Here is a 55,839-nt window from a genome sequence, read left to right on the forward strand (position 1 = left end):
GTGGAAGGGCTGCCCGACGCATCAGGCCTGCCCCTGGCCGCGCCCGAGGGGCCCGGCGTCGTCCCGGCCGGTCCGGGCCGGCCGGTCTTCGACCGGCCGCCGCGCGTGCTGACCCGCCTGGACCCGTACTATCCCGCGTCCGCCCGGCGGACCGGCACCCAGGGCCACGTCCTGGTCCGGGTCCTGGTGGACGAGTACGGCCGGGTGCGGGAGGCCGAGGTGGTCGAGTCGGAACCGGCGGGCGTGTTCGACGACGAAGCCCTCAAGTCCGTGCGCGGCTGGACCTTCTCGCCCGCCACCAGGCTGGGCCGCCCGGTGGCCGTGCGCATCGACATCCCCATACGCTTCAGGCTGGACCGATGACCGGGCGGCAACTTCAGACAATGCGGCCCGGCCCGCTTTCCGCCTTGATCTGCCTCCTGCTGGCGGCTCTGGCGGTCAGTTTCCCCGTTCCCTGCCACGCGGCCCGCGACAGGGACGAGCGGCTCACCCCGGCGCAGTACGCCGCCGTGACCGAGGCCCGCGCGCTCCTGGACAAGGGCGACCCGGCCGGGGCCGTGAAGCGGCTCCTGCCCGTGGCCGACGAGTCGCACCCGCCCCTGGCGGTCCTCGACCACCTGGCCTGGGCCCAGGAGCGGACCGGGGCCCACGGCGCGGCCCTGGCCACCTACCGGAGGACGGCCGCCCTGTACCCGGACGACCCCGGCACCCTGCGCAACCTGGGCATCCTGCAGTTCAACGAAAAACACCTGGCGGAGGCGGCCCGAACCCTGGAGCGGGCCTACGGCCTGCAACCCGAGGGAGCGCGGGAACCGGCCCTGCTGGCCATGGCCGGGGCCGCACGGGCCCGCCTGAACCATTTCCAGGAGGCGCTGCGCCTGCTGGACCGCGCCGAGCATGCGGACGGCGACGCACCCGTGGCCTGGTCCTCCATGGCCGTGTACTGCTGCCAGCGGCTGAACCGGCCCGAGGACGCCCTGGCCCGCAGCCGCGCCTGCGCCCGCAGCCACCCCGGCGACCCGGCTGCCTGGACCCTGCTCGGCCGCGTGCTCGCCCGGCAGGGCGACCCCCTGGCCGCCGCATCCGCCTTGGAGACCGCTAGGGCACTGCGGCCCGACGGCAACTCGCCCGGCGAATCGACCGGCGAATCGGAGGAGCTGGCAGCCCTGTACGCTTTGGGCCACGCCCATGCCGAGGCGGCCCGCTGCCTGGCCGCGACCGACCGGCCGGACGCGGCCCTGCGCCGGGCTGAACTGCTCCGGCTGGCCGGACGGGGCCGGGACGCTCTGGACGCCCTGGACAAGTTCGACAGGGAGACGGAAAAGACGCCCGCCGCCGTGGAGCAGGCCCTGCGCGCCGCCCTGCTGCGCGGGCGCATTCTCCGGGACGCGGGCAAAGGGGAAGCCGCCGTGAACGGCCTGCTCGACGCGGTAAAGGACATCCGGCCCCCGGCGTCGAACCGGACCGCGCAACGGCTCCGGGGCGCGCTCCTGCTCCTGGCCGGGGAGATCCGCTGGTCCGAGCGGGACTGGACCGGCGCGGCGCGCATCTTCGACGGCCTGGCCGAGGTGCCGGGCTGGGGCGGTACCGGCGCGTCCCTGGCCACGGGCATGCGGGCCATGGTCCGCGAGGCCGCCCTGGCCCCGGTGCCGTAAAAAATGAAGCCGGGCAGCAGGCCCGGAACATGACGGATTGCCGGGATTTTCATCAAGACGGCGGGATTGACGCCGGTCCGTTTTTCCCCTAACCATCCGCACAGGAAATCGCGGACCGATCGAGCGGTGCCACGGTTTCCTCATGGTTATGCCAGGCCAAAGGCCATCCCGACCACATCGGGATGGCCTTTTTTTGTGTCCAACGACCAACAGGGGGAATTCATGCTGGGCAAACTGCTCGTCCTCGTCACCTACATCGTCGCCATGCTCGGTCTCGGGCTGTACATCCGGGGCCGGGTCCAGGACTCGCCCACGGAGTATTTCCTGGCCGGGCGCAGGCTCCGGCTGTTCGTCCTGCTCGGCTCCATGGCGGCCACCAACTTCAGCGCCTTCACCGTGTTCGGGGCCTCGGGCGCGGGCTACCTGCACGGGCTGGCCTTCTTCCCGGTCATGGGATTCGGCACCGGATTCATGGCCCTGACCTTCCGGCTCATCGGCGAGCGCGTCAACCGGCTGGGCAGGCTGCACGAGCTGATCACGCCCTCGGAACTGGTCCAGCACCGGTACGGCAGCCGCCCCCTGTCCGGCCTGTTCGCCCTGGTCATGGTCGTCTTCACCATCCCCTACCTGGCCCTGCAGCCCATGGCGGGCGGGTACGTGCTCAACCAGCTGATCGGACTGCCCCAGGCGGCGGGCGCGGGCATCGTCACCCTGGTCATCCTGGCCTACACCCTGCGCGGCGGGCTGCGCTCCGTGGCATGGACCGACACCCTCCAGGGGCTGATCATGGTCGTCATGCTGGCCGCCGCCCTGGTCATGGCCGCCGCCCACCACGGCGGGTTCGCCCAGGCCATGGGCCAGGCGCTCCAGGCCGACCCCGAGCTGTTCTCTCGGCCCGGCGGACTGGGCCGGTTCGGACCGGGCATCTGGCTGTCCTACATCCTGCTGTGGTTCTTCTGCGACCCCATGTTCCCGCAGCTCTTCCAGCGGTTCTACACGGCCAGGGACGAGAAGGCGCTGCAGCGGACCATGCTCCTCTACCCGCTCATCTGCACCGTGGTCTTCGCCATGCCCGTGCTCCTCGGCGTGCTCGGACGGCTCGACTTCCCGGGGTTGCACGGCAAGGAGGCGGACGCCATCGTCCCCCTGCTGATGACCTCGGTGGGCGGCGACTTCATGGGCGCGCTGGTCCTGACTGCCGGGCTGGCCGCGCTCATGTCGACCATGGACTCACAGCTGCTGACCCTGTCCTCCATCTTCACCCGCGACGTGTACCCCTTCTTCACCGGCGGCAAACCCGGCTCGTCCACGGTGGGGCGCATCTTCGTCTGCTGCCTGGCGGCGGCCGGATACGCCCTGGCGATCAACCCGCCCGGCAGCATCCTCAGGATTGCCACCCAGACCTTCACCGGACTGGCCGTGCTCTTCCCGACCATCGTCTGCGGCCTGTACCTGAATCGCCCCCGCGCCCTGCCCGCCATCGCCTCCATCCTGTCGGGCGAGGCGGCCATGATCTGGTTCGCCCTGGCCGGTCCCGGCGACATGTCCGTCCTGCCCGCCATCCCGGTCATGGGCGTGGCCTTCGGGGCGTACATTCTGGTCCACCTGTTCAGCGGGGCCGGATTCTCCTGGCAATGGTCCGGCTCGTCCCGGAAATGGACGGCGGCCTTCGGACTGCTCCTGCTGGCGGCCTGCGACTACTGGCAATGGACCGACCGCACGCCCCTGTTCCTCGGCCTGCCCGGCTGGGTCTGGTATTTCGTGGGCTTGAGCGGTCTGCAGACGCTGCTCATGTGGCGGATGTGCCGGGAGGAGGGCGGATCGTAACTCGTTGAAGAAAATAGCTTTCAAGGGATGCCGAACGGACCGGAACAGATGATCGCAAGAGCAAAGCCCGAGCGGATGGAGCCAGACCGGCCGTCCGCTATCGGTTCTTTCGGTACGCGCCGGGCCGACGCCGAATTCCTGCTTGAACCTTCGGGAAAAGGACGCCGCCGAGGCCAGGGACCCGATGGTCCAGCCCGCCCCGGGGTCGCGGAGGATGGCCTGCAACGCCTTGGACACGTTGTTGTCCTTGAGGGCGACAACCGATGCCACATCGCCGTGCTGAGCGAAGTCCTGGCCGAACCCGGTGCCGTGTTCAGGGACGGCGGTTAACGGCGGCCGACTTCCGGCGGAACGCGACGCGGCCCATGCCCGGTCAGGATTTCAGCCTCAGGAAATCGCCGTCGATGATGAGCAGCTTGACCCCGGTCTCGGTTACCGACCGATGGGAACTCAGCTCGTCGGAGACGATGTAGGACATGCCCGGCTTCAGGGTCGAACTGGGCGCGCCTTGCCGTTCATTGACGACCTCGCCCTCCAGGCAATGGACGATGTGCCCCTTCTCGCACCAGTGGTCCGCCTTGTATCCCTTGGAATACTCGACGATCCGGACCCGCAGGCCGTCGAATTGCAGCGTCTGCCAGTAGGCGACGCCCGTTTCCCCCTTGTGTTCCGTGCGGGGGACCGTGGACCAGTCGATGGATTGGAACGGAATATTCTTGTCGCTCATCGCTTCTCCTTGCGGATATTTGTCGTGCGTTCACAAGACGATACTCAAACCGCCGGATTGCGCAAGCCTTGCAGGTCCCGCCGCCTCGTCGCCCGGATACGTGCGGCAGCCCCCGCCCACCGGTAAAATCACCCTTTTGACTTGGCGGAAACTCTCAGGTACGGGGGATTTCCCCTTGCTGTCGACCAGGGCCTTCCCGGCCTTCGGCGCGTGGGGGGGTCGCATCAAGCGAGGGATGACAATGCAACGAAGCACCACCTGCAACGGCCCGGAATTCCTGGCCGACTATAATTTCTCCAACTGCCTGGTCTGCGGCACCTGCGCCAACGTCTGCCCGACCACCGGCGCGCCGGGGCTGGACGGACTGGACGCGCGCAAGGTCATGCGCATGCTGGCCAACGGGCTGATCGAGGAGGTCGTGGCCTCGGATTTCCCGTGGCTGTGCACGGGTTGCGGCCGGTGCACCGGGGCCTGCCCCGGCGGCATCGACATCACCTCGCTCATGGGCAGGCTCAAGGGGCTGCGGCCCCGCGACCAGGTCCCGGGCTCCCTGCACAAGGGCATGCTCAACAACCTGGAGACCGGCAACAACCTGGCCATCCCGCAGCAGGAATACTTCGAGTCCATGGCCGACCTGGGCAACGAGCTGGCCGAGGAGGAATGCCCCGGCTTCTACGTGCCCATCGACAAACAGGGCGCGGACACCCTGTTCTTCCCCAATTCCAAGGAAGTGTACGGCGACTTCGAGGACCAGTTCTGGTGGTGGAAGATCTTCTACGCGGCCAAAGAGAACTGGACCGTGCCCGGCAAGAACTGGGAGGCCGTGGACTGGGCCCTGTTCACCGGCAACGAGGAAGGCAACAAGGAGCTGGCCCGGCGCAAGATCGAGTACATGAAGGAGCACGAGATTGGGCGGATGATCATGCCCGACTGCGGCGGCGGCTCCTACGGGGCGCGCAAGGGCATGGCCAGGCTGGCCGAGGAGAATCCCGAGAACCGCGTCGACTTCATCTACCTCTACGACTACCTCATGGAGGTCATCCGGGACGGCCGCATCAAGCTCGACAAGTCGGTCCACGCGGGCCGCAAGTTCACCTTCCACGACTCCTGCAAGCACGGCCGCGAACTGCAGCGTTCCTTCGGCAAGGGGTACTTCGAGGAGCCGCGCTGGATCATGCAGCAGTGCGTGGACGACTTCGTGGAGCTGACCCCCAACCGGGAGAAGAATTACTGCTGCGGCGCGGGCGGCGGCCTGTGGCCCCTGCCCTATGAGAAGCAGTCGGCCTGGCACGCCCGGATCAAGCAGCAGCAGATCGAGGACAGCGGGGCCGACGTGGTCGTCGTGGGCTGCTCCAACTGCCGCGACCAGCTCATGCGCCGCATCCCCAAGTTCTATGAGGACCGCAAGTTCGAGGTCAAATACCTCTGGCAACTGGTGGCCGAGGCCTTGGTCATCGAGCCGTGGGACAGGGAGCGCATCGAGCGGGCCGAAGCCGAGGCCGCCGCCCAGTGGAAAGCCCTGGGCGTGGAGCTCGACTGATCCCGTTTTACGCTTCCATCACGAAATCACGCCCCGTTCCGCTCGACGGACCGGGGCTTTTTCTTGCGATCGGGCGGAGCGCGGTGCTACCCTGCCCCATCGTCCGGCCATCAACGCCATGACCATCCATACCAGGGAGATCCCATGCAGTTCACCTTTGCCACGGCCTCGAAAATCCTCTTTGCAACCGGCGCGGCCCAGCGCATCCCGGAACTGGCCGGGACCCTGGGCAGCCGCCCCTGCCTGGTCACGGGCGGCAGCCCCGAGCGCGCCCGCTGGCTCATCGACGGGCTCACGCAGGCCCTGTGCGCCCCCCTGGTCATTCCCGTGTCCGGCGAACCCGACACCGTGGGCGCGGCCAAGGCGGCCGAGGCGGCCCGCGAGGCGGGCTGCGACGTGGTCATCGGCCTAGGCGGCGGCTCGGTCATGGACACGGCCAAGGTCGTGGCCGCGCTGATCACCAACACCGGCGATATCTACGACTATCTGGAAGTGGTCGGCAAAGGGAACCCGCTGACCGAGCGGCCCGTGCCGCTGATCACCGCGCCGACCACCTCGGGCACGGGCTCCGAGGTCACGGCCAACGGCGTGCTCCTCAGCCCGGAACACGGGGTCAAGGTCAGCCTGCGCTCCACCGGGATGATCGCGGACCTGGCCGTGATCGACCCGCAGCTCGCGGCCAGCATGCCGCCAAAGGTCACGGCGGCCACGGGCATGGACGCCCTGACCCAGCTCCTGGAGGCCTTTGTCTCCCGCAAGAGTACGCCCATGACCGACGCCCTGTGCCGGGAGGGGCTCATGCGCGCGGCCACGGCCCTGCCCCTGGCCTATGAGGACGGCGAGGACATGTCGGCCCGCGAGGACATGGCCCTGGCCGCCCTGCTGTCCGGCATCTGCCTGGCCAACGCGGGGCTCGGCGCGGTGCACGGATTCGCCGCGCCCATCGGCGGCAGGAGCCACGCGCCCCACGGCGCGGTCTGCGCCGCCCTGCTGCCCCACGTCATGGAGGCCAACCTGTGCGCCCTGCGCGAGCGCGACCCGGACTCCCCGTCCCTGCACGCCTACCGCGAGGTAGCGGTCATGCTGACGGCGGACGTTACCTGCGACGCCGAGGACGGCGCGGCCTGGGTGGGCGAACTGTGCGCGGACCTGTCCATCCCCACCCTCGGGGAGCTGGGGATTACGCGCGCGGACTTCGGCCTGCTGGCCGATCAGGCGGCCAAGGCGAGCAGCATGCAGGGCAACCCGGTCGAGTTGACCCGCGACGAACTGATCGGGATTCTGGAAAAGGCCTGGTAGGACCGGGTTACGAGACCAGGCGCGGCAGCAGCGGCCCCGAGGCCCTGGGCTTGCCCACCAGCTGCGGCAGATAGCGCTTGAGCAGCCAGATGGCGGGCAGGCAGGCCGCGAGCGAAAGCACCGTGAACCCGAAGGTCACGGCGGTCACGGCCGCCCAGTGGTCCGGGAAGGTGGCCACGTACCAGTCCGCGAACGGGCCGTTGAAGAAGTGATAGAAGATCCCGTTCAGGCAGAACAGGACGAGCACGTTCTCCCCCAGGAACATCAGGAACCGATTGGCCCCGACGCTGCGGGCCAGGAGCAGCAGGAACAAGCTGCCGATCAGGGCGGTCAGGGGAAAGAGCAGGACGTTGCCGTGCCCCGAGACCAGGACGACCACGGCCTGGAAGATGCGGAACGGCCCCTGGTTGAGGTCAAACGTCAGGACTACGCCGAGCAGGCACAGCCCGGCCCCGGCCAGGAACCGCCAGCGGGGCTGCCCGCCGATGAACACGGACTCCCGCCGCATGAGCACTCCCACCAGATAGAAGGCATAGGACACCGGGGCCTCCGGGATGAGCCAGTAGGTCGGGCCGGGCAGGAGCATGACGTGCAGGGTCAGGTAGTACCCGCCCAGGTAGCAGGCCACGGCCGTCGCGATGATCCTCGGGGTGGTGTCCAGGAACCGGCCGACCGCGAAGTGGATGAGCTCCACCGCGACCAGGGCGGCCAGGAACCACAGGGGCACGTTGAACAGGGGGAAGCCCAGGAGCGTGTACCACAGCCCCTTGAGGTATTCCTCCCCCTTGGTCAGGTCGAGCAGCGGGAAATGCCCGGCGAAGAGCAGGCTCAACCCCAGCAGCAGGGCCGAGAAGGCCGCATAGGGCACCAGCCGGGAGGCGGCCAGCCGCTTGAGGAAGCGGCCCACCGGCAGCCGCGCCTTTTCCGGGGCCAGGGTGAACCCGGCCAGCAGGAAGAAGAACGGCATGTGAAAGGAGTAGATGAACTTGTACTGGGCCGTGGCCACCGGGCTCTGGAGGTACATGATCCGCTCCACGGCGTGGCCGTAGTAGACCAGGAACATGCCCAGGAACCGGGCCACGTCCAGCATGGGGATGCGCCCGCCCGATCTCGCTTCGCTCGCCATATCGCCTTCCTTTGTCGGCTTACTCCACCCAGCCCAGGGTCCTTTCCACGGCCTTCTTCCACCCGGCGTATTTCTCGGCGCGGACCTTCTCGTCCATGTTCGGCTGCCAGGTCTTGTCCTCTTCCCAGTTGTTGTAGAGCTCTTCGCGCCCGGACCAGAAGCCCGAGGCGATGCCCGCGGCATAGGCCGCGCCCAGGCAGGTGGTCTCGGCCACCTTGGGGCGGACCACCGGCACGTTGAGGATGTCGGACTGGAACTGCATGAGCAGCTCGTTGTAGACCATGCCGCCGTCCGCCTTGAGGGACTTGAGCTCCACGCCCGAGTCGCGGTTCATGGCCTCGACGATGTCCTTGGTCTGGTAGGCCGTGGCCTCGAGCACGGCCCGGGCGATGTGGTTGCGGTTGATGTACCGGGTCAGCCCGACCATGACGCCGCGCGCGTCGGGCCTCCAGTACGGGGCGTACAGGCCGGAGAAGGCGGGCACGATGTACGAGCCGCCGGTGTCCTCGACCTTGGCGGCCAGGGCCTCGACCTCGGGCGCGGACTCGAACATCTTCAAGTTGTCGCGCAGCCACTGGACCAGGGCCCCGGCGATGGCGATGGACCCTTCCAGGCAGTAGGACGGCTTGCGGTTGGAGAACTGGTAGGCCAGGGTGGTGATCAGCCCGTGCCTGGACTGGATGGGCTCGTGCCCGGTGTGCATGAGCAGGAAACAGCCGGTGCCGTAGGTGTTCTTGGCCTGGCCGGGCGCGAAGCAGGTCTGCCCCACCAGGGCGGCCTGCTGGTCGCCCACCGCGCCGCAGACCGGCACGCGCGCGCCGAGCGGGCCGCTCTCCGAGGTCGGGCCCCAGGTCCCTTCGTCGGACGAGGGCACGATGCGGGCCAGCCCGCTCATGGGCACGCCCATGATCTTCATGATCTCCTCGTCCCAGGAAAGCGTCTTCAGATCCATGAGCATGGTCCGGCTGGCGTTGGTCACGTCGGTCACGTGCGCCCCGCCCTTGGGCCCGCCGGTCAGCCACCAGATGATCCAGGTCTCGATGGTCCCGAACAGGGCGTCGCCCCGGTCGGCGGCCGCCTTGGCCTCGGGCACGTTGTCGAGAATCCAGCGGATCTTGGGGCCGGAAAAATAGGTCGCCACGGGCAGGCCGGTGGCCTCGCGGAAGCGGTCCTGTCCGCCCTCCTCGGTCAGTCCCTTGCAGATGTCGTGGGTCCGGGTGCACTGCCAGACGATGGCGTTGTAAAAGGGTTTGCCCGTCGCGCGGTCCCAGACCACGGTGGTCTCGCGCTGGTTGGTGATGCCGATGGCCGCCAGGTCGCCGCCCTTGAGTCCGGACTTGGTCAGCGCGCCCCGGATGACCTCCCCGGTGTTGCGCCATATCTCCATGGGGTCGTGCTCCACCCAGCCGGGCTTGGGGTAGATCTGGCGGTGCTCCTTCTGGTCCTGGCCGACGATGCGGCCCCGCTCGTCAAAGATGATGAACCGGCTGCTGGTGGTACCCGAGTCGACGGCTCCGACGTATCTGGCCATGTTTCCTGCTCCTTGTGCTCACGGTATGGGGAGTCCCCCGCATATCACGAAACGTCTTTGGACAAAACCGGTTTGGGCGGACGGATGCGGTTGCGGCCCAGGCCCAACTGCTCCTCGCCGAGCCCCAGCGCCTTGCCGACCAGCTGGCTGACGAGCACGGCCGGGACCATGGCCCGCCAGGGACTTCTGAACGGATGGCGGTCCCGCTCCACGTCGAACTGCAACTGGCAGTAGGTGCAGGCCGTGGCCAGGACATGGGCCCCGGCGTCGTCCGCGCTCTCCAGCTTGCGGCGCATGAGCGATTCGCTGATGACCTCGTCGCGGCCGCGCAGGGGATGGCCGCAGCACTCCACCCGCAGGGCCCAGTCGACCGTCTCGGCCCCCAGTGCGGCGACCACGCGCTCGAATACGGTGGGGGCCAGGGGATCGTCGAACCCGGTGACCTTGCCCGGCCGCAGCGCATGGCAACCATAGTGGCAGGCCACCTTGAGGTCATACAGGGGCAGAGTCGCCCGCTCGGCAAGGGTTGCGGCTCCCACGTCGCGGTCCAGCACGGTGAGCAGGTGGCGTACATCCATGCGGCTTGGCAGGGCCAGCCCCTCGCGGGCCAACAGCCGCTCCACCTCGCCGGCCAGGACCGGGTTCTCGTGCAGGCGCGATGCCGCGTACCGGAGGTTGCCGAAGCAACACTTGCACGGGGTCATGATCCCCAGCCCGGCCCGTTCGGCCAGGGCGAAGTTGCGCGCCGCCGAGAACACGGAGGCCAGCTCGCTCTCGTGGCGCACGGGGTAGCCGCAGCAGTTGAATTCGAGATCAACCAGCTCCACGTCCAGGGCCCGGCAGACCGCCCGGACCGAGGTCCCGTACTGGGGCAGATGGTGGGGAATCTTGCACCCCGGGAAATAGGCGTAGCGCATCAGCCCTCCTCGCCCCCGGCCTGGCGCAGCCGCGCGGCGGTCGTGTTGCGCAGTTCATAGAGCACGTCGGCCACGCGGATGTCCTGCGGGCAATGCTCCTGGCACTTGTAGCAGGTGGTGCAGCTCCAGACCATGCGCGCCCCGAGGGTCTCGTCCTTGAGCCCCATGCGCAGCAGGTTCATGACCTGCTGGGGCAGGAGGTCCAGATCGCGCGACGGGTCGTCGCTGACGGCCACAACCGGGCAGACGCTGGTGCAGGTGGTGCACTGCACGCAGGCCCAGAACGACTCGCGGTTGTCGGCCAGTCCCTCGGGCTCGATGCGGCAGCAGATAGCGCTGCGGGCCTGGACGGTCATGGCCCGGACCGCCTGGTTCGGGTCCGGCACCGACGCTGTCGCCTCGATCTTGGAGGCGAGCCACAAATCCTGGAGGTTGATGCCCGCCGAGCAGATGTCAGTGCAGCGCAGGCACTCGGTGCAGATGCGGCTGCCCTCGGCGAACCGCTCCAGCCCCAGGCCCGACAGTTCGCCGTCCCGGAACGCCTTGAGGAAGGCGAGCTTTTCCGAGGGCAGGATGTCCCGGTTGCCCAGCACGGCGAAGGACGGGGCCACGCTGCAATGCAGGGAGCACTCGCCGCAGCGGGTGCAGGCGTCCAGGCCGAGGCCACGGGCCGCGACGCCGCCGGGACGGTCGTGGTCGCGCCGCCCGGCGCGCACGGCCAGGTTGGCCGGGGTGGCCAGGGGGTGCAGGAACTTGCCGTAGGGCAGGGCCGCCAGCCCGATCAGGCAGAAAAGGATGTGCACGTACCAGAAGACGCGGTCCGCCCGGCTGCGGTTCATGGCCGGGGCCAGGGGCGTCAGGGCCGCGGCCAGGGGCTTGGCGATGAAGGCCGAGGCCGTGTCGCTGTGGCAGGCCGAACAGCTCTCGTCGTTGACCTCCAGCCCCTGCCTGACCCGCTCCGGCGAGACCAGACGGTCCGAGGGAAAGACCACGCCGAAGCGGTCGGCCCAGGCGGCCTGGAGCGCGGTGGTCTCGGGGCCGCCCTGGTACACGCCATATTCGGCGACCATGGCGTCGAACATGGCCGGGGATATGATCTTGGAGGCCTCGAGCAGAATCCCGGAGCCGACGATGGAGCCGACCACGAAGAGCAGGGCCCAGTCCTGGAACCGGGTCAGGGCCCGGAGCCGCCGGTCGCGCATGCGGCGCACGACCATGAGGGCCAGCCCGATGAGAACCAGCCCGCCCAGCAGGTCGCGCAGGAACTGCCAGGGGTTGAGCGTGGGCTCGTAGCCGGAAAAGAGATTGGCGGTGACCAGGCCGCCCATGGCATGAAACAGGAGCAGCCCCATGAAGCCGTAGAAGACCAGGCAGTGGGCCAGCCAGCGCACCGGGCCGGTGCGGGCCGTGCGCCGGAGCAGGAGGACGTCCAGGACAACGTACTTGATTCCGGCCGCCAGCGCCCTGGCCGTCCACGGCCTGCGGAAGGGGTGTTCCGCGCCCGGACCGGACCGCCAGCGGGCCACCCTGCGGGCCAGGAAGGCGACGCAGACCACGGAGGCGACAATCAAACCGATGTCCAAGAAATCCATACTGTTATCCTTGAGACGTTTTAATCAGCTCCCTGCACCAGCCCCTGTACCGCGCGCCAGGCCGAGGTGATGGCCAGCCCGGCCCCGCACTTCATGCGCATCCAGTCCTGATGGGCCAGGATGGCCCCGGCCGCGAACAGCCGTTCGTGCGCGGGGCCACCGTCCGGGCCGAGCGGCCGGAACAGGTCGTCGACCTCGATCCCGGCGGCGTTGGCCCCATGGCCTTCGGTGTTGAAGAATTCCCGGTTGTGCCACTGCTCCCGGGTTTCGGGCTGGACCACAGGCAGGTCGAAGACCGCCTCGCGGATGGCGTGGCGGTCCGCCGCAAGCCCCTTGCCGAAGAAGCGACCCGTGGCCAGGATGGCCGCCTTCGCGCGGACCTCGGTCCGCCCACCGCCACGGCCGACCACGAAACGGAAGCCGTCCTCGATCATCTCGGCCTCGGTCACCGTGGCCTGGGACAGGGTGCGCACGCCGAGTCCGGGCAGCCCCCGGTCGAAGGCCCCGCGCAGCCTCGGGCCCGCGATGGACGGCGGGATGGTCGGAATCTCGAAGACCTGCCTGCCGGTCAGCTCCTCCAGGTGGGCGACGACCCGGCCCGGATCGACCAGCCCGAGCACGGCCGGGAAGCCCAGGTACTCGGCGTCCCCCAGGTGCGGGGCCACGGCCTCGGCCAGCTTCACCCGGTACTTGGGATCGGCCAGGGCCCAGGCCATGTGCTCGGGATAGAGCTCGCCGCTGCCCCGGGGGAAGGTCACGCGCACGGCGCGCAGGCCGGGCCAGATGGCCTTGCGCATCTCGACCAGCTGGCGGCCGCTGAACCCTTTCAGCCCGTGAAAATCCGCGATGAGCGTGGGCGCGCCGCTCTCCAGGGCGAGCACGCCCTTCCAGGCGGTGCGCGGCACGCGCCAGGTGCGTTTGACCGTGCCCACGGGCGTCAGCGCGCGGCAGTTGCGGTCCGCGTGCCCGGTGTACTCGAGCCCCTGGGCGGCCAGGAAATCCGTGAATCCGTCGATGGCCGCTTCCATGTCCGGCCGGTTCATGCGGGCGTAGGGATGCTTCGCGCAGTCCCTGGACACGGCCTCGACCGCCGCCCACGGGTCGTCCCAGCGGACGCCCTCGGCCACCGGGTGCACCCCCATGAGGTCGATGAAGCCGGTGCTGAAGTCGATGCCGCCGGTCACGCCGGACTGGGCCACGGAGAGCCCGGCCCTGGCCGCGAACAGGGCGGCGGCCATGCCCGCGAAGCCCGCGCCGATGACCATGACGTCATGGGTGTCCATACTCACAGGTCACCTCCGTCGTCGCGCACGTCCGCTTCCAGCTCCAGGTCCAGGTCCAGGGCCCCGCAGTACAGGGCCTCCTGGAGGTCGGCCTGGACCAGGGGCAGCCCCCAGAGCACCGGCCGGAGCCCGCGCCAGCGCCTGCGGGTGAAGGCGTGCATCTCGTGCACGCCCCGGCGCTCGGACACGTACCCCTCGTCATAGAGGTGGCCGGTGACGCGCAGGCCGCAGAACCCGCCCTGGCACGGCCCCTTGCCCACGCGGCTGCGCAGCCCGATGCTGTTCAGCAGGGAGGAGCCGTACTGTCCGTCCATGCCGTCGATGATCTGGTTGACCGCCTTGCGCGAGACCATCTCGCACTCGCACAGGATGATGTCGTCCCCATCGCGCTCGCCGATCCAGCGCCGGGGCCCGAGGCCCGGCTCGGTCCACTCGCCCTTGGTCGAGGCGGGCAGCGGCACGGTGCGGGTGGCGCAGGGCGCGTCCACGCCGAGCTTGGCGCAGACCAGGTCCCCGGTCCGCTCGGCCATGAGCCGGTAGGTGGTCAGCTTGCCGCCGGTGATGGTCACGAAGTTGTCCACATGGTCCCTTTCGTGGTCGATGAGGGAAAAATTGCGGCTCACGCTGCGCGCGTCCCCGGCCCCGGCCACCATCACCAGGGGGCGCACCCCGGCATAGGCCCGGATGTAGCGGGTGGTCTCCAGCACCGGGATCATGGCCCGGGCGTCGTCGATGATGGCGTCGGCCTCGGCCACGGTCGGGCGGCACAGGTCGGGCGAATCGATGGTCACCGAGGTGGTCCCCAGCACCGAGACCGTGCCGCCGGGCACCAGGATGTCCGAGTCGGCGGCCTTGCGCAGCCGGTTGACCACGCGGGTGGTCAACCGGTCCTGGGTGACCAGCAGGCTGCCCGAGGAATAGAGGATGTCGATGTGCGCCCCGGCCAGGGCGGCGACCATGCCCGCCCAGGCGCCCGTGGCGTTGACCACGATCTCGGCCTCGACCGCGAACCGCTCGCCGGTCGTCTGGTTCAGGAAGACGGAGCGCCGAATACGCCCGCCGTCCACCTCGAACTCCACCAGCTTGGCGTTGCGCAGATAGCGCGCTCCCCGGTCCACGGCCTGGGCGAGGTTGTCGAGCGAGAGCATGAACGGGTCCACGGAGGCGTCCTCGGTCGCGTAGGCCGCGATCAGCCGGCCCGACAGCGTAGGCTCCAGGTGGCGGGCCTCGGCGAGGTCCAGGGGACGCGTGGGCACGGTGCTGGCCGCGCACATGGACTCGAAATTCGCGATGTAGTTTTCGTCGTCGCCCTCAACGGCCACGAACAGCCCGCCCGTGTCCTCGATGCATTGGGGGGCGAGACGCTTGAGCAGCTCGCCCTCCTCGCGGCACTCGATGGCCGCGGCCGCGTCCGAGGCCACGTAGCGCGCCCCGCTGTGCAGCAGCCCGTGGTTGCCGCCCGAGGCCCCCGCGTTGATGTCGCGGCGCTCGGCCAGCAGGCAGTCCACGCCCCGCAGGGCCAGGTCGCGGGCCAGACCGGTCCCGGTCGCCCCGCCGCCGAGTATGAGTACCCGGGTTTCCATGATCTCCATCGTCCTTCCGACCTCTTTCTTCACCGAATCACGCAGTGCAGAGTTTCATTTTCTCTTGTAGCAAAAAAACGAACATGATATGAACAAAAATCATCTTTCCAAATCAAAATTACGGATGATCTTATCCCAAAACCAGGGATTGGTCACTATCAATTTTCACTTTCCAACACAATAGCGGGCGGTTTTCCGTTCACAATCGAACAAAGCGAACACCTCATGAAACAGAACATGACATCACCGGCCCCCGCCGGGACCGGAGAGAAGAGCGGTCGGCACGCCTCGGTCCGGGGCCGCCGCGACAGGATCGTGACCCTGGTCAGGGAACAGGGGTTCATGGCCATCGGCACCCTGGCCGAAACCTTCGACGTCACCCCCCAGACCATCCGCCGCGACATCAACGCCCTGACCGACCAGGGGCTGCTCCAGCGCCACCATGGCGGGGCGGGCCCCATGCTCAGCACCGAGAACGTGGACTACACCAATCGCAAGATACTGTGCCTGCGGGAAAAGCAGATCATCGCCCAGCTGGTGGCCCAGCACATTCCGCCCCGCTCCTCCCTGTTCATCAACATGGGCACCACCAACGAGGAAGTGGCCAAGGCCCTGACCCGGCACGACCGGTTGCGGGTCATCACCAACAACCTCAACGTGGCGAAAACATTGAGCAGCAACGACGGACTGGAGGTCATCGTGGCCGGCGGCGTGGTCCGCCACAAGGACGGCGGCATCGTCGGCGAATCGACCATCGAATTCATCCGCCAGTTCAAGGTGGACTACGGGATCATCGGCATCAGCGGCGTGGACATGGACGGCACCCTGCTCGACTTCGACTACCGCGAGGTCACGGCGGCCCGCTCGATCATGGATAACTCGCGCAAGGTCTTCCTGGTCACCGACCACAGCAAGTTCGGCCGCAACGCCATGGTCCGGCTCGGCAACATCAAGGAGGTGGACGCCATGTTCACCGACGAGACGCCGCCCGCCGAACTGGTGGAGGTCATGAAACAGAACGGCGTGGCGCTGCACGTGGCCAAGTAACGATCCATCCATCCCTATTCATGGGGCCGGGAGGTGCACTTTTCCTGATTTTCGCTTGCGAACATTTTGTGACGATGTTACGCTATAATGTGACTAATCAGAACAGTTTTGACCGCAATCGATCACCCGGAGACCTAAAATGGGGCTTAAACTCAACGGCATCGGCAAGACGGTTGGAAGAGAGATTCACCTCAAGGGCATAGACCTCGAGTTCGAATCGGGCTCCCGCTACGTCGTGCTGGGGCGCACCCTGGCGGGCAAGACCTCGCTGCTGCGCATCATGGCGGGGCTGGACCGGCCCACCACCGGCACGGTGGAGGCGAACGGCGTGGACGTGACCGGCGTGTCCGTGCGCAAACGCAGCGTCGCCATGGTCTACCAGCAGTTCATCAACTACCCTTCCCAGACAATCTACGAAAACATCGCCTCCCCGCTGGCCATCCACGGGATGCCCAAGCAGGAGATCCGCACGCGGGTCATGCAGGCGGCCTCCATGCTGCACATCGAAAACATGCTCGACCGGCTGCCCGCCGAGCTGTCCGGCGGCCAGCAGCAGCGCACGGCCATCGCCCGCGCCCTGGTCAAGGACGTGGACCTGCTGCTCCTGGACGAGCCCCTGGTCAACCTCGACTACAAGCTGCGCGAGGAGCTGCGCGACGAACTGCGCAAGATCTTCAAGGCCCGCGACTCGGTGGTCGTCTACACCACCACCGAGCCCACCGAGGCGCTCATGCTCGGCGGCAACGTCATCGTCATGCACGAGGGGGAGGTCCTCCAGGTGGGCCCCACGGCCGAGGTCTTCCTGCACCCGGTCAACACCAGGGTGGCCGAGGTCTTCAACGACCCGCCCATCAACTTCATCAGCGGTTCGGTGGACGACGGCAAGGTCAACATCGGCCACGCCCTGTCCCTGCCCGTTCCCTCGACCATGTCCGGCCTGTCCCCCGGGGAGTACACCTTCGGCATCCGCGCCAGCCAGCTCAGCCTCAAGTGCGGAAGCGAGGGGTGCGCGCACATCCAGGGCCGGATCGGACTGGCCGAAATCAACGGCTCCGAGACCTTCGTACACTTCAACTACGGCGACGATTCCCTGGTAGTCCAGGAGAACGGCGTCCACGCCTTCGAGGTGGGCAACCAGGTGTCGGTCTACGTCCGGCCCGAGGCCTTCTACGTCTTCAACGCCACGGGCGATCTCGTTGTCGCGCCGGCCAACCAATAGCAGGGATCCCATGGCACGCATCGAACTGAACGAAATCAAGCACAGCTACCTGCCCAACCCCGCCGGGGAGCAGGACTTCGCGCTCAAGCGCATCCATACCGTCTGGGAGGACGGCGGGGCCTACGCCCTGCTCGGCCCTTCCGGCTGCGGCAAGACCACCATGCTGAACATCATCTCCGGGCTGCTCAAGCCGTCCCACGGCTCCATCCTGTACGACGGGAAGGACGTCTCGGCCATGCAGCCGGAGAAGCGGAACATCGCCCAGGTCTTCCAGTTCCCGGTGCTCTACGACACCATGACCGTGTACGACAACCTGGCCTTCCCCCTGCGCAACCGGGGCGTGGACAAGCAGAGCATCCGCGAACGGGTCCAAGAGATCGCCGAGGCCCTGGACCTCACCCCGGACCTGAACAAGCGGGCCGCCAACCTGTCGGCCGACGCCAAGCAGAAGATATCCCTGGGGCGCGGGCTGGTGCGCAGCGACGTGGCCGCCATCCTGTTCGACGAGCCCCTGACGGTCATCGACCCGCACCTGAAGTGGAACCTCCGCCGCAAGCTCAAGGAAATCCACACCAAATTCAACATGACCATGATCTACGTGACCCACGACCAGGTGGAGGCCATGACCTTCGCGGACCAGATCGTGGTCATGTACGAGGGCGAGATCGTCCAGATGGGCACGCCCCAGGAGCTGTTCGAGAACCCGGAACACACCTTCGTGGGCTACTTCATCGGCAGCCCGGGCATGAACTTCCTGCACTGCACCCTGGACGGACACATCGCCCGGGTCGGGAGCATCGACGTCCCGCTGCTGCCCTCCCTGGCCAACATGTGCACCGGCCAGAACCTCAAGATCGGCATCCGGCCCATGTACGTGGGCGTCCATGAAAGCCCCGTGGAGCACGGCGTCGAGGGCATGGTCACCGGAATCGAGGACCAGGGGTTCTGCAAGATCGTGACCGCCACCTTCAACGGCAGCGAGATCAAGGCCCGGGTCAACGAGAGCGGGGCCGTGCCGGAGGGCAAATGCTGGCTCTCCCTCCCGCCGGAGAAGATCAAACTCTACTGTGACGAGCGGCTGGTCCGACAGGGGGATTCCCAATGAACAAATGGCATGACAACAAGGCGTGGTTCCTGGTCCTCCCGGTCTTCGCGATCGTGGCCTTCTCGGCCATCATCCCGCTGATGACCGTGGTCAACTACTCGGTCCAGGACATCTTCGGACCGGGCCAGCGCTTCTTCGTGGGCGTGGAATGGTTTAGGGACGTGCTCCTGGACGAACGGCTGCACGACGCACTGTTCAAGCAGCTGGCCTTCTCCTTCATGGTCCTGCTGACCGAGATACCGCTCGGCATCGTCATCGCCCTGATGATGCCCAAGAAGGGCTGGACCGCCTCGGCCTGCCTGGTCATCCTGGCCCTGCCCCTGCTCATTCCCTGGAACGTCATCGGGACCATCTGGATCATCTTCACCCGGCCGGACATCGGCCTGTTCGGGGCCATCGTCAACAACGCGGGCATCGCGTTCGACCACACGGCCTCGCCCGTGGACGCCTGGATCACCCTGATGCTCATGGAGATATGGCACTGGACGCCGCTGGTGGCCCTGCTGGCCTATGCCGGACTGCGGGCCATCCCCGAGGCCTACTACCAGGCGGCCAAGATCGACGGAGCGTCCAGCTGGGCGGTGTTCCGCTACATCCAGCTGCCCAAAATGCGCGGGGTCCTGACCATCGCGCTGCTCCTGCGCTTCATGGACAGCTTCCTGATCTACGCCGAACCGTTCGTCCTCACCGGCGGCGGCCCCGGCAACACGACCACCTTCCTGTCCATCTATCTGGTCAAGATCGCCGTGGGCCAATTCGACCTCGGTCCGGCCGCGGCCTTTTCGCTCATCTACTTCCTCATCATCCTGCTGTTCTGCTGGCTGTTCTACCAGGCCCTGCAGGCGGTGGGCACGGGAGACAAGGCATGAGACTGCAAAAACGACACATCGGGCTGATCTTCTACCTGATCATCCTCTTCCTGCCCATCTACTGGATGCTGAACATGTCTTTTCGGACCAACGCGGACATCATGCGGTCGTTCTCGCTCATCCCGACCCATCCCACGCTGGTCAACTACATGAAGATATTCACGGATCCCTCCTGGTACTCCGGGTACATAAACTCCATCATCTACGTGACCATCAACACCGTGATCTCGCTGACCACCGCCCTGCCCGCGGCCTACGCGTTCTCGCGCTACCAGTTCATCGGCGACAAACACGTCTTCTTCTGGCTGCTGACCAACCGCATGGCCCCGCCCGCGGTCTTCCTGCTGCCCTTCTTCCAGCTCTACTCCACCTTCAACCTGATCGACACCCACATCGCCGTGGCCCTGTCCCACTGCCTGTTCAACGTGCCCCTGGCCGTCTGGATCCTGGAAGGGTTCATGTCCGGCGTGCCCAGGGAGATCGACGAGACCGCCTTCATCGACGGCTACTCCTTCCCGCGCTTCTTCATCCGGGTGTTCATCCCGCTGATCCGCGCGGGCATCGGCGTGACCGCGTTCTTCTGCTTCATGTTCAGCTGGGTCGAGTTGCTGCTGGCCCGCACCCTGACGACCACGGCGGCGAAACCCATCGCCGCGACCATGACCAGGACCGTCAGCGCCACCGGGCTGGACTGGGGGCTGCTCGCCGCGGCGGGCATCCTGACCATCGTGCCCGGCGCGCTGGTCATCTGGTTCGTCCGCAACCACCTGGCCAAGGGCTTCGCCCTGGGCAGGGTCTAGGAGGAGGCAATCATGAATCTCGAATGGATGGCATGGACGCCGGTCACCGCCGGATTCTTCCTGACCATTGCGCTCATCCTCGTGGGCATGACCATCTGGGAAATCGTCTCCCCGTGCGTGGCGCGGCGCGGCTTCCTGCCGCTGACCACCACCCGGGGCGACCGCCTGTTCATCGGGCTGCTGGGGAGCGCGTACATCCACCTCGCGTGGATCGGATTGACCGCCTTACCTGTCTGGATCGCTACGGCTATATCCGTTTGTTTCCTGATCATCATCATGCGGTGGGGATAGCGAGACCGCATGGGAACCGCGACGGGAAACGGGAGAAACGGAATATTGGGTATTACGGCAGAGGTCTTTTCTTAATCAGCATACGGAGGTACGTATGAAGTTGCGGCGTTTATTGATCACGGGAATGCTGACCCTGGCGTTCCTGAGCCTCGCCACCGCCGGCATGGCGGACATGAAGGCAGCGGAGAAATGGGTGGACAGCGAGTTCCAGCCCTCGACGCTGAGCAAGGCTGACCAGATGAAGGAAATGGAGTGGTTCATCAAAGCGGCCGCTCCCTACAAGGGAATGGAGATCAAGGTCGTCTCCGAAACCATCCCCACCCACGAGTACGAATCCAAGGTGCTCGCCAAGGCATTCTACGAGATCACCGGCATCAAGGTCACCCACGACCTGATCCAGGAAGGTGACGTCATCGAGAAGCTTCAGGTCCAGTTCCAGTCGGGCGAGAACGTCTTCGACGGCTACATCAACGACTCGGACCTCATCGGGACCCACTTCCGCTCCGGCAAGGTCGTCAACCTGACCGACTGGATGACGGGCGAAGGCAAGGACGTGACCCTGCCCACCCTGGACGTGGACGACTTCATGGGCAAGTCCTTCACCACCGGCCCGGACGGCAAGCTGTACCAGCTGCCCGACCAGCAGTTCGCCAACCTCTACTGGTTCCGCTACGACTGGTTCAAGAAGCCCGAGCTGCGCAAGGCCTTCAAGGCCAAGTACGGCTACGAGCTGGGCGTGCCGGTCAACTGGTCCGCCTACGAGGACATCGCCGAATTCTTCACCAACGACGTGCGTGAGATCGACGGCGTGGCCATTTACGGGCACATGGACTACGGCAAGAAGGCCCCGGACCTCGGCTGGCGCTTCACCGACGCCTGGCTGTCCATGGCCGGTGCCGGCGACAAGGGTCTGCCCAACGGCAAGCCCGTGGACGAATGGGGCATCCGCGTGGAAGACTGCCACCCGGTGGGTTCTTCCGTGTCCCGCGGCGGCGCCACCAACGGCCCGGCCGCCAAGTACGCCCTGCGCAAATACATGGACTGGCTGCGCAAGTACGCCCCTCCGGGCGCGCTCGGCATGGACTTCTACCAGTCCCTGCCGTACCTGGCCAAGGGCAACGTGGCCCAGCAGATCTTCTGGTACACGGCCTTCACCGCCTCCATGGTCGAGAAGGGCACCCCTGTGGTCAACGCGGACGGCACGCCCAAGTGGCGCATGGCTCCGTCCCCGCACGGCCCCTACTGGGAAAAGGGCCAGAAGCTCGGCTATCAGGACTGCGGTTCCTGGACCCTGCTGAAGTCCACCCCGGTGGAGCGCCGCAAGGCCGCTTGGCTGTTCGCCCAGTTCTGCGTCTCCAAGTCCGTCTCCCTGAAGAAGGCCCATGTCGGCCTGACCCCCATCCGGGATTCCGACATCCGCGACGAGTCCTTCACCAAGCGCGCCCCCATGCTCGGCGGCCTGGTGGAGTTCTACCGCTCCCCGGCCCGCGTGGCCTGGACCCCCACCGGCACCAACGTGCCCGACTACCCCAAGCTGGCCCAGCTGTGGTGGCAGAACATCGGTGAGGCCGTGGCCGGCGAGGTCACCGTGGACACCGCCATGGACAATCTGGCGGCCGAGCAGGACAAGATCATGATGCGCCTGGAGCGCGCCAAAGTGCTCAGCATCTGCGGCCCCAAGCTCAACGAGCCCAGGGAAGAGTCCTACTGGCTGAACCAGCCCGGCGCTCCCAAGGCCAAGCTGGCCAACGAAAAGCCCCAGGGCGAAACCGTGGACTACGACGAGCTGATCAAGGCCTGGAAGCAAGGCAAGGCCATGTAACCCGCTCAAGCAATGAACAAGACAAGGGGCGTCCCGTCGGGACGCCCCTTTTTTTGGCAAATGATTCACGGCCGACCGGCCTTTTCCCTTGTGTTCCATCCCATCCTGCGCGATCATTCCACCGTTCCCACCATAACGCTTCCCACTCCCCTATTCTCCCCGAAAGAGACTCTCTGCGCCTTGCCCGCGACCAATTTCCGCAGCGCCCTGACGCAAAGGCCGCAGCCCGCTGTCGCGGCCCCGGCCACACCCGATACGTTTAACACCCGACACAGGAGTCCATACGATGCGCAACAAATTCATCGTCTTCACCGGCGGCCCCGGCTCCGGGAAGAGCACGGTCATCGAGGCACTGGGACGCCTCGGCCATGCCTGCTCCGAGGAAAAGGGGCGCAAGATCATTCAAGAGGAGCTCGGACGCTCGGGCCGCGCCCTGCCCTGGCGGGACAAGGCCGCATTCCGGGACAGGATGCTGGACGAGGAACTCCGGGCCTACGAACACCATCTCCACTGCGAGGGGCCGGTTTTCTTCGACCGGGGGATCGTGGACACCTACGGCTATTCTCTCCTCGAGGGCCTAGAAATCACCGCCGCGCTGCGGTCCGCCTGCGTCTCGCACCGCTATGCCGACCGAGCGTTCGTCTTCCCGCCCTGGAAACGGATCTTCACCAACGATGCGGAACGCAAACAGGACTTCGCCGAAGCGCAAAGAACGCATGCGGCCATGCGAGAGGCTTACGCCGCCTTCGGGTATGCGTTGACGGAGGTCCCGTGCGCCCCGGTCGAGGAGAGAATCCGATTCATTTTCAGGGAACTCGGCCAGCTTTGAAGGTCCGGCCCCGTCTCCACAGCCCGCTAAAAAAGACTTGTACCCAAGGTTCCAAGCCTTCTGTCACACCACGACGAAGCCGGGGGAAATACGGAATCTAGGCTGCGCGCTCCGCAAAGTGGCCCCGGAGGCGAAACGCCCCCTTCACTTCATTCTGCGCACGGATTCGCGCTCCACGAGCCGGGGCTCGATCCGGATGACCCGGCCCTTGTCCCGCTTGCTGCCCATGCGCTCGATGAGGGTGTCCACGGCCATAGCCGCAATCCCGCTGGTGGACTGGTGAATCGTCGTCAGGGGCGGGATCATGTAGCGGGCGATGTAGATGTCGTCGTACCCGACGATGGACAGGTCCTCGGGGACGCGCACGCCCGTTCGGGCCGCCTCGTTGATGACGCCGAGCGCCATCATGTCGTTGCACACGAACAGGGCGGTCGGCCGGTCGGGCCGTTGCATCAGTTGCCGCATGGCGTTGATGCCCCCTGTGCAATCATAGTCGCCCTCGACGATCCACTCCTCGCGCACGGGCAGACCGGCCTCGGCCATGGCCTTGCGCAGCCCTTGGAGCCGTTCGATGGCGGACCTGCGTCCCATAGGACCGGTCACGCAGCCGATCTTCGTATGGCCCATCTCGATGAGATGGCGGACGGCCATGTACCCTCCGTCGGGAGAGTTGTCATAGATCCGGTCGACGTTGTCCGACTCCGGGCCCCAGTCGAAAACCACGGTCGGGGTGGGCCGCTCGGCTTCGAGCAGGCGCAGGATGTCGTCGTTCACCTCGCTGCACAGAAGCAGCAGCCCGTCCACGCGCTTTTCCTCCAGGGCGTCGAGGTTGGCCTCCATGCGCTTCACGTCGCCTTCGGTGTTGCACAGGAAAAGCGTGTAGCCGCGTTCATAGCACCGCCTCTCGACGGCGTGGACCACCTCGGCGAAGAACGGGTTCCTGCTGGCGGTGACCAGCATGCCCAGCGTGTTGGTGGTCTGCACCTTCAGGCTGCGGGCGATGGACGAAGGACGGTAGTTCAGCTCGCGGACGGCGGCGGCGACCCGCTGGCGGGTGTCCTCGCTGACATAGCGGGTCTTGTTCAGGACATGGGAGACCGTCGATGTCGACACCTCCGCGAGCCTTGCAACGTCCTTGATGGTCGACATGATCGGCTATCCATTGTCCTTGATGAATTTGTCCACCTCCGCACGGTGGGGAATGGACGTCTGCGCGCCGAGCCGGGTGACGGAGATGGCCGCCGCGGCATGGGCGAAACGAACGGCCCCGGCCATTTCAAGGCCCTGTTGCAGGGCCGCGACGAGCGCTCCGTTGAAGGTATCACCAGCGGCCGTCGTGTCAACCGGCGTGACGGCGTACCCCTCGATGCGCCGGGACACCCCGGGACCGCTCAGGAACGCGCCGTTCCTGCCGAGGGTGATGATGACGGTCTCCACCCCCTTGCCGTGCAGGACGGCCGCGGCCCGCCTGGCGTCGTCCTCGGTGACGACCTTGACGCCCGTGAGCAGTTCCGCCTCGGTTTCGTTGGGCGTTATCACGCTCACGTCGGCCAGGAGCGCATTGGGCAGCGGCTGGGCCGGGGCCGGATTGAGGACCACGGTGGCCCCGGCCTCCCGGGCCTTGCGGGCGGCCAGCTCGATGGTGGCCAGCGGGCTTTCGAGCTGCATCAGCAGCGTATCGGCCCCATGCAGCAAGCCCAGTTGCGGGCCCAGCAACTCGGGAACCAGACAGCCGTTGGCTTCGGGCGAGACCACGATGGAGTTCTCGCCGCTGGCCGCGATCTGGATGAGCGCGATGCCCGTGGGCATGCCGTCCACGACCGTGACCGCCGTGGTGTCGATGCCGTCGTCGCGGAACCGCTCCAGGATGCGCGCGCCGAAGTCGTCGTCACCCACGCAGGCGATGAACCCGACGTCCGCCCCGAGCCGGGCTGCGGCCACGGCCTGGTTGGCCCCCTTCCCGCCCGGCAGGACCTGATAGCCGTGCCCGATGACCGTTTCACCGGGACGGGGGAATTGATCCAGCAGAAGGACGTGGTCGGCGTTGACGCTGCCGAGGACGATCAGCTTTTTTGCCCTCATGACGTTACTCCGACACCTGAATCCTGGTCAGGAGCCGGTTGCGGTAGGTGTCGATGATGACGGCGGCCACGATGATCAGACCCGTGACGATCTGGCGGGCGAAGTCGCCCATGCCGAGCAGCAGCAGCCCGTTGTTGAGCACGCCGATGATGCAGGCCCCCAGGAACGTGCCGATCAGGGACCCCTTGCCGCCCATCATGCTGGTGCCGCCGATGACCACCGCCGCGATGGCGTTGAGCTCGAAGCCCACGCCGAGGATCGGGCTGGCCATGGACAGGCGCAGCATATACATGATGCCCGCCACGCCGACGCAGCCGCCGCAGATGACGAAGGCCGCGATCTTGTAGAGGATGGTCCGGTGCCCGGAGAGCCGGACGGCCTCCTCGTTGTTGCCGATGGCGTAGATCATCCGCCCGAACACGGACCGGTTCAGGACGATGGTCCCGATGACGACCAGCGTCAGGGCCATGATGAAGATGACGGGCAGGCCGAAGACGTTCTGCGCGCCGAGATTGGTGAATATGTCCGGAAAGCCGAACAGGGTCCTGGAGTCGCTGATCTGGAGCGCCGCGCCCCGGGCGATGTTGAGCATGCCCAGCGTGACCACGAACGAGTGGATTTTCCATCGCTCGCAGACGAACCCGTTGAACAGACCGCACAGGGCCCCGACCGCGAGACTGGCGACCACGGCGAGGAAGAAGGCCAGCCCGGGCGACAGGGTGTCGCTGGTCAGGATCAGCCCGGCCACGATGGTGCAGAGCGCCAGCACGGACCCGACGGACAGATCGATGCCGCCCAGCAGGATGACGAAGGTCATGCCCACCGCGATGACCGTGTTGATGCTGATCTGCGTGCAGATGTTCATCATGTTGATGGGCGAGGCGAAGTTGGGCGCGACGAGCATGAAGATGACGATGATCAGCACCAGCGCCACGCCGATGCCGGCCTCTCTGAGCAGCAGATATGCAAGTTTCCTGAAATTCATCATCGTCCCCGTTTGACTTGGTCTGTTCCCGATGCCGCCGCCGCGTCATCCTGGATGTATTCTTCGTATGCCATGGTCAGAATCCGTTCCTGATCGAACTCGGCCCGAGGCAGTTCGCCCGTGATCTTCCCGTCGGAGAAGGCGATGATGCGGTGGCAGATGCCGAGCATCTCCGGCAGGTCGGACGAGACGATGATGATCGACTTGCCCGCGGCGGCCAGTTTCCAGAGCAGAAGGTAGATTTCGTATTTGGCCCCGACGTCGATGCCGCGCGTGGGCTCGTCGAAGATGAGCACCTCGGCGTCCCGGAACAGCCACTTGGCCAGGACGACCTTCTGCTGGTTGCCGCCGGACAGGTTGCCCACCCACTGATCGATGGACGGCGTCTTGATGCCGAGGTCGGCCACCAGCCTTTCGGCCACTTCCCGCTCCGTATCCGGTTGGATGAAGCCGTACCTGGCCACGCCGGGCAGGTCCGTGAGCGTTGTGTTCACGGCGCAGGACATCTCCAGGATGAGCCCCTGGTTCTTGCGATCCTCGGTCAGCAGGCAGATGCGGTTCTTGACCGCGTCGCGCGGCGTCTTGATGGACAGCTTCTTCCCGTGCAGCAGGATCTCGCCGCCGTCCTTGGGGTCCGCCCCGAAGATGGCGCGGACCACGTCGGTCCGGCCGGAGCCGACCAGCCCGGCCATGCCGAGCAGTTCGCCCCGCCCGACCTCGAAGGAGACGGAATGGGCGCTGCCCTTGCAGCGCAGGTCGCGCACGCTGAGCAGCGGCTCGCCCACGACCACGTCGTCCATGAAGGGGTACTCCTCGTCCATGGACCGCCCCACCATGAGCTTGACGATCTCCGGGATGGAGATGTCGCTGGCGACGTGCGTGCCCGCGTTCTCGCCGTTGCGCAGGACGGAGATGCGGTCCCCGATCTCGAAGACTTCCTGCAGGTGGTGGGAAATGAAGATGATGGTCACGCCCTGGGCCTTGAGCTTGGCCACGATGCCGAAGAGCATCTCGATCTCCTTGCTGGAGAGCGTCGCCGTGGGCTCGTCCAGGATGAGCAGCTTGCTCTCGGAGGAGATGGCCTTGGCGATCTCGATGAGCTGCATCTGGGCCACGCCGAGCAGTTCGACCGGCGTCTTGGGCGAGATGTCCAGCCCGACGACCTCCAGCAGCTCCCGGGTGTTGCGATACAGCGTATGGAAATCGACCAGCCCGTATTTGCGGGGCAGGTTGTCGAAAAACATGTTCTCCGCCACGGAGAGATAGGAGAGGAGGTTGAACTCCTGATAGACCACCCGGATGCCCGCATCCATGGCGTCATGCGGCGTCTGCGGCGCATAGGGCCGCCCCTGGTAGCGCATCTCGCCCGCATCGGGCGCGTAGATGCCGCACAGGACCTTGATGAGGCTCGACTTGCCGGCCCCGTTTTCACCCACCAGGACGTGCACCTCGCCCTTCCTGATGTCGAGGTCGACGTCCTTCAGGGCGACGACGCCGGGGAACTGCTTGGTAATGCCCCGCAGTTCTATAAGGTTTTCATTCGTGTCCATCCGCGCTCCCACCCAAGGCATACCGAAAAATGCATGGAAACCCCACTCCAAAAGGCAGCGGGCGCAGGGCCCGCTGCCGGTATACGCGTCGGGCCTACAGGTCGGCCTTGGTCACGAGCTTGATGGGGGTCTTCTGCCAGCCGGTCAGCTTCTCGCCGTGGAGAATGCGGAACCCGATCTTGATGGCGTTGGCGGCCATTTCGGGGCCGAACTGGTCGATGGTGGCCAGGCACTTGCCCTGCTTGATCAGCTCCTGCACCGCGCCGATGTTGTCGAAGCCGACGATCTGGATCTTGCCGGTCATGCCCGCGGCGGCGATGCCCTTTTCAACGCCCAGGACCATGGAGTCGTTGGCGCACATGACGCCCTGGACGTCCGGGTGCATGGTCAGCAGGTTGGTCATCAGGGTGTTGGCCTCCTCGGTTTCCCAGTGGGCGGTGCGGGAGGTCAGCAGATTCAGGTCGTACTTCTTGACGGAGCGCATGAAACCGGCCTTGCGCTGCTTGGCGTTGTCCGCGCCGGGGTTGCCTTCGATGATGATGACCTTGGCGCCCTTGCCGAGGGTTTCGGCCAGGTAGTCGCCGACCATCTCCGCGCCTTCGGCGTTGTCGGGGCCGACGAACAGGAAGTCCTTGGGCAGGCCGACCTTGGCCAGCGCTTCCTTGTTCAGGGTGACGTCGAAGTTGACGACGGTGATGCCCGCGTCAACGGCCTTCTTGACCGGGATGGTCATGCCCACGGAGTCGGCCGGGGCCACGACGATCATGTCCACCTTCTGGGCGATGAAGTTCTCCATGGCGCTGACCTGGGTGTCGATGTCGGTCTCGGAGTTCATGCCCACCGGGATCAGGGTGAAGGTGCCGTCTTCCTTGGCGTACTTGCGGGCGCCCTCTTCCATGGTCTTGAAAAATTCGTTGGCCAGGGACTTCATGACCAGGCCGACGACCGGCTTGTCGGCGGCGGACGCCGGGGCGATCACGGCCGTGAAAAGGAACGCCAGAGACATCAATGCCACAGTGATTTTTTTCGAGAGACTCATACCGGATACCTCCAAATAATTAATGAACCGCACTCATACAATCGTTTGCGCAATCGTTTGCGTAAGCATTTCCACCCTACCTTTCGTGACATTTCTGTCAAGGTAATTCTGCTCAAACACGAACAGTTATTCCCACCAAAAGAGGCGGAAGGATGGCGGGTCTGGTTTATACATAAATGATTCTAGAGGGATATTCCCATGACGAAAAACAGGGCGGAGCCGAGCGATCGAGGGGGAAATGGGTTCACACCATTTTGTACGCACGACCGCACCCAAAAATGAGGCTGGTCCGGTCGGCCCCGGATATCCGCTGCCCATGAGTCCTGGCGGTAGAGACAAAACCCCGTGGTTACGCACAGTCCAGGATGACGACGATCCGCCCCTCCGGGCGGGCCAGCTAGCTCCAGACCGTCCTGATGAGGTTCACCATGGCCGCGATCGTGGGTTCTTCCGCCCTGCGCGCCAGCGAGAGCAGGTGGAGCGTGAGCGTTTTTTTCAGGTGCATGACGGGGAATATGCCGTAGGCGTCGGCGCGGTCCTCGACACCCGAAAGAAGATGCAACGCTTCAACCTGGTCATGGGCTCGCTGCTCGGCCTGTGCGCGCTCTACCTGCTCCTGACATCCCTCGGCGCTTAACCTTCCCCGGACGCGGACCGTCTGCGTATCCATTTTTGCTTATCCCGCGCCCAAAAGGCTTGGAAGGAAGACCTTCCAAGCCTCTGCCATTCAGGGTGGATCTGGGGGGGATTGAAGCCGCGACCTCTTGAAGGCCGTTCAAGCGCTCTCCCAACGGGGCTACAGCCCCACGTTGCAGGGTCGAGAAGGAAGAGCGCAGCATTGCATGGAAGGGGACGACGGCAGCAGTTTTTACTTTGCAACAGCTTTTATCTTTGAATGAAAAATACAATATCCCCACGGCCTCGAACCGCTCCCCGCCGTCAGGATCCTCCACCTCAGAGTGTTCCGAAATGCTCCCTGTAAGAGAGCGGGGAAACACCAAAGGCGCGAACAAAGGCTCTTCGCATCAGTTCCGCGCTTCGAAAACCGCAGCGGTCGGCAACCTCCTTGACGCTGACGGATTCGGACACCTCCAGATGCTGCCGTGCGGCCTCCAGGCGAAGCCTTTCGACGTAACGGGCCGGGGTTATCCCCATCTCGCGGACAAAGACGCGGGCGAAATTGCGGGGGCTCATGGCCACGCGCGAAGCCAGGGCCTCGACGGAAAGATCCCCCCCTATATTTTCCGACATCCAGGCCTGCAATTCAAACAAGGGTGAACTGACCGACCGCTGCTGAGAAAGCGAAACGCTAAACTGCGCCTGACCTCCAGGGCGGCGCAGGTACAGAACCAGCCTTCTGGCCACGTCCAGAGCCGCCATGCCGCCGAAGTCCTCCTCGACGAATCGCAGCGACAGGTCCATCCCCGACGTCACGCCTGCCGAGGTATATATATTCCCGTCCTGAATCCAGATGGGATCGGCATCGACCCTGACCTTCGGATACCGCGAGGCGAATTTTTGTGCATACTCCCAGTGGGTCGTAGCCCGCCGTCCGTCCAGGAGCCCGGCTTCGGCAAGCAGGAATGCCCCTGTACAGACCGACCCGATCCGACGGACACGAGAGGCCATGAACCGAAGCCAATCAAGCACCTCCGGGGAGCTCCCGCGCATTGCACCCCGGCCGCCGGCGACAAGCAACGTATCGACATCATCATGTATTTCAGCAATGAGACGATGGGCAACCAACGTGCATCCGGAAGTCCCGGCCACGCTCATATCGGGTCCCGAGGTCGCCAAAACGACTTTGTATCCCCGCTTTCCGGCAACGATCTTGTTGGCTGCCTGAAAGACATTGAGCGGACCGGTGACATCGAGCTCCAACACCGGCGGGGGAGCAAAAATCACCACATTGAGAAGATCGGAATCCACGTTTCCCGCTTTCTGCATTTCCATCACCATTTGGACTTGGTTGTGTTCGGTCCCGGCTTTCACTTCACTCTCTCCTGTCCACAATAAGGCGTATCGACCAAAAGGGAACAGGCTCGCCGCGGCGTGGCAGAAAGAGTGGGGTGTTTGTCATTTATCCACGAGACCTCCGCCGGTAGACAGGGGGCGTGGCTGAACGCCGCACCGTCTGTACCACGAAACACAAGGAGTTTTGGAAAATGGCACATCGAAAATGCGACAACTGCGGTGACTTGATCGACATGAAATCCTTTCCGGAAACGTGCCCGTCGTGCGGTCGGCACCATGGGTTCTCCGCCCTGAAAGCCATCCTTCAGCGGGACAACGAGACGTATGCGGTCGCCCCGCATATCCCCGGAGGTATCATCACGGACTTCAACCTCCTGCGGAAGCTCGCCGACGTGGCGGAGCGTTACGAGGCGCAAGCCATCAAGATCACCTCGGCCGGCCGTTTCGCCCTTGTGGGATTCAAGGCGACCGACATCAACTCGGTATGGGAGGATCTCGGGCTTCCGCCTTCGGCGGGCAGCGGGCTGTGCGTGCGATCCGTCAAGCTTTGCCCCGGCACGAGCTTCTGCAAGCGCGGCCTGCAGGATGCCGTCGGCGTCGGATTGAGGATCGACGAAAAATACTATGGCTACAGCCTCCCCTACAAGCTCAAGATCGGCGTCTCCGGCTGCACCAACACCTGTGCGGAATCCACAGTCAAAGACATCGGGCTGATCGGAATGAAGGGCGGCTGGAGAGTCGTCGTCGGCGGGCTCGTCACCGGCCTGAATCCCCGGTTCGCCGACGTCGTCGCCGACAATCTCGATGACGAACAAGCGCTCCGCGTCGTGGACGACCTCATCGAATGGTACTGCGCCGCCGGCATCCCCAAACGGATCGGCCGCATCATCGACGACATGGGCCTGGATGCGTTCAAGTCGGAATTGGGTTTCGCCCGATAATACCGGCCGGGTGTCGAAAGGAGGCTCTCTCAGACCATACGGGCTGCATGGAGCGCAAGCATAATCGCGCACCTCAATCACACGCCGAAGAGAGCCGCTCGGCCCGGGCGGACGAACCCTTTCCCTCCTGTTGGGGTTCCCTGTCCGGGCCGGGACTTCAAGGACTGTCGGCTAAGGGAAGACCACCATGATAGCGGTTTATGATCTCCAAAAGTCTTATGGCCGTATCCACGCACTGAAGGGGGTGAGCTTCACCGTCCGTCCGGGCGAATGCTTCGCCTGCCTGGGCCCGAATGGAGCGGGAAAGACAACGGCCATGCGCATCATGACCGGGCTCGTCCGTCCCGACTCGGGCCGGGTCTTCGTGCAAGGGCATGATCTGCTGCGCAACCCGGCGGGCAAAAGCGCCATCGGCGTGGTGACGCAACGGGTCAACATGGACCAGGACCTGTCCGTCGAGCAGAATCTGGACATCCACGGCCGCTTCTTCGGCATGGACAAACGCTCACGCAGGGAAAGGATCAAGGAGTTGCTGGACCGCACCGGCCTTGCCGGGCTGGAGCGGGCCACGGTCAAATCCCTGTCCGGCGGGATGAAGCGCCGGGCGATGATCGCCCGCGCGCTCATGCACGGACCTTCGGTGCTGTTTCTGGACGAACCGACGGTGGGGCTCGATGCGGACATCCGGCGTTCCATCCGGGCGCTGCTCAAGGACCTCCAAGCCTCCGGCGTGACCATATTCCTGACCACACATTACATCGAAGAGGCCGAGGCCCTGGCCGGAAGAGTCGCCTTCCTCAAGGAAGGCGAAATCACCGCCCTGGACACGCCCGGAAACCTCATACGGAGTCTGGGGGCATGGATGGTTGCCGATCACGACACCACCACGGCGAGTTTCCATGCGGATCGGACAACCGCCCTGAGCCAGGCCATCACGCGCCCGAACTCGACAGTCGGGCGGACCTCCCTTGAGGACGCGTACCTGCACGCAATGGGCAGCACCTCCGTTGAACGTCGGAGGGAGGTTGGGAAGAACCATGCCTGAACACAAGCGAGAGACGGAAGCCTCGCAACGCCGCCATCCGACAGCATGGCGCCTGCTCAAAGGAGCAATCGGACGCATACTTTCCGTCTACCACCGGGAGATAGTCATCATGCGGGGACGAGGGTTGCGCCTTCTGTCCGGCATGGCGGTCTCGCCCACCCTGTATTTCGTCATCTTCACGCAGGCCATGGACCACACACGGCTCGAAGGCGTGCCGTACTCCACTTTCCTCCTGCCGGGACTCGTGGCCATGGCGTCCATGACGCAATCCTACGCTCTGGCGAGTGAAATCAACATCGCCCGCTTTTACTTCCACACGTTCGACGAGATACGGGCCTCGCCGATCCGGCCAGTGGAATATGTGATGGGGGAGGTTCTGGCCGGCACCAGCCGAGGGTTGGCGGCGGGAGGTGTGGTGGCGGCCATAGGCGGCCTGTTCGGAGTGCCTTTCCACGCCGGGCCTTTGTTTTGGGCAGGTATTGTCCTCAACGCCTTCTGCTTCGCCTGCATCGCGGTGGCCATTGCCATGGCGGTGCGCTCCCACCGGGATCAGGCTCTGCTCAACAACTTCATCATCACCCCCATGGCCTTTCTCGGGGGCACTTTCTTCTCCGTGAAGACGGTGCCGGAATGGGCTTCATTGCTGCTGAATATGCTCCCATTGACGCAGTCGTCATCCCTCATTCGCCAGGCCAGCCTGGCTTCGCCTGTGGAACTGTCCCGACTTGCCGTGCTCACCGGCCTGGGCGCCGTATTTTTCATGGCCGCCGTGCTGTTGACGAAGCAAAGCCGGGAGTGACTCATCGCGAAAACAACAATCAGGGTATAGGGGGACAGCCAAGGTGAGAAGGTAGAAGGAGCCGGGGGAACGTAGGACGAATATGGGACGAGTGTAGGACAGGCGTGGGATTCTCGGGGATTCTTGGTTTGACCGAGGCGTCTTTTCAACTTGAGAAAGAACTCAAACGAACAGCCGCATTTTGACAGACAACTTGAGAAAGGGTCTGCCAAAATGCGGCTGTTCGTTTCGGTAGCCTGTACTAGGGCATTTCCCGACCGACCCAAACTACGTGGCCGATGATGCGCACACCTTGCTCCAAGTCTCCATTGGTATTCACTTCAATGGGCGGATAGGCAGGATTATAGCTTTTGAGCAGCATCTTGCCCGGCAGCGTGTCGATCATCTTGAGGTAAACCATATCTTCTACCCCGACGGCGTAGACCTGACCAGGGCGCGGTTCCTTTTGGCTCTGATCAATCAGCACGGTATCGTCGTTCTCAATCTTGGGCTCCATGCTGTCACCTGCTACCCGCATCAGAACCATTTGCGCTGGGTTTCCCCGCCTACTCAGGAACTCATTGCGAAAGGCATAGCGTCCGTTGACCTCCCCGCTGGCTTCAAACGAGCCAGAACCTGCGGCCAAACGGGCCTGAACTAATGGAACCATGACCAGTTCGGTCCCATTCATGCAGACACGGGTATCTCTTCCTGTTTCACCGGGCTTCAACGTCTCAACGCCCGTGACAAGCCATTGAATACTCGCACCGGTTGATTCGGCCAAAGCACACAAAAACTCTACGTTTGGGGTTCTATCACCACTTTCGTAGTTCCTCAGAGTGTTGAGAGCGATACCAAATTTGCTCGCATACTCTTTCTGAGACATCTTCCCCCGAAGATCTTTAATCCTTTGACCAATATTCATAGCGTTAAAGTTCCATGGCAAAAGTTTAACAACAACCTTAACACCACGGACAACTAGGCAACCACTTCGAATAATTGAAGATTGCCATATTAACCACGTTTTTAAACTTTAACGCAAAAAATTGGTTGAAAAAGAACCAATAACGTGGTTATTAAAGAGCCGTGGGCAGTCATAAAAAAGACCATTTAGCAAATGCACTCTAAATGACGCCGCCCAAGGGGTCAACATCCGACCCCGCACCCGTTTCGGACAGCAACCTGCAAACCAGCGGACAGAACAACACATGCGGCAGTTATCCCTTTTCGAGACCGACCAAAGCGCTGAGGTAGCCATGCTGATGGCTAACGTAAAGAGCGCGATGAACCGTGCTGCCTCTCGGTGCGGCCTGTCACGAGATGAGATCGCGGACCGCATGAATCAGATCGCTCAGGACGCCGGGGTAAGCTTGAGCAGGGGCAACGCCAAGCGCGTCACTCTGGCTACGCTTGAGAAGTGGCTTAACCCCGCCAATATGGAACACCAGCCGTCAATCCTGGCCGTGAATGTGTTCTGCATGGCTGTGAAAAGCGCCGAACCTCTGGCCGTAATGCTGCGCTCCCACGGGTGTGGGGTCATGACCCCGCAAGACAAGAAACTACGCGACTATGCCGAAGCGATCCTGGCGGAACGCGAGGCAAAGAAACGCAAGAAGCAATTGGAGTTGAAGCTATGACCATGAGCACGAATGTGCTTGCCGGGATTGGTGCCGGTCGTGACCGAAAGCCCTTTGCGATCAAGGAATGGATGTTCGCGCGAGGGCTCACCCAAGGAGATATACGCGACAGGGTAGGCATTAGCCAATCCGTGGTTTCCCGGACGATCTTCGGCAGCGCGAATAATCGGCGCGTACTGGCCTACCTGCGAGATGAAGGGTGCCCTGTTCATGCACTGGCATTGCCCAAAGACATGAAAGCCTAGAAAGATGAAAGACTCATACACGACAAAAGAGCTTGTAGCCATTTTGGGGACAACGGCTATGACCATATCCCGCCGCTCCAAACGCGAATCTTGGCAGTCCAAGACTCGCCAGGGCCGAGGCGGTGGTAAGGAATGGATCATCACCGGTCTCCCGGAAGATGTGAGGGCTGCGATAACCCTGCATCAGGCAAGCTTCAACACTCCGGCCCTGCCCGCCCAGGATGTGGTTATCCCCGACTGGGCGCATCAAGTGGGCATGGCCCGCTTTCGGCTGGTCAGCGAATGGCGGCAGTTCGTCGGGAAGAGCAAGTCCACCAAAGGACGGGCGACCAAGGCATTCCTCCTCGGTATCAACGCCGGGCAGATGCTCACCAAAGAGCATGAAATCCTCGGCGACGTCTCGGACAAGACGCTCTACCGCTGGGATAAGAAGCTGCGTGACAACGCTGAGGATTACCGCATCCTGTGCGACCGGCGCGGCAAGTGGTCGAAAGGCGGCAAGAAAGGGCTGGGGCAACTCGGGCTGGAAGCCGAAAAGGTGTTCCTCGGTTGCTGGCTGACTCCCAACAAGCCGAGCATCGCCCTGGCTTATGAGACCATGAAAGGCATTTTCGCCAAGCGCGAAATCAAACTGCCGAGCTACCGCTCCGTCGTTCGATTCGCCCGGCGTTTCGATGAGGATCACCACGATCTGGTTGTCCTCAAGCAGGAAGGCGAAAAGGCGCTCAAGGACAAGGTCGGGCCGTATATCGCCCGCAACGACAAGCTTCTGTCTGTCGGGGATGTCCTCTTTTGTGACGGCAAGGTTCTCAACTTCCAATGCATTCACCCGACAACGGGCAAGCCGTTTCGTCCGACGCTTATCTGTTGGTACGATTGGCGATCCCGCATGCCGGTTGGCTGGGAGATCATGCCCTCGGAGAACACCATTGCCATCAGCTCCGCGCTACACATGGCGATAGGTTCTCTCGCGCAGTACCCGCGTTGCGTCTACATCGACAACGGCAAGGCCTTCCGCGCCAAGTATTTCAGCGCCGTAGACGCCGATTTCGAAGAACTCAACGGCCTTTACGCCCGTCTTGGCATCGCGGTGCAGTACAGCCGACCTTACGAAGCCAGGACCAAGATCGTCGAGCGATTTTTCCGCACTTTTGATTCGCAATGCGAACGGCTCCTGCCGAGCTATGTGGGCAACTGCATAGACAACAAGCCCGCTTGGATGAAGCGCAACGAGAAGTATCACGAGGCGACGCACAACGAATGGGTGCCCACCCTGCGCGAGGCGTCCGAAATCTTCCGGCTATATGTCTGGTGGTATGGGCAGCAAGCCCATGACGAACTCGGCGGACAGCGCCCTCTGGATGTCCTGCACGCTGGCTTGGGTGACGGCGTGGACCTCACCGAGTTGGACCGCCACTTCCTCTTCCGGCAAAAAATCCACCCCAAACGGTGTGGGTTCACCATCGGCAATGTCCGCTTTGAGTCCGACGCGCTGTACGGCCTGAACAAGCCGCTGATGGCGATGTACCGGTGGTCCGACATGGCCGAGGTATACCTGCATACCCTCGACGGCGAACGCATCGGCACGGCCCACCCCACGGAAGCCCTCCATCCGCTCGCCCGCATGTTTGGTGACGAGCTTGATCTCATCAAGGTGCAGGAAGCCAACAAACGCCAGCGCCAACTCAAATCCGCCACCATGAAGATCGTGAAGGACTTCGACGCGGAAATCGGCGAAAGCGGCCTCCAATCGTTGCCGTGGATGAAGCAGGAGAGCGTGCCGCTCAAGGCCGTCCCCAAGCCCAAAGCCGTCCAAGCCGAACCCGCCATGGGCGAAGCTGAAAAACAGCGTCTGGAAGCTCTCCAAGCCAGGGTCAGACACCTTCCCTCAACCACCTTGGAAATCCCGGATTTCTTCGCCTCCGAACTGGAGAAGTACGAGTGGTGCTTCGAACAAGCCGTCAAGAACGGCCACGAACTCCCCGGCGAATACCGATCTTTCATGACCGCCTACGAGGCATCCAAGGAATACGAGACCGCCACGGGCGCACGTTTTGATCAACTGAGGCAATTTTACCGGCAACAGACCATAGCGAGGTAACACATGCGGCGAGACATTTTCATAGAAACCGGCAACGTGGCGAAGCTGCGCAAGTCCCTGAGCGCCCTGAGCGATACGGAACGGGGCCGTCCCGGCATCGGTGTTGTCCAGGGTGAAGCGGGACGCGGAAAGACCATGGCAGCCAAGGAATGGCACGCCATGAACGGCGGCATCTTCCTGCGCGTGCTCGAAGGCTGGAGCCAGTTCAGCTTTTTGCAGGCGCTGACCTACGAGATCACCGGCGAACGTCCCAACAATACCAACCGTTGCCGGAACCGCATCATGGATGCCCTGGCCGAAACGCCGCAAGCCATCATCGTTGACGAGGCCGACCGGCTCCTCATGTCCCGGATCGAAGACTTGCGGGACGTCCACGACATGACGGGTTGCCCCGTGATCCTGATCGGCGAGGAAGGATTCTACCCGAAGCTCCATGCCCGCAAGCGCGTGCATTCCCGTGTGGTGGACGTGGTGAGCTTCGACCCGATCAAGGCCGATGACGTGATGCTTTTCGCCATGCAGGCCGCCGCCCTGGAAGTCACGCCCGAGGCCTGCCACAAGCTGGCCCTGTTAGCCAAGGGCAGCTTCCGCGTGGTCTACGGCTACATCCTGCACCTTGAGGACTACGCCAAAGCGCAGAACACCAACGCCATCGACACCAAGGCCCTTGAGGCCCTGCGCATCGGGAGGGCCTAGCAATGCTGTCTCCCGACATGGACAAGCTGCGCGGCGTGGTCATCGGCCTGAGCGAGGGCGGCAAGAAGGAAATCAACAATGCACTCGTCTTCCAGGCCATGGCTTTGGAGACCGAGCCGGAAAAGGCCCGAGTGCGCCGCCAGCTCGACGGCATGACCCGGCAAAACGAGCTGACCCGCATCAAGCCCGGCCACTACACCTACAACCCCAATGCCCCCCAGCGGCGAGGCGAAGGCTATATCCGCATGTGGCGGGCCATCCGGGCCTCAACCGGCTCCTTCGGTATCGCCGAGATCGCCGCCGTGTCGCATGTGGATACGTCTTCGGTCAGCAAGTACCTCAAGCATCTGCTTTCCATCGGGTTGGTCAGGCGCAACGGCAAAAAGGGCTTGAACCTTCTTTATTCGACAACCCCTTCGGGCCGTGACCAGCGGGAAACCCCGTACCCGACTGTTGCCCCCCGCGATCCCTTTGCCAATGAACGGGCCGCTATGTCCCGGCTCGCCCGAGTGTTTTTTGAGAAGGACTTGTATTCCGGCCCGGCCCGTCAGGTCGTGGTCAAGGAATGCAGGGCGATCCTTAAACGTTTTGACACCCAAATTGAGAAAGGAGGCTCCAAATGAGTGAGACCGCACGTACCAACCATAACATCGGCTGGAATCCCGATGGCGCGATCAGCGGCAAGGTGATGAATTGCGCGGCTCGGCTCCGCGAACTGGCCGACAAGCTCCCCAGCGACTTGCGCGTCGAGGCCAACGAGATCGCGTCGGATGTGGCCGCTGAGGCCCTGCGCGTCAACGGCCTGGAAGAAATGGCAATCAATTAGGAGAAACCATGGAAAACACTGCCACGGAAAACGGTTACTGGAAGGATGCCAAAGGGAACCTTGTTGCTCCCGAAAACATCCGGGAATCCGACAGGCTAGCAGACTCCATAGTCCGGGAACTCTACGCCGACGCCAAGCGCATCAACGAGGAACTTGTAAAATTCAAGCAGCACGCATTGGATGACATCCGTACTCACTTGGCCCTTGTGGTCGAGAAGTACGGCATCAAGCTGCGCGGTAAGAAAGGAAACCGCGTCCTGTACTCCTTCGACGGGGCCATCAAGATCACGATCAACATTCAGGATCGGATCAAGTTTGGCGAGGAGCTGGTTGCCGCCGAGGTGCTCATCAACGAATGCATGGCCGAATGGACGCACGACGCGAACCCCAACCTGCGCACCATCGTCGAAAAGGCATTTCAAGCGGACTCCGAGGGAAAGATCAGCGTCTACCGCGTCCTCGACCTGCTCCGCCTGGAAATCGACGACGAACGTTGGCGCAAGGCCATGACGGCCATCAAGGACAGCATCCGCGTCATCGACAGCAAGGAGTACGTCCGCGTCTATGAGAGGGATGACAGCGGCGAATACAAGGCACTGCCTTTGAACATAGCGGTAGCTTAAGAACCGACTAAAACAAACCAAATACACAGGAGAACCATCCATGACCAAGTGCGAATTGATTGCGAAAGTAGCCGAGGAATCCGACCTGTCGAAAGCTCATGCGGAGCGGGTAGTGGAAGCCTTCCTCGAGAACATGAAAGACGCCCTCTCCAGCGGCACCAAGGTCACTCTGCGTGGCTTCGGCACCTTCAAGGTTGAAGAACGCAAGGGCCGCGTTGGCCGTAATCCTAAGACCGGTGCCGAGGTCATGATCCCGACCAAGAACGTGGTCAAATTCAAGGCCAGCAACGAACTGAAGGATGCTGTTGCGTAGCGCGAAACCGCTCCTATCTCGGAGCGGTCGTCGGGGTGTGGCGGCCTCGGCCTGATGAGCAGCCATTCAGGTGAATGTATGTCGAGCATGAAAGCTCCTCTCCGTATCCCGGCCACCAAAGGGAAAAATGCATGGCCTCGGCTTTCCATTTTTCCCGGTGACTACGGGGAAAATTGGCCTAACTATGGGGGAAGGAAAGATAATTTCCGTTTGCAGATCGGCGACTCATTTTACACTCGTCCAGATGAACGCAGGAGCTTTCTCAGCCCCGCAGAACTGGGGCAGGTGCTTGCCCGACGAATTGCCGAGGCCTTCGGCGTTGCGACTGGCGTTGTCACTGACGGCACTATGCGGGTCAACCTGTATCTCCCTCAAGGCGCGAAGGTCTGGTACCGCGAAGGCGGCATGCTGCCCGAGGCCGATATGATCGGAGCACCGCCCTGGCTCAACGGCGACGGCGAGTGGGTCGTCACGCTTGCCTATTCGAGAAAGACTGTGTCGGTGACAACGGTGAAACCCCGGACCGCGCCTTTGGCCGAATGCTCCATTGAGCCGGAGGAATACGGCGGTATTATGTAGCATTCACACAAATCAATGATGACGGCAGGTTGCCGTCTTTTTTCTCCCATTCCCCACCAATACAGACCCTAGCTCGACAAGAAAAAAGAGTCGATCAAAAAACAGGATCAGTGAGCGATTACAGGCTGTTCCGCCTTGTCACCGGGAGACCTTGACCCTGATATGGGCCGGGATGCGCGTCAGGGCATGGGCGCTATCAAGGTAGACCGTGCCGCGGACGATCAGGCCGTCCGGGATCGAGGTCAGCCCGGACGTTCAGAGCAGGAACAGGTCCCCATCGACCTCCAAGTCCTCCGGGAGCCGGTCGATCCGGGTCATGGACAAGTCGAGATCCCCGGCCACCTTCAGGCCGGATGGCAGGCCGGTCAGGTTCACGTAGCCCCGCAGGTTCAGTTTTCCGGTCTTGACCGAACCGATCCTTGAAAGGTTCTCGCAATGCCGAGCGTCGATATAACCGGCCACCAGCCCGTCGGGCAATGCGGCCAGGTCGGTGCCGGACACATCCAGCTTGCCCCGTACTTCCAGGCTGTCGGGCAGGGTGACCGAACTTGCCCATCGTAGGTCCATTTGGTCGACCACGCCCTTGCATCCGCATATCACGTTCATGGTTCCTCCCTGGTTTGGGAGGGACCTTCGCTCGGTTTCGACTGTTTAAAAAATAGCTCTGTATTCCGATGCGTTACCTCTGTTTTGCGACTAGGCTTGGACTCTTCGCCATGTCGGAGTGTGGTACGCCTTGTAAAAAAGAGGCCGCATCGTGCGGCCGCCTTAAAATCTTTTTACCCCTTCTCAGTCGCTTGACGCCATGAAGTCGGAATTATCTACTCTCTTTACAGGAGATTTTTATGAAACGGCAACGCAACTTTTCCCTTTCTTCTCGATCCCGGGCTTATCTGGCGACCTTGTCCGAAGTGTCTGGATGCACGATTCCCATGTTTTTGGTGATGATTATCAATTGGGCCACCACTGCTCAGGAGCCATTTTCAAAATTTGACAGGGACGCATCCAGGGATGATTTGACAGCGGCCAGCTTTGAATCTGAGCTGATAAGCCGTTTCGACAACCTGTATAAATTGTATGAGATCGAATCGCGTTCCAAGGCGTTGGATTTTGCAATCGAGTCATTTCGTCAACAAGGGATCGACAAGACTGGGATTTTCGGTGATCCCGACCGTATTCACCAGGCACTAAAATCCAGCTAGTCAGTCCTCCGGACTTCGCAAGCGGATGATCGTCTTAATGGAATAGCGAGTTATTCTGAGATATAAACATATCTCTGGAGAGGATATTGACTCCTTGGGATGCCAAGGCTAACATTTCGATATCTTGTGAAATAAAAAAGGATAAAAAATGCCACCAAGACCGATACATCCCTTCCCGGCCAGAATGGCTTCAGATTTAGCCTTTCAGGCCATCGAAAGGCTCCCAGAAGGATCCGTAGTCTTGGATCCGATGTCTGGGTCTGGGACGGTCATGAAAGTCGCAATCGACTCCGGCCATGTGGCGCGCGGATTCGATGTCGATCCCATGGCGGTGCTTCTCTCCAAGGTTCAGACCCACCATGTGGACCAGGATGAAATGCTTGTTGCTGCCGAGAAGTTGTTGGCACAAGCAAAAAAGGTTTCCTCGAGAGAAGTGGAGCTTCCTTGGATCGATAACGACAAGGAAACAAGTGACTTCATAGATTTCTGGTACGACACTCCGCAAAAGCGTGATCTTCGCGTGTTGTCGCACTTTATTTCCCGTGAGACGGGAAGAATCGGCGATGCCCTTAGAATCGCCATGAGTAGGTTGATCATTACCAAACACAAGGGAGCCTCGCTGGCAGGCGACGTCTCACACAGCCGGCCACATAGAATCCGAAAACATGGCGAAAACGACTTCGATGTCTTTCCCGAGTTCTTGAAGTCCTGTAAATGGGTTGCGAAAAAGGCAAACGAAATTCCAAAGGGCGCTGACTCCAATATCGAATTGGGTGATGCGAGAAGAATGGTTGCCTTGCCCGATGGGGCGGTGGATGCCGTCGTATCTTCCCCCCCCTATTTGAATGCCATAGATTATCTTCGAGGCCACAAAATGGCCTTGGTGTGGATGGGGCATACCATCCCTGAATTGAGATCCATTCGATCCGGCTCAGTGGGGGCCTCCAGAGGAATTGATCCCAACGTGGATATGGACTTGGCTCTGGAACTGACCGAAAATTGCGACATCGAAGAACTCCCGCAAAATATCAAGTCGATGATCCTTCGCTATGCCTTGGACATCAACGAGTTTGTTAAAGAAGCGGCGAGGGTAGTTCGCCATGGGGGCCAGGTCGTTTATGTCGTGGGGAATTCTCAGATCAAAGGTGTTTTGGTCAAGAATACAGAGGTCATAAAATCAGCGGCGAGAAAGCACAGGCTCATGCTGGCTTCTGTCAGTGAAAGGGATATTCCCGCATCAAGTCGCTATTTGCCGCCTCCGGTGGAAGGCGGTGCGGCCCCCCTGCAGAAACGAATGGGCGTTGAAACAGTTCTCACCTTCACCAAGTAGCACCCGCGAGCACAAATGAACTACACCGACGATCAAAGAAAAGCCATTGAAACCGTTGACAAAAACCTTCAGATTATAGCTTGTGCCGGTTCCGGTAAAACCCAAGTTATATCCGAAAGGATAGCTCATATCCTCGACAGCCAAGGGGTTGATCCGTCGAGCATCGTGGCCTTCACGTTCACCGAGAAAGCCGCAATTGAACTGAAGGATAGAATCTATGGCATTTGCCAAAAAAGACTTGGAACGGACCAAGGACTCGGAGGCATGTATGTCGGAACAATCCATGGATACTGTCTGAACCTTTTACAAGAACCCCCCATTTACAAATATTTGAAATACAAAGTCCTGTCCGACGTCTGTCAGCGTCTTCTTATCGACAGGTACAGCAAACAATCCGGGCTGACTGAAACTCCTTTATTGAAGGATGGCTATCTTAGACGTTGGATAGATTCGAGTTTGTATCAAGGTTTGGTGAGCATTTGCGCGGAGGCCGATGTTGACTACGACAAGATCCCTTCTGGGGTCGTTGCGAGTGTGGAGAAGTATAGATCGCTCCTTCATCAGCACAAATACCTGGACTTCACGACTATCCAAATGGAAGCACTGAATGCGCTTAAATCGCATGAAGAGTTGCGGAACAAGATAAAAGAACAAGTTCGTTACCTTATCGTTGATGAATATCAGGATATAAATCCTCTTCAAGAGAGGATAATAAAAACCCTTTTCGACCTGGCAGGCAACATCTGTGTCGTAGGTGATGACGACCAAACCATATATCAGTGGCGTGGTAGCGACGTTCAGAACATAATTACGTTCAAAGATCGATACCCGAATGTCGACACCGTCTCCATCGGTCTAAATTTTAGAAGCAGCGGAGCCATTGTTGATTCAGCTCGACAATTCGTTGAAAAGATCCCGAACCGTCTCCCCAAAAAAATGGATAGCTCCAATTCGCAATCTTTTGAACGGGGAGACGTTCTCGCCCTTTCTTTCAAGTCGCCTGTGGAAGAGGCTGACTGGATCGTTGGCAAAATTGAGAGCCTTCATGGTGCGGCCTACCAAGACAAGCCTCACGCCGAAGAACGTGGCCTTTGCTATTCTGACTTCGCCGTTTTGTTGCGCAGTGTTAAGAATGATGCTCGCCCGATAATGGATGCCCTTGATGCCAAGGATATTCCTTATATTGTTAGCGGTATGGACGGATTGTTTGACACTCCGGAAGTCAATGCGATGAGACTTGTGTATTGGTTCTTGTCCGACTACTCCGATGGAAAATATACTCCACCGTCCATATCGCAGGTAAGAAAGAGTTTGGTGGATGCAAGACTTGGATTGTCTCAGGAGCAGATTGATGCGGGGTGTGCATTCCTTGAAGAAAAAAAGAAACTTATTCCAACAAGCAATAGCGCCGAGTTGCATCTGCAACGACTTTACCTTGATTTCTTGGGAACTATCCAGCTTTGTGAAGAGGGTATCGATGCGGTAAGCAAATCAACCAAAAGAAGTGAAATTGCTTATTACAACCTTGGCAAGTTTAGTACCGTGATTTCGGACTTCGAAAACATCTACTTCAAGAGTAGTGTTCGTAACCTTTATCCGGAATTTGCCAGCTTCCTGTTGTATCGCGCTCCTCAATATTATCCTGAAGGGGCAGGGGAAAACGGATACGGAAGGCCTGATGCTGTCCAAATTATGACCGTTCACAAGGCTAAAGGAATGCAGTGGCCAACGGTCTTCATCCCTTGTTTAAGGAAAAACCGTTTTCCATCAGGCGGATCAAGGGGCAGAGGGATTTTTCATGTTATCCCTTGTGATGCCGTCTCTAATGCCGAAAGGTTAAAAGGGACACAAGAAGATGAAAGAAGGCTTTTCTATGTGGCCATAACGCGAGCGGAGAAGTACCTTTTCTGTTCATGGTCACCCATTGAAGAAAAACGCAACTCGAAAAAAATCTCCGAATTCCAAACAGACATCTCGCGTTACGACAACATTACGACTGCCGAGCCGCCCGCAAAATCTATTCGGAAAATTGAGGGGAAGCAGAGGCACGTTGATCTCACCTTGCCCCTGACCTTTTCGGAGTTGAAATACTATTTTGAATGCCCTTACCAATTCAAGTTACGGTTTCTTTACGGATTTAATGAGCCGATCCAGCAAGCGATGGGTTTCGGCAAGTCGTTGCATGATGCCTTGGCCGAGATTCATGCCGAATCGATTCAAGGGACAACAATCACGGTCAGTGATGTTGATCGTCTTTACGAAGACCATTTTTTCCTTCCTTTTATCTCGCCCGCCAATACGCAATTGAAGGAAAACCTCGAAAAGGCGTTCAAGAGGGACCTCGCCAAATATATTGTTGAAAACAGCAATAAGTTTGACAAGCTTGAGCATGTCGAAAAAGTCATCGAACTAAATTTGGCAAATGGCATCGTGGTAAACGGCCGAATAGACTTGATACGCCATACCGAAACAAACGAATTGACCATCGTAGATTTTAAGTCAGATGCTGAAGCTCAGGATGTGGAAACCACCAAGAAGCAACTTCACATCTATGCCCTGGGATACAAGCAACTGACGGGAAAGAGCGCTGATCTAATAGAAATACACAACTTGAAACACGGTGGCGCAGACCGTGAGGTTGTTACGGATGCCATGATCAATAGTACGGTTCAGTTGATCAACGAGGCCGGGGCAGACCTTCGAAGCAACCACCTTGAGAAATGTGAGGATTGTAGCAAATGCAGTATGAAATGCGTTTGTAAGCATAAAGACAAGTAGCCCACGGATTGAAACCATATACGACGTTAAGGGGAGGCCAAGCCTCCCTTTTTTGTGTCGTCCTGAACCTGATCGAAGAGATGGCTGCGAGTTCCTGGTGAACATCCTGTCTAAGCCACCGAAAAAGAAAAAGATAAACTCTTCACCGGTATTTCAACCGGTTATCCCGGCTTGTTCCACATTTCACAAGACACCCAGCTAACATCTCGCAATACTTGACAAAACTTCAAAAATATGCTTTATACTGGCCGTAATGCCCTCGAAAAACTACACGCACCAGCAACACTTCCTGCTTTCGGCGAAAGCCCGCAGCCTGTCGATCCCGCAGATAGCGGAATGGGATGAGGAGACCGTCTTCAAGGCCTTCCGCGACATGCGGTGGACGAAGACCGGCGGGGAGCCGTATTGCCCGAAATGCGGCAGCGTGGACCATTATTTCAGCCAAGGGCGGCGGCAGTGGAGATGCAAGGATTGTGGCCACACGTTCTCCGTGACCAGCGGCACCTGGCTGCATTCCACCAACTTGCCCCTCAAGACGGTCCTGATCGCCATTGCCCTGCTGGCCGATGAGGCCAAGGGGATATCCGCCTGCCAGCTCATGCGCTACCTGGACGTCCAATACAAGACCGCCTTCACCCTCTACCACAAGCTACGCAGCGCCCTGCTGGCGACCCGGTACGACCAGCCCGCCATGAAGGGCGAGGTCCAGGCCGACGGGGCGTACATCAACCCCTACGCCAGGCCTGCCAACAAGGCCGAGGACAGGCCGCATGGCAACCGGAAGTCCTCCATGCCCGAGACATGTATTCTGGTCCTCAGGCAAGCCGGGGACAAGGGGGACGGGGCCTTCAGGACGCTCACCTACGTCATCGACACGGAAAACGCAGAGGATGTCCGGTATCACGTCGAGGACAATGTCCAGGCGGGTTCGACCATCGTCTCCGACGAGCATCCGGCCTACGGGGATCTCGAGGTCAACTTCGAACGGGTCGTGGTCAACCACTCCGTCTGCTACTGCGGGCCGGCCGGGGAGAACACCAACCAGGCGGAATCCTTCTTCGCCCGGTTCCGGCGCATGTTCAAGGGGCAGATCCACAAGGCCAGCCGGGAATACCTGGGACTCTACGCCAACGAGGTCGCCTACCGTGAGGACACTAGGCGTTGGGACAACGGCAGGATAGCCTTCGACATGATGCGGAGGATGCTCACCCTGGAAGAAGAATCGCCCTTCAGGGGCTACTGGTCGCGGACCAAAGTCAAGCCGGCCGTGGCGACCGACGACGAACCGGCCGGCTTGGCCGCAGCGGCGTAGCCCACCAAGGCCCAATATTCCATGTGGTCGTCGGGATCCCCATCGACCTTTTCCACGACATCGTAGTGAAGCAGCGCCCGACGGACTTCCGTCCGGCAATCATCGGTCATGCCTTTCCGTCCCATTACCTGGTCGGTGATGGCCCTGGTGGACAGCGGTCCGCCTTCGGCCGCCTTCAGAGTCTGGATGATCAGGGACTTCAGTTCACCCCGATCGAATTTCCGGGTGTATTGCCGCTTGGGCAGGACCGTGCCGGGATCGAAGCCGGGGTCCATCAGGCCAATGGCCGTGTTCAGGGACTTGATGTAGCCGTCGTTCAGCCGGATGCGTTCCCGCATGGCCTGGTTGTCGGCGATCAGTTCCGCCCGGCGCTTGGCCAGGGCCGCAGTGGTGTGGGGATGGGTGTTCTCGCTCATGCAGACAGTCTATGCTGCCTGGAGAACCGGGGACAAGATGGGCTTTGTGCGAATACTACATAATACCGCTCAAGCGGAATAAATGCAGGATAGTCATCACGCAAATTTCTGAGCAATACTAATTGCATATGACGATCTACCATATCGAATTATGACCTTCTTTAATTACGTAATAAGCAGCCAAAACAAAATATGACTGACATCTTCGGCCAAGACATAGCCCTCGACTCCGACATGCAGGCCCGCGTGGCCGCCAACGGCGAGCTGGTGCTCACGGACGGCACGGACACAGGCGTGCAGGACATTATCCTTCGGTTGGATACGTACCTTGCTTCCCTGTTTTATGACAAGGGCTTCGGCTCGCTTTTGCGCGACTGGGTCTATGCCGAGAACACCGAGGAGGCGCGGATCGGCTTCGCGGTCGAGGTCAAGCGCCGCCTGAACGAGGACCCGCGCATCCAGCCCGGCACCGTGGCCTGCTCGGTCACGCAATGGGATGCGACGTCCATTCGGGCCGAGGCCTCGTTCCACTTCATCGACACCGACCACGAGCGAAACCTCGTCATCACGGTCGATAAATCCAAAAAGGAAATGGTGATCCAGGATGCCGACCCCGCAGTTGTCTAAGACCCTCGACGACGTGCGCTCCATGGTCTTCGGCCATGTGGAGGACGTGCAGGAGGAATACGCGGCCAAGGGCTGGCTGCCGCGCCGCCTGAACCTGAACAAGGGCGTGGTGCGCGGCCTCCTGGAGATATTCTGCTGGGGGCTCTATCAGCTCTACCAGCTCCTGGCCGCCGTGTTCGAACAGGCCGCGCCCAAGACCGCCACGGACGAGGCGTGGATGGAGTGGCACGCCGAACAGGTGGAAGCGCCCCGCAAGCAGGCCACCAAGGCCAGGGGCATGGTCCGCTTCGCCCGCGTGTCCACCTCCGGCAACGTGCCGATCCCGGCGGGCAAGATCGTCCGCACCGAAACGGACGGGGCCGGGCAGGTCTATCGCTACGTCACCACCCAGGACGCGGTCATCCAGAACGGCATGAACGAGGTCGCGGTGCCGGTGGAGGCTGAGGAATACGGCGCGGCCGCCAACGCCTCGGCGGGGCAGATCACCGAAATGGTCACGGCCATCTCCGGCGTGGACGCCGTTGCCAACTCCGCCGACTGGCTGACCTCGGAAGGCGCGGACATCGAGCCGCTGGACAAACTCCGGGAGCGGTACATCCTGCGCTGGATGGGCAACAACGGCATGACCAAGTACGCCTATGCCTCGTGGGCGCTGTCCGTGACCGGCACCGTGGCCGTCAAGGTGCTGGACCAGCATCCGCGCGGCCAGGGCACGGTGGACGTCATCGTCAAGGGCGCGGCGGGCATCCCCACCGATGCGCTGCTGGAAGACGTCCGGCAGGCCGTCGCCACCGGCGCGAAGCCCGAGGACGTGCAGGCCGGGCCGCCGGTCAACGACGACTGGCAGGCGCGTGGCCCGCAGGCCGTGCCGCTCGCCATCTCCGGCGCGTTGACGCTCTATCCCGGCACCCACGCCGACAGCGCCAAGGCCGAGGCCGCCCAGCGCCTCCGCGCCCTGTTCACCGACCCGGCCAAGGTCAAGGGGATCACCCCGCTCCAGATCGGCGAGGACGTCACCCTGGACCGCCTCACCGCCGCCGTCATGGCCGTGACCGGCGTGAAAAAGGTCGATTGGGCCGCGCCGGTCGGCGACGTCGCCGTGGCGGCGGATGCCCTCGCCACGCTGGCAAGCCTCACCCTGACCGCCGCCGAGGCCAGCGAGGAATAAGCCATGGGCGTGTTCAAGGACTACTTTTTCAAGACCCTGCGCTGGCCGCTCATCCACCGGCCCGGCCCGCTGGCCGCGCTGGTGGAAGGCTTGGCCCGCGCCCTGGACGAAGCGCGGCGGGACATCATCTTCCTTCGCAACCAGTTCAACCCCTGGACCTGCGAGCCGGACATGATCCCGCTGCACGCCGAGAGCCGGGGCATCACTCAGTCTGCCGAGGAAACGGACGAGCAATTCCGCGAGCGCTGCATCCGCGCCTTTGCATGGCAGCGCCTCGGCGGCGGCCAGCTCGGCATGCCGCAAATCCTGGCCCACTTCGGCTATCCCGGCACGGAAATGCTCAACGTCCGCCACGAGAACCCGGCCCGCTGGGCCGAGTTCAAGCCCAAGGTGCCGGTGCCGGACGCGGGCCTCAAGGCGCAGGACTTCACCCGCATCGGCTGGATGGCGAACGAGACCAAGCCCGCCCGGTCCAGGCTGGCGGGCATCCAGGCGGCCAGTTCGGTCCCCGGCGGAGTGAACGCTGGCGGCATCACCTACACGACGATCCGCGTCCGGCTGACCCCGGAGCGCACGACATCCATACGCATCATCGGTGCGGTCCACGGCGGCGGATACACGCATACCGTCGCCCGAGTCCGCGCCTGATAGGCCGTGGAAAACACAAAATACAGGCTGTTCAAAAATGGTGAGATGCAAGGCGCGAAAAGAGTTCAAGGCCGAAGTGTACTTCCTGTACGTGAGGGTTTGAACTCTTTGAAGCAACGCCGCAGATCGCCGTTTTTCAACAGCCTTCCAAGGAGGAACGCATGTCTTTGATTCTCACTAAAGCCGGGCTGAACGCCTACGCACAGTCCGAAGCGACCGGCACCAAGCTCCAGGCCACCCACATGGCCGTGGGCGACGGCGGCGGCGCACCCGTGGCCCACACGGACACGTCCGAGGCCCTGGTCAACGAAACATGGCGCGGCGAATTGCAAAGCATTGAGGTTGCCGCATCCGGCGAGGTCGAATTCACGGGCCATGTCCCCATCACAGTGGGCGGCTGGTATATCCGCGAAATCGCCATCTACGGGGGTGAAACGCTCCTCGCCTTAAGCAGCCATCCCGAAACCTGGAAACCCGCCCCTGAAGCTCCTGACAAGGTGGAATTATTGATCACCGCCCCGGTCAAGTTCGCCAACGCGGCGGTGATCAACCTGACCGTGGACACGACCAAGGTCCTGGCAAGTCAGGAACATGTGGCTGGAAGAATTGCAGAGCATGACGAAAGTGCCGAGGCTCACAGTGGAATCCAAAACGGGTTGTCAGACCACATCAAGAATAAAGATGCTCATGGTGGGCCTCATGCCGCAAAAGACCATACCCACAAAACCGAAGAAGTGACTGACCTCCTTTCTGAATCCCATACTTACTCCGCTCCCCAAGGGTATGAGCAGGCCTTGCTGGAAATAGAGGATGGCACTGTTGCCTGGGACTGCTCTGTGGTCCCCTCGGCCATCCTGTACCTGGACGACGACGTGACCGAAATGGTCATCGGTAGATACCGCCCCGGCGACGCTTACGACCTGACCATCGTGCAGGGTCCCGGCGGCAAGGCATGCACCATGCCCTCGGCCCTGCTGTGGCCCGACGGCGAGGGCTACGAGCCGGAGACTGACGCCGGGACCATCGACCGCATTTACCTCGCACCATTTACCGACCCGAAAGACGGCAAGGTCAAGGTTTTGGCAACTGCCGAATACAGCTACAAGGAGGCCGAGTAATGTCCTGGCTGAGACGCAAAATCCAACGCGCCAAATCCGGCAAGGGCAACTGGTTTGGTGACGGCAGTGACGGCGACATCCGCATCACCTCTGCCGGTGCCGAGCAAAGTTTCGACGGCGGCGTGACCTGGTCAACCATTTCCACCTGGACCCTCGTCGATTCGGTCGTGTCCATCCCGTCCGAGCAGGACGGCGATATGGTCGTGATCAACGCTGTAAATTTGACCGTTGACGAAGGGTATTTGCTGACCGTTGCCAACCGCTGCCGGGGGCTGCTGATCTATTGCACCGGCAATGCCACTATCAACGGCACCCTGTCCATGACCGCCCGTGGCTGCCATGCAAACCCGGCGGACGCCACGGTCACCAGCGATACACCGGTGGCCCCGAGTGACGGCAACGCTGTGCCGTCGGAGGGGCTGATTATTCGCCGTTTGGCTGCTGGCCACACGGATACTCATACGGATGCCACGCTCGGCTATGGCTGTGGGCAGACCGTCGTGGATAGCGAGGCCAATCAACCCGAGGTTACTGGCAACGGGGTGGTCATTGCGATACCCCGCGTCGGCGGAGACGGTGGCGCAAGGATAGAAACCCACGACCAAAATGGCGTGGAGTCGAACGACGGCGGGAGTGTGGAGAATGGTACCGGCGGTGGCGGGTCCGGTTCCTGGTACGGCTCTGGTTATTCTACCGCCGGGTCTAGCGGTTCCGGGGCGGCTGGAACTTGTTTTTCTGGTGGGTCTGGTGGCGGGTCTGCTTGCGAGAATGGCGCAGCCGATGATGCCGAAGCATACGGCGGCGCAGGTGGCGTAGGCAACCAGACGAACAAAAGGTCCTATCCCTGCGCGGGCGGGACCGGGAACCCCGCCGGACACGGCAATCCTGTCGGTAAAGACGGGACAGGCGGGTTACTTGTGCTCATTGTGCGCGGGGTTATTTCAGGCACCGGAACTATTGAGGGCAAAGGAGTGGCATCGAACACCGGCAGCAGTGGTGGCGGTGGAGCCAGTGGCGGCGGTGTTGTAGTGGTGCTTTTGGGTAAAGATGACAAGTTTACCGGGGCAATTTCCGCTGCTGGCGGGGCGGCTGTCAAAGTGGGCAATTACAGCGGATATTCCGGCGCGGGCTGTAACGGCTCTGTCATAGGCCCCTACAAGATCAATCGATAAGGAGACGATATGCAGCAATACAGATACACAGACGCCACCACGGGCGCAGCCCGGCAGGTCATCCACAACGGCCAAGTATATCCGGCCTCCTACCTCACCCGACGCACCGCCGAAAGCGAGGCGGCATGGATTGAGCGTATAGCAGTTATCGGCGTGACCCCGGTTAAATATGAGCCATGGACCGGCGACCCCAACACCCAATCCAAGGGCGACCCCGTGGAGACTCTGACCGACGGCTGGCTGGTCATCGGCTACCCTAATACCACCGACAAAACGCCGTATTACAACAAGGCTACCCGCGAGTTGATGTACGTGGCCGAAGGGCAAACCGTGCCGGATACCTACACGGCACTGGAGCCGACCTATGACCTTTATTCCACATGGGACGAGGTCGCCGGGGAGTGGATATTAGACACCGAACGCAAGGCCGCAAATGAACGGGCCGAGCGGGACACCCGGATGGAGGCGGCACGCTGGCGCATTGAACGCTATCAATCCGAGGTGCGCCTGGGCCGTACACCCACCGACGACATTGCCGAGCTGGATACGTATTTCCAGGCCCTGCGTGATGTGCCAAGCCAACCAGGTTTTCCCGCGTCTGTAGAATGGCCCACTGAACCCGAAAACAATTAGCCACAAAGCAACCAAGGCGGCATTGTGCCGCCGTAGACCAATAAGGAGAGACTCATGCCTTCCATAAAAAACAATCTGGACAACGCTGCCGAGGGGATTTGGAGCAAGTACAAACTCCCCATCATCGTCGGAGCCGTCATGCTCATCGTAGGACTGGCAACAGGTATCTACATCGCGTAACCGGTGGCGAAGCTGCCATCAACCCAGTTCATTAACAATGAGATCGGTATTGATCAAAGACTACGGCCCGCCGGATTGCTCCGGCGGGCCAAATCGAGAGGAACAGGCGGGGGCTACAAGCACCCCCACCGGCGCGGTGCAGCAACACCGCACCACGACCCCACGGATGGCAGCAACCATTCCGCAGAGAAACCGCTGTTCCGGCGACACTTCTCACAGGGGTAACCCTTCAAAGTCAATATGAAAAACCAAATTCGCTGCGGAAACTGCAACCGTCTGCTCGCCAAAGGGCAGGCCGTAAACCTCCAAATCAAGTGCCCCCGTTGCGGCACCCTCAACCACCTGAAAGCCACGAGCCTCAACCCAGAAAGCCAACGAGCCTCCACCGGAGATTCGCGTGAAGATACAGATAGGCAATGCAACCATGTGCCAAGGTGAGGCCTTGGCACATTTGAAGGCATTGGATGAATGCTCGATCGATGCCGTGCTGACGGACCCGCCGTATTCCAGCGGCGGCCTGACCATCGGGCAACGCCAGCAAGCGCCGTCGAAGAAGTACCAAAGCTCCGACGCGCAGAAGAAGTTCGCCGACTTCCCCGGCGACAACCGGGACCAGCGCTCGTTCATCACCTGGGCCACGCTCTGGCTTGCCGAGGCCTACCGCGTCACCAAGCCCGGCGGCGTCTGCATGATGTTCACGGACTGGCGGCAGCTCCCGGCCATGACCGACGCCCTGCAAGCGGGCGGCTGGCTCTGGCGCAACATCGTCGTCTGGGACAAACCCACGGCCCGCCCGTCCAGGGGCGAATTCAAACGCCAATGCGAGTTCGTCCTCATCGGCAGCAAAGGCAAACTGACACCGGCCACCGACCGATGCCTCCCCGGCGTCTACCGGCGCTCCATAGTCGCCAGCTCCAAGCGCCTGCACCTGACCGAGAAGCCGGTCCCGCTCCTCCACGATCTGCTCCAGATCACCCCGGAGGGCTGCACCGTCCTCGACCCCTTTGCAGGCTCCGCCACCACGGCCCAAGCCTGCCTCGAAACAGGCCGCCGGTTCATCGGCATTGAACTCTCGCAGACCTACTTCGAAACAGCCTGCACCCGCCTCAAGACCCTCGCCAACTGGACCCTCTAACCACCCCCACCAACCAACGCGCATAGCATCGGCCATGCCAAACAAAAAATCGGCCACGCAAGTTTTCTCAACTTACGTGGCCGATTTTCTCAAATTGAATGTCAGCTTACAGCCTTGTAGGGCCACCGGGCAGCGTTTGTTCGATGGACACGGGATACTCAGACGAATGGCCCCAATCCCCCCCCCGATTTCATTTGTATATTCTTTTGTATATCCCACGAAAAAAGGCTTAGAAGGAAAACCTTCTAAGCCTTTTGCTTTCTTGTGGTGGAGCTGGAGGGAATCGAACCCACGACCTCTTGAATGCCATTCAAGCGCTCTCCCAACTGAGCTACAGCCCCACGTCGTTGGGTGGAGGGTAATTATCCAAGGGGCGGGCGGATGTCAACCGAAAAAATCGGCGGGTACCCTTGTTGATTGATTCGGGGGCGGTCTTGCAGTAAGAAATGAGGACGGTTGGAATCATTAGGAGAATCAATGGGCCAGGTCCTCAAGAAAATTCTGATAAAACTATTGTGGGTGATCGTGGTCTTTCTGGGGATCACGGTCATCAGCTTCTGGGTCATCCACCTGGCCCCCGGTTCGCCCACGGACCTGCAGACCACGCTCAATCCCGAGGCGGGCGTGGAGGCGCGCCTCCAGCTCGAAAAGCTCTACGGCCTGGACCAGCCCCTGCACGTGCAGTACGCGGGCTGGCTAAAAAGGCTGGTGCGGCTCGACTTCGGCCAGTCCATGTCCGGCGACCACCGGCCGGTCTGGGACAAGATCAGGGAGCGGCTGCCCCTGACCTTCGGCATGAACGTGGCCTCCCTCATCCTGACCCTGCTCATCGCCGTGCCCATCGGCGTGGCCGCGGCCTGGTGGCGGGGCGGGGCCTTCGACAAGATCTCCACGGTCATCGTCTTCATCGGGTTCGCCATGCCCGGCTTCTGGCTGGCCCTGCTGCTCATGCTCTGGCTGGGCATCAGCTGGCCCATCCTGCCCATTTCCGGCCTGACCTCCATGGGCTTCCACTCCATGTCCGGGCCCGAGCAGTGGTGGGACGTGACCAAACACCTGATCCTGCCCATCTTCATCTACACCTCGGGCTCCTGGGCGGGCATGTCCCGGTTCATGCGCTCCTCCATGCTCGAGGTCCTGCGCCAGGACTACATCATGACCGCGCGGGCCAAGGGGCTGTCCAGCCGGGTGGTCCTGTTCAAGCACGCGCTCAGAAACGCGCTCATGCCGGTCATTACCATCCTCGGCCTGTCCGTTCCGGCGCTCATCGGCGGGTCGGTGATCATCGAATCCATCTTCGCCCTGCCCGGCCTGGGCCAGCTCTTCTACCAGGCGGTCATGGCCCGCGACTACCCGCTGATCATGGGCTCGCTGGTTCTCGGCGCGGTCCTGACGCTGGCGGGCAACCTGCTGGCCGACGTGGGCTACGGCCTGGCCGACCCGCGCATCCGCGTGGGCCAGGGGAGGGGCCGATGAAACGCCGTCCGCTCAAGCGCGTCTCCCCGTGGGCGCGGCACGCCCTGCTGGTGATCGGCGCGCTCATCGTCGGGATCATGTCCTTCGGGGCCGTGTTCGCCCCGCTCATCGCGCCCTTTGATCCCAACTTCATCAACGTGGACGCCCTGCTCCTGCCGCCGAGCGCCA

57 protein-coding genes, 1 tRNA gene and 1 other RNA gene (1 of these 59 only partly in view) are annotated in these 55,839 nt (G+C 62.2%); 41 read left to right on the top strand and 18 right to left on the bottom strand.

Features of this window, described 5'->3' with window-relative positions:
* The 3 genes from AB6M95_RS08135 to AB6M95_RS08145 form a co-directional block, all read left to right on the top strand.
* Positions 1-363 (top strand): energy transducer TonB (locus AB6M95_RS08135; RefSeq protein WP_371386237.1); only part of this gene is annotated, 363 nt, incomplete at its 5' end.
* Positions 364-407: 44 nt separating this feature from the next.
* Positions 408-1,655 (top strand): tetratricopeptide repeat protein, encoded by a 1,248-nt coding sequence (locus AB6M95_RS08140; RefSeq protein WP_371386238.1) that lies wholly within the window; start codon positions 408-410, stop codon positions 1,653-1,655.
* 222 nt (positions 1,656-1,877) lie between these two features.
* Positions 1,878-3,482, top strand: coding sequence for a sodium:solute symporter family protein (locus AB6M95_RS08145; protein WP_371386239.1), 1,605 nt, complete (start codon positions 1,878-1,880; stop codon positions 3,480-3,482).
* Between the two features lie 373 nt (positions 3,483-3,855).
* On the opposite strand, the gene AB6M95_RS08150 is transcribed toward AB6M95_RS08145, so the two are convergent.
* Entirely contained in the window at positions 3,856-4,209 is a 354-nt protein-coding gene (locus AB6M95_RS08150) for a DHCW motif cupin fold protein (protein WP_371386240.1), read from the bottom strand.
* A gap of 241 nt (positions 4,210-4,450) precedes the next feature.
* Between AB6M95_RS08150 and AB6M95_RS08155 the strand changes: the two genes are divergently transcribed.
* Positions 4,451-5,749 (top strand): (Fe-S)-binding protein, encoded by a 1,299-nt coding sequence (locus AB6M95_RS08155; protein ID WP_371386241.1) that lies wholly within the window; start codon positions 4,451-4,453, stop codon positions 5,747-5,749.
* Positions 5,750-5,893: 144 nt separating this feature from the next.
* Complete coding sequence (locus AB6M95_RS08160; protein WP_371386242.1) at positions 5,894-7,048, top strand: iron-containing alcohol dehydrogenase; 1,155 nt, start codon at positions 5,894-5,896, stop codon at positions 7,046-7,048.
* Between the two features lie 7 nt (positions 7,049-7,055).
* On the opposite strand, the gene AB6M95_RS08165 is transcribed toward AB6M95_RS08160, so the two are convergent.
* From AB6M95_RS08165 to glpA, 6 genes are read right to left on the bottom strand one after another with little or no spacing between them, the layout of a single operon-like run.
* Complete coding sequence (locus tag AB6M95_RS08165; protein ID WP_371386243.1) at positions 7,056-8,174, bottom strand: acyltransferase family protein; 1,119 nt, start codon at positions 8,172-8,174, stop codon at positions 7,056-7,058.
* Between the two features lie 19 nt (positions 8,175-8,193).
* The gene (gene glpK / locus AB6M95_RS08170) at positions 8,194-9,705 is read right to left on the bottom strand and encodes a glycerol kinase GlpK (RefSeq protein ID WP_371386244.1); all 1,512 of its coding nucleotides are present in this window, start codon (positions 9,703-9,705) and stop codon (positions 8,194-8,196) included.
* A gap of 44 nt (positions 9,706-9,749) precedes the next feature.
* Positions 9,750-10,622, bottom strand: a complete 873-nt coding sequence (locus AB6M95_RS08175; RefSeq protein ID WP_371386245.1) for a CoB--CoM heterodisulfide reductase iron-sulfur subunit B family protein — start codon at positions 10,620-10,622, stop codon at positions 9,750-9,752.
* Entirely contained in the window at positions 10,622-12,214 is a 1,593-nt protein-coding gene (locus AB6M95_RS08180) for a 4Fe-4S dicluster domain-containing protein (protein ID WP_371386246.1), read from the bottom strand. Before AB6M95_RS08180 ends, AB6M95_RS08175 begins: the two co-directional genes overlap by 1 nt.
* Before the next feature lie 20 nt (positions 12,215-12,234).
* Positions 12,235-13,497 carry a glycerol-3-phosphate dehydrogenase subunit GlpB gene (gene glpB / locus AB6M95_RS08185; protein WP_371386294.1) on the bottom strand — a complete coding sequence of 421 codons (1,263 nt, stop codon included), beginning with the start codon at positions 13,495-13,497 and terminating at the stop codon, positions 12,235-12,237.
* 2 nt (positions 13,498-13,499) lie between these two features.
* Positions 13,500-15,089 (bottom strand): anaerobic glycerol-3-phosphate dehydrogenase subunit A, encoded by a 1,590-nt coding sequence (glpA, locus tag AB6M95_RS08190; protein ID WP_371386247.1) that lies wholly within the window; start codon positions 15,087-15,089, stop codon positions 13,500-13,502.
* Between the two features lie 228 nt (positions 15,090-15,317).
* Here glpA and AB6M95_RS08195 point away from each other — a divergent pair, with 228 nt between their 5' ends.
* The 8 genes from AB6M95_RS08195 (at position 15,318) to AB6M95_RS08230 (ending at position 23,062) form a co-directional block, all read left to right on the top strand.
* Positions 15,318-16,127, top strand: coding sequence for a DeoR family transcriptional regulator (locus AB6M95_RS08195; RefSeq protein WP_442604682.1), 810 nt, complete (start codon positions 15,318-15,320; stop codon positions 16,125-16,127).
* Between the two features lie 139 nt (positions 16,128-16,266).
* Positions 16,267-17,346: an ABC transporter ATP-binding protein gene (locus AB6M95_RS08200; protein WP_371386248.1), complete on the top strand. Its 1,080-nt coding sequence runs from the start codon at positions 16,267-16,269 to the stop codon at positions 17,344-17,346.
* A gap of 10 nt (positions 17,347-17,356) precedes the next feature.
* A complete protein-coding gene (locus tag AB6M95_RS08205) occupies positions 17,357-18,451 on the top strand; it encodes an ABC transporter ATP-binding protein (protein WP_371386249.1) in 1,095 nt (364 codons plus the stop codon).
* A complete protein-coding gene (locus tag AB6M95_RS08210; protein WP_371386250.1) occupies positions 18,448-19,320 on the top strand; it encodes a carbohydrate ABC transporter permease in 873 nt (290 codons plus the stop codon). The genes AB6M95_RS08205 and AB6M95_RS08210 overlap by 4 nt, the downstream gene beginning before the upstream one ends.
* Complete coding sequence (locus AB6M95_RS08215; RefSeq protein ID WP_442604683.1) at positions 19,317-20,120, top strand: carbohydrate ABC transporter permease; 804 nt, start codon at positions 19,317-19,319, stop codon at positions 20,118-20,120. The genes AB6M95_RS08210 and AB6M95_RS08215 overlap by 4 nt, the downstream gene beginning before the upstream one ends.
* A 12-nt stretch (positions 20,121-20,132) precedes the next feature.
* Positions 20,133-20,411, top strand: coding sequence for a DUF2160 domain-containing protein (locus AB6M95_RS08220; RefSeq protein ID WP_371386251.1), 279 nt, complete (start codon positions 20,133-20,135; stop codon positions 20,409-20,411).
* 94 nt (positions 20,412-20,505) lie between these two features.
* The gene (locus AB6M95_RS08225; protein ID WP_371386252.1) at positions 20,506-22,233 is read left to right on the top strand and encodes an ABC transporter substrate-binding protein; all 1,728 of its coding nucleotides are present in this window, start codon (positions 20,506-20,508) and stop codon (positions 22,231-22,233) included.
* 286 nt (positions 22,234-22,519) lie between these two features.
* On the top strand, positions 22,520-23,062 hold the full coding sequence (locus tag AB6M95_RS08230) for an AAA family ATPase (RefSeq protein ID WP_371386253.1): 543 nt from the start codon (positions 22,520-22,522) through the stop codon (positions 23,060-23,062).
* 144 nt (positions 23,063-23,206) lie between these two features.
* Here the strand turns inward: AB6M95_RS08230 and AB6M95_RS08235 are convergent, their stop codons facing one another.
* From AB6M95_RS08235 to AB6M95_RS08265, 7 genes are all read right to left on the bottom strand, one after another.
* The gene (locus tag AB6M95_RS08235; protein ID WP_371386254.1) at positions 23,207-24,211 is read right to left on the bottom strand and encodes a substrate-binding domain-containing protein; all 1,005 of its coding nucleotides are present in this window, start codon (positions 24,209-24,211) and stop codon (positions 23,207-23,209) included.
* Positions 24,212-24,217: 6 nt separating this feature from the next.
* Positions 24,218-25,144 (bottom strand): ribokinase, encoded by a 927-nt coding sequence (rbsK, locus tag AB6M95_RS08240; RefSeq protein ID WP_371386255.1) that lies wholly within the window; start codon positions 25,142-25,144, stop codon positions 24,218-24,220.
* A gap of 4 nt (positions 25,145-25,148) precedes the next feature.
* A complete protein-coding gene (locus tag AB6M95_RS08245; RefSeq protein ID WP_371386256.1) occupies positions 25,149-26,129 on the bottom strand; it encodes an ABC transporter permease in 981 nt (326 codons plus the stop codon).
* Positions 26,129-27,679: a sugar ABC transporter ATP-binding protein gene (locus tag AB6M95_RS08250; protein WP_371386257.1), complete on the bottom strand. Its 1,551-nt coding sequence runs from the start codon at positions 27,677-27,679 to the stop codon at positions 26,129-26,131. The genes AB6M95_RS08245 and AB6M95_RS08250 overlap by 1 nt, the downstream gene beginning before the upstream one ends.
* 94 nt (positions 27,680-27,773) lie before the next feature.
* Entirely contained in the window at positions 27,774-28,685 is a 912-nt protein-coding gene (locus tag AB6M95_RS08255) for a sugar ABC transporter substrate-binding protein (protein WP_371386258.1), read from the bottom strand.
* Between the two features lie 430 nt (positions 28,686-29,115).
* Positions 29,116-29,388, bottom strand: coding sequence for a hypothetical protein (locus AB6M95_RS08260; protein WP_371386259.1), 273 nt, complete (start codon positions 29,386-29,388; stop codon positions 29,116-29,118).
* A gap of 284 nt (positions 29,389-29,672) precedes the next feature.
* Positions 29,673-30,710: a GlxA family transcriptional regulator gene (locus tag AB6M95_RS08265; protein ID WP_371386260.1), complete on the bottom strand. Its 1,038-nt coding sequence runs from the start codon at positions 30,708-30,710 to the stop codon at positions 29,673-29,675.
* 173 nt (positions 30,711-30,883) lie between these two features.
* Here AB6M95_RS08265 and AB6M95_RS08270 point away from each other — a divergent pair, with 173 nt between their 5' ends.
* The 3 genes from AB6M95_RS08270 to AB6M95_RS08280 all read left to right on the top strand — a co-directional run bounded on the left by AB6M95_RS08270 (position 30,884) and on the right by AB6M95_RS08280 (position 33,477).
* Entirely contained in the window at positions 30,884-31,633 is a 750-nt protein-coding gene (locus AB6M95_RS08270; protein ID WP_371386261.1) for a ferredoxin-like domain-containing protein, read from the top strand.
* Between the two features lie 187 nt (positions 31,634-31,820).
* On the top strand, positions 31,821-32,678 hold the full coding sequence (locus AB6M95_RS08275; protein WP_371386262.1) for an ABC transporter ATP-binding protein: 858 nt from the start codon (positions 31,821-31,823) through the stop codon (positions 32,676-32,678).
* On the top strand, positions 32,671-33,477 hold the full coding sequence (locus tag AB6M95_RS08280; protein ID WP_371386263.1) for an ABC transporter permease: 807 nt from the start codon (positions 32,671-32,673) through the stop codon (positions 33,475-33,477). The genes AB6M95_RS08275 and AB6M95_RS08280 overlap by 8 nt, the downstream gene beginning before the upstream one ends.
* 241 nt (positions 33,478-33,718) lie before the next feature.
* Here AB6M95_RS08280 and AB6M95_RS08285 read toward each other — a convergent pair whose 3' ends face one another.
* Complete coding sequence (locus tag AB6M95_RS08285) at positions 33,719-34,381, bottom strand: XRE family transcriptional regulator (protein ID WP_371386264.1); 663 nt, start codon at positions 34,379-34,381, stop codon at positions 33,719-33,721.
* A 331-nt stretch (positions 34,382-34,712) separates the two neighbouring features.
* Here AB6M95_RS08285 and AB6M95_RS08290 point away from each other — a divergent pair, with 331 nt between their 5' ends.
* The 10 genes from AB6M95_RS08290 to AB6M95_RS08335 all read left to right on the top strand — a co-directional run bounded on the left by AB6M95_RS08290 (position 34,713) and on the right by AB6M95_RS08335 (position 40,476).
* A complete protein-coding gene (locus tag AB6M95_RS08290; RefSeq protein WP_338669744.1) occupies positions 34,713-35,093 on the top strand; it encodes a hypothetical protein in 381 nt (126 codons plus the stop codon).
* On the top strand, positions 35,090-35,338 hold the full coding sequence (locus AB6M95_RS08295; protein WP_371386265.1) for a hypothetical protein: 249 nt from the start codon (positions 35,090-35,092) through the stop codon (positions 35,336-35,338). Before AB6M95_RS08290 ends, AB6M95_RS08295 begins: the two co-directional genes overlap by 4 nt.
* A 58-nt stretch (positions 35,339-35,396) precedes the next feature.
* Positions 35,397-37,439, top strand: coding sequence for a DNA-binding protein (locus AB6M95_RS08300; RefSeq protein WP_371386266.1), 2,043 nt, complete (start codon positions 35,397-35,399; stop codon positions 37,437-37,439).
* A gap of 3 nt (positions 37,440-37,442) precedes the next feature.
* A complete protein-coding gene (locus AB6M95_RS08305) occupies positions 37,443-38,135 on the top strand; it encodes an AAA family ATPase (protein ID WP_371386267.1) in 693 nt (230 codons plus the stop codon).
* 2 nt (positions 38,136-38,137) lie between these two features.
* Positions 38,138-38,758 carry a helix-turn-helix domain-containing protein gene (locus tag AB6M95_RS08310; protein WP_371386268.1) on the top strand — a complete coding sequence of 207 codons (621 nt, stop codon included), beginning with the start codon at positions 38,138-38,140 and terminating at the stop codon, positions 38,756-38,758.
* Positions 38,755-38,961, top strand: a complete 207-nt coding sequence (locus AB6M95_RS08315) for a hypothetical protein (RefSeq protein WP_371386269.1) — start codon at positions 38,755-38,757, stop codon at positions 38,959-38,961. The genes AB6M95_RS08310 and AB6M95_RS08315 overlap by 4 nt, the downstream gene beginning before the upstream one ends.
* Before the next feature lie 8 nt (positions 38,962-38,969).
* Entirely contained in the window at positions 38,970-39,584 is a 615-nt protein-coding gene (locus tag AB6M95_RS08320) for a DUF3164 family protein (protein ID WP_371386270.1), read from the top strand.
* A 40-nt stretch (positions 39,585-39,624) separates the two neighbouring features.
* Positions 39,625-39,897, top strand: coding sequence for an HU family DNA-binding protein (locus AB6M95_RS08325; RefSeq protein ID WP_371386271.1), 273 nt, complete (start codon positions 39,625-39,627; stop codon positions 39,895-39,897).
* Positions 39,897-39,965: hammerhead ribozyme type II (locus AB6M95_RS08330), an RNA gene on the top strand. The genes AB6M95_RS08325 and AB6M95_RS08330 overlap by 1 nt, the downstream gene beginning before the upstream one ends.
* 10 nt (positions 39,966-39,975) lie before the next feature.
* Complete coding sequence (locus AB6M95_RS08335) at positions 39,976-40,476, top strand: hypothetical protein (protein WP_371386272.1); 501 nt, start codon at positions 39,976-39,978, stop codon at positions 40,474-40,476.
* 255 nt (positions 40,477-40,731) lie between these two features.
* On the opposite strand, the gene AB6M95_RS08340 is transcribed toward AB6M95_RS08335, so the two are convergent.
* Complete coding sequence (locus AB6M95_RS08340; RefSeq protein WP_371386273.1) at positions 40,732-41,082, bottom strand: hypothetical protein; 351 nt, start codon at positions 41,080-41,082, stop codon at positions 40,732-40,734.
* 239 nt (positions 41,083-41,321) lie between these two features.
* Between AB6M95_RS08340 and AB6M95_RS08345 the strand changes: the two genes are divergently transcribed.
* From AB6M95_RS08345 to AB6M95_RS08360, 4 genes are all read left to right on the top strand, one after another.
* Positions 41,322-41,678, top strand: a complete 357-nt coding sequence (locus AB6M95_RS08345) for a hypothetical protein (RefSeq protein ID WP_371386274.1) — start codon at positions 41,322-41,324, stop codon at positions 41,676-41,678.
* Positions 41,679-41,949: 271 nt separating this feature from the next.
* The gene (locus AB6M95_RS08350) at positions 41,950-43,008 is read left to right on the top strand and encodes a hypothetical protein (protein WP_371386275.1); all 1,059 of its coding nucleotides are present in this window, start codon (positions 41,950-41,952) and stop codon (positions 43,006-43,008) included.
* Positions 43,009-43,023: 15 nt separating this feature from the next.
* Entirely contained in the window at positions 43,024-45,786 is a 2,763-nt protein-coding gene (locus tag AB6M95_RS08355) for an ATP-dependent helicase (protein WP_371386276.1), read from the top strand.
* Positions 45,787-46,039: 253 nt separating this feature from the next.
* Complete coding sequence (locus AB6M95_RS08360; RefSeq protein ID WP_371386277.1) at positions 46,040-47,098, top strand: IS1595 family transposase; 1,059 nt, start codon at positions 46,040-46,042, stop codon at positions 47,096-47,098.
* Here AB6M95_RS08360 and AB6M95_RS08365 read toward each other — a convergent pair.
* Complete coding sequence (locus AB6M95_RS08365) at positions 47,023-47,514, bottom strand: hypothetical protein (protein WP_371386278.1); 492 nt, start codon at positions 47,512-47,514, stop codon at positions 47,023-47,025. The genes AB6M95_RS08360 and AB6M95_RS08365 overlap by 76 nt on opposite strands.
* A gap of 192 nt (positions 47,515-47,706) precedes the next feature.
* Here AB6M95_RS08365 and AB6M95_RS08370 point away from each other — a divergent pair, with 192 nt between their 5' ends.
* The 9 genes from AB6M95_RS08370 (at position 47,707) to AB6M95_RS08410 (ending at position 54,195) form a co-directional block, all read left to right on the top strand.
* The gene (locus tag AB6M95_RS08370) at positions 47,707-48,141 is read left to right on the top strand and encodes a baseplate assembly protein (RefSeq protein WP_371386279.1); all 435 of its coding nucleotides are present in this window, start codon (positions 47,707-47,709) and stop codon (positions 48,139-48,141) included.
* Positions 48,134-49,309 carry a baseplate J/gp47 family protein gene (locus tag AB6M95_RS08375; protein WP_371386280.1) on the top strand — a complete coding sequence of 392 codons (1,176 nt, stop codon included), beginning with the start codon at positions 48,134-48,136 and terminating at the stop codon, positions 49,307-49,309. The genes AB6M95_RS08370 and AB6M95_RS08375 overlap by 8 nt, the downstream gene beginning before the upstream one ends.
* A gap of 3 nt (positions 49,310-49,312) precedes the next feature.
* Positions 49,313-49,957, top strand: a complete 645-nt coding sequence (locus tag AB6M95_RS08380; RefSeq protein WP_371386281.1) for a phage tail protein — start codon at positions 49,313-49,315, stop codon at positions 49,955-49,957.
* Positions 49,958-50,118: 161 nt separating this feature from the next.
* Positions 50,119-51,075: a phage tail protein gene (locus AB6M95_RS08385; RefSeq protein WP_371386282.1), complete on the top strand. Its 957-nt coding sequence runs from the start codon at positions 50,119-50,121 to the stop codon at positions 51,073-51,075.
* A complete protein-coding gene (locus AB6M95_RS08390) occupies positions 51,075-52,247 on the top strand; it encodes a hypothetical protein (RefSeq protein WP_371386283.1) in 1,173 nt (390 codons plus the stop codon). Before AB6M95_RS08385 ends, AB6M95_RS08390 begins: the two co-directional genes overlap by 1 nt.
* Positions 52,248-52,256: 9 nt before the next feature.
* Entirely contained in the window at positions 52,257-52,880 is a 624-nt protein-coding gene (locus tag AB6M95_RS08395; protein WP_371386284.1) for a phage tail assembly chaperone, read from the top strand.
* 54 nt (positions 52,881-52,934) lie between these two features.
* Positions 52,935-53,060, top strand: coding sequence for a hypothetical protein (locus AB6M95_RS08400; protein ID WP_371386285.1), 126 nt, complete (start codon positions 52,935-52,937; stop codon positions 53,058-53,060).
* 240 nt (positions 53,061-53,300) lie between these two features.
* Positions 53,301-53,498 carry a Com family DNA-binding transcriptional regulator gene (locus AB6M95_RS08405; RefSeq protein ID WP_371386286.1) on the top strand — a complete coding sequence of 66 codons (198 nt, stop codon included), beginning with the start codon at positions 53,301-53,303 and terminating at the stop codon, positions 53,496-53,498.
* A gap of 4 nt (positions 53,499-53,502) precedes the next feature.
* Positions 53,503-54,195, top strand: coding sequence for a DNA-methyltransferase (locus tag AB6M95_RS08410; RefSeq protein WP_371386287.1), 693 nt, complete (start codon positions 53,503-53,505; stop codon positions 54,193-54,195).
* A gap of 265 nt (positions 54,196-54,460) precedes the next feature.
* On the opposite strand, the gene AB6M95_RS08415 is transcribed toward AB6M95_RS08410, so the two are convergent.
* Positions 54,461-54,536, bottom strand: a tRNA-Ala gene (locus tag AB6M95_RS08415).
* A gap of 136 nt (positions 54,537-54,672) precedes the next feature.
* Between AB6M95_RS08415 and AB6M95_RS08420 the strand changes: the two genes are divergently transcribed.
* Together AB6M95_RS08420 and AB6M95_RS08425 are read left to right on the top strand one after the other, a co-directional pair.
* Positions 54,673-55,671 carry an ABC transporter permease gene (locus AB6M95_RS08420; RefSeq protein ID WP_371386288.1) on the top strand — a complete coding sequence of 333 codons (999 nt, stop codon included), beginning with the start codon at positions 54,673-54,675 and terminating at the stop codon, positions 55,669-55,671.
* Positions 55,668-55,839, top strand: partial view of an ABC transporter permease gene (locus tag AB6M95_RS08425; RefSeq protein ID WP_371386289.1) — the start only. 671 nt of this gene lie beyond the right edge of the window; 172 of the gene's 843 nt are visible here — the first part of the coding sequence; the start codon lies at positions 55,668-55,670; its stop codon lies beyond the right edge, outside the window. The genes AB6M95_RS08420 and AB6M95_RS08425 overlap by 4 nt, the downstream gene beginning before the upstream one ends.

Origin of the sequence: Pseudodesulfovibrio karagichevae (assembly GCF_041414475.1) — a bacterium.
GTDB classification, from domain to species: domain Bacteria; phylum Desulfobacterota; class Desulfovibrionia; order Desulfovibrionales; family Desulfovibrionaceae; genus Pseudodesulfovibrio; species Pseudodesulfovibrio karagichevae.

Bases quoted from the DNA above. Each gene is read 5' to 3' on its own strand.
- AB6M95_RS08210 (WP_371386250.1), top strand. From the start codon at position 18,448: ATGAACAAATGGCATGACAACAAGGCGTGGTTCCTGGTCCTCCCGGTC.
- AB6M95_RS08255 (WP_371386258.1), bottom strand. From the start codon at position 28,685: ATGTCTCTGGCGTTCCTTTTCACGGCCGTGATCGCCCCGGCGTCCGCC.
- AB6M95_RS08160 (WP_371386242.1), top strand. From the start codon at position 5,894: ATGCAGTTCACCTTTGCCACGGCCTCGAAAATCCTCTTTGCAACCGGC.
- AB6M95_RS08280 (WP_371386263.1), top strand. From the start codon at position 32,671: ATGCCTGAACACAAGCGAGAGACGGAAGCCTCGCAACGCCGCCATCCG.
- AB6M95_RS08335 (WP_371386272.1), top strand. From the start codon at position 39,976: ATGTCGAGCATGAAAGCTCCTCTCCGTATCCCGGCCACCAAAGGGAAA.
- AB6M95_RS08195 (WP_442604682.1), top strand. From the start codon at position 15,318: ATGACATCACCGGCCCCCGCCGGGACCGGAGAGAAGAGCGGTCGGCAC.
- AB6M95_RS08310 (WP_371386268.1), top strand. From the start codon at position 38,138: ATGCTGTCTCCCGACATGGACAAGCTGCGCGGCGTGGTCATCGGCCTG.
- AB6M95_RS08235 (WP_371386254.1), bottom strand. From the start codon at position 24,211: ATGTCGACCATCAAGGACGTTGCAAGGCTCGCGGAGGTGTCGACATCG.
- AB6M95_RS08220 (WP_371386251.1), top strand. From the start codon at position 20,133: ATGAATCTCGAATGGATGGCATGGACGCCGGTCACCGCCGGATTCTTC.
- AB6M95_RS08225 (WP_371386252.1), top strand. From the start codon at position 20,506: ATGAAGTTGCGGCGTTTATTGATCACGGGAATGCTGACCCTGGCGTTC.
- AB6M95_RS08360 (WP_371386277.1), top strand. From the start codon at position 46,040: ATGCCCTCGAAAAACTACACGCACCAGCAACACTTCCTGCTTTCGGCG.
- AB6M95_RS08260 (WP_371386259.1), bottom strand. From the start codon at position 29,388: ATGGATACGCAGACGGTCCGCGTCCGGGGAAGGTTAAGCGCCGAGGGA.
- glpB (WP_371386294.1), bottom strand. From the start codon at position 13,497: ATGGACACCCATGACGTCATGGTCATCGGCGCGGGCTTCGCGGGCATG.
- AB6M95_RS08385 (WP_371386282.1), top strand. From the start codon at position 50,119: ATGTCTTTGATTCTCACTAAAGCCGGGCTGAACGCCTACGCACAGTCC.
- AB6M95_RS08395 (WP_371386284.1), top strand. From the start codon at position 52,257: ATGCAGCAATACAGATACACAGACGCCACCACGGGCGCAGCCCGGCAG.
- AB6M95_RS08320 (WP_371386270.1), top strand. From the start codon at position 38,970: ATGGAAAACACTGCCACGGAAAACGGTTACTGGAAGGATGCCAAAGGG.
- glpK (WP_371386244.1), bottom strand. From the start codon at position 9,705: ATGGCCAGATACGTCGGAGCCGTCGACTCGGGTACCACCAGCAGCCGG.
- AB6M95_RS08300 (WP_371386266.1), top strand. From the start codon at position 35,397: ATGACCATATCCCGCCGCTCCAAACGCGAATCTTGGCAGTCCAAGACT.
- AB6M95_RS08145 (WP_371386239.1), top strand. From the start codon at position 1,878: ATGCTGGGCAAACTGCTCGTCCTCGTCACCTACATCGTCGCCATGCTC.
- AB6M95_RS08275 (WP_371386262.1), top strand. From the start codon at position 31,821: ATGATAGCGGTTTATGATCTCCAAAAGTCTTATGGCCGTATCCACGCA.
- AB6M95_RS08370 (WP_371386279.1), top strand. From the start codon at position 47,707: ATGACTGACATCTTCGGCCAAGACATAGCCCTCGACTCCGACATGCAG.
- AB6M95_RS08355 (WP_371386276.1), top strand. From the start codon at position 43,024: ATGAACTACACCGACGATCAAAGAAAAGCCATTGAAACCGTTGACAAA.
- AB6M95_RS08205 (WP_371386249.1), top strand. From the start codon at position 17,357: ATGGCACGCATCGAACTGAACGAAATCAAGCACAGCTACCTGCCCAAC.
- glpA (WP_371386247.1), bottom strand. From the start codon at position 15,089: ATGGAGATCATGGAAACCCGGGTACTCATACTCGGCGGCGGGGCGACC.
- AB6M95_RS08290 (WP_338669744.1), top strand. From the start codon at position 34,713: ATGCTGATGGCTAACGTAAAGAGCGCGATGAACCGTGCTGCCTCTCGG.
- AB6M95_RS08165 (WP_371386243.1), bottom strand. From the start codon at position 8,174: ATGGCGAGCGAAGCGAGATCGGGCGGGCGCATCCCCATGCTGGACGTG.
- AB6M95_RS08315 (WP_371386269.1), top strand. From the start codon at position 38,755: ATGAGTGAGACCGCACGTACCAACCATAACATCGGCTGGAATCCCGAT.
- AB6M95_RS08380 (WP_371386281.1), top strand. From the start codon at position 49,313: ATGGGCGTGTTCAAGGACTACTTTTTCAAGACCCTGCGCTGGCCGCTC.
- AB6M95_RS08250 (WP_371386257.1), bottom strand. From the start codon at position 27,679: ATGGACACGAATGAAAACCTTATAGAACTGCGGGGCATTACCAAGCAG.
- AB6M95_RS08400 (WP_371386285.1), top strand. From the start codon at position 52,935: ATGCCTTCCATAAAAAACAATCTGGACAACGCTGCCGAGGGGATTTGG.
- AB6M95_RS08200 (WP_371386248.1), top strand. From the start codon at position 16,267: ATGGGGCTTAAACTCAACGGCATCGGCAAGACGGTTGGAAGAGAGATT.
- AB6M95_RS08215 (WP_442604683.1), top strand. From the start codon at position 19,317: ATGAGACTGCAAAAACGACACATCGGGCTGATCTTCTACCTGATCATC.
- AB6M95_RS08245 (WP_371386256.1), bottom strand. From the start codon at position 26,129: ATGAATTTCAGGAAACTTGCATATCTGCTGCTCAGAGAGGCCGGCATC.
- AB6M95_RS08150 (WP_371386240.1), bottom strand. From the start codon at position 4,209: ATGAGCGACAAGAATATTCCGTTCCAATCCATCGACTGGTCCACGGTC.
- AB6M95_RS08270 (WP_371386261.1), top strand. From the start codon at position 30,884: ATGGCACATCGAAAATGCGACAACTGCGGTGACTTGATCGACATGAAA.
- AB6M95_RS08155 (WP_371386241.1), top strand. From the start codon at position 4,451: ATGCAACGAAGCACCACCTGCAACGGCCCGGAATTCCTGGCCGACTAT.
- AB6M95_RS08350 (WP_371386275.1), top strand. From the start codon at position 41,950: ATGAAAGTCGCAATCGACTCCGGCCATGTGGCGCGCGGATTCGATGTC.
- AB6M95_RS08285 (WP_371386264.1), bottom strand. From the start codon at position 34,381: ATGAATATTGGTCAAAGGATTAAAGATCTTCGGGGGAAGATGTCTCAG.
- AB6M95_RS08365 (WP_371386278.1), bottom strand. From the start codon at position 47,514: ATGAGCGAGAACACCCATCCCCACACCACTGCGGCCCTGGCCAAGCGC.
- AB6M95_RS08180 (WP_371386246.1), bottom strand. From the start codon at position 12,214: ATGGATTTCTTGGACATCGGTTTGATTGTCGCCTCCGTGGTCTGCGTC.
- AB6M95_RS08305 (WP_371386267.1), top strand. From the start codon at position 37,443: ATGCGGCGAGACATTTTCATAGAAACCGGCAACGTGGCGAAGCTGCGC.
- rbsK (WP_371386255.1), bottom strand. From the start codon at position 25,144: ATGAGGGCAAAAAAGCTGATCGTCCTCGGCAGCGTCAACGCCGACCAC.
- AB6M95_RS08230 (WP_371386253.1), top strand. From the start codon at position 22,520: ATGCGCAACAAATTCATCGTCTTCACCGGCGGCCCCGGCTCCGGGAAG.
- AB6M95_RS08405 (WP_371386286.1), top strand. From the start codon at position 53,301: ATGAAAAACCAAATTCGCTGCGGAAACTGCAACCGTCTGCTCGCCAAA.
- AB6M95_RS08340 (WP_371386273.1), bottom strand. From the start codon at position 41,082: ATGAACGTGATATGCGGATGCAAGGGCGTGGTCGACCAAATGGACCTA.
- AB6M95_RS08345 (WP_371386274.1), top strand. From the start codon at position 41,322: ATGAAACGGCAACGCAACTTTTCCCTTTCTTCTCGATCCCGGGCTTAT.
- AB6M95_RS08390 (WP_371386283.1), top strand. From the start codon at position 51,075: ATGTCCTGGCTGAGACGCAAAATCCAACGCGCCAAATCCGGCAAGGGC.
- AB6M95_RS08295 (WP_371386265.1), top strand. From the start codon at position 35,090: ATGACCATGAGCACGAATGTGCTTGCCGGGATTGGTGCCGGTCGTGAC.
- AB6M95_RS08175 (WP_371386245.1), bottom strand. From the start codon at position 10,622: ATGCGCTACGCCTATTTCCCGGGGTGCAAGATTCCCCACCATCTGCCC.
- AB6M95_RS08325 (WP_371386271.1), top strand. From the start codon at position 39,625: ATGACCAAGTGCGAATTGATTGCGAAAGTAGCCGAGGAATCCGACCTG.
- AB6M95_RS08420 (WP_371386288.1), top strand. From the start codon at position 54,673: ATGGGCCAGGTCCTCAAGAAAATTCTGATAAAACTATTGTGGGTGATC.